Origin of the sequence: Pseudomonas sp. (genome assembly GCF_035512415.1) — a bacterium.
In the GTDB taxonomy this organism is placed as follows: domain Bacteria; phylum Pseudomonadota; class Gammaproteobacteria; order Pseudomonadales; family Pseudomonadaceae; genus Aquipseudomonas.
In genome coordinates this window covers 1-54,575 of sequence record NZ_DATKDZ010000028.1, presented here as the reverse complement: position 1 = coordinate 54,575, position 54,575 = coordinate 1, and the positions used below count along the sequence as shown (strand labels likewise).

Sequence of the window (54,575 nt, the reverse complement as noted above, 5' to 3'; positions counted from 1 at the left end):
TTGGCGAAGAACATCGCCGCCAGCAGCACGCCGACGAACACGCCGTAGGCGAGGTTGTGAGTGAAGACGGTGACTGCCACGGTGGCGAGCATGACGATATTGGTGGAGAGCGGGAATTTCTTCAGGTTACGGATCGAGTCCCAGCTGAAGGTACCGATCGACACCATGATCATCACCGCCACCAGCGCGGCCATGGGGATCTGGCTGACCCACTCGCTAAGGAACACCACCATCAGCAGCAACACCACACCTGCCGTTAGCGAGGACAGACGACCACGGCCGCCGGATTTCACGTTGATGATCGACTGGCCGATCATCGCGCAGCCGGCCATACCGCCAAGCAGGCCGGAGGCGATATTGGCAATGCCCTGCCCCTTGCACTCACGGTTCTTGTCGCTGGTGGTGTCGGTCAGGTCATCGACGATGGTGGCGGTCATCATCGATTCCAGCAGGCCGACCACGGCCAGAGCGGCGGCGTAGGGGAAGATGATTACCAGAGTCTCGAAGGTCAGTGGGACTTCAGGCCAGAGGAAAATCGGCAGGGTGTCTGGCAGCTCGCCCATATCGCCGACGCTGCGGATATCCATGCCGGTGTACATATACACGCCAGTCAGAACAATGATGCACACCAGCGGTGAGGGGATCAGCTGGCCGAGCTTCGGTACATAGGGGAACAGGTAGATGATGCCCAGGCCCGCGGCAGTCATGGCATAGACGTGCCAGGTGACGTTGGTCAGCTCCGGCAGCTGGGCCATAAAGATCAGAATCGCCAGGGCGTTGACGAAGCCGGTGACCACCGAGCGCGAGACAAAGCGCATCAGTGAGCCGAGCTTGAGGTAACCGGCACCGATCTGCAGCACCCCGGTCAGCAGGGTCGCTGCCAGCAGGTATTCCAGGCCGTGGTTTTTCACCAGGGTCACCATCAGCAGGGCCATGGCCCCGGTGGCGGCGCTGATCATGCCTGGGCGGCCGCCGACAAAGGCAATCACCACGGCGATACAGAAGGAGGCGTAGAGGCCGACCTTGGGGTCGACTCCGGCGATGATCGAGAAGGCGATGGCTTCCGGGATCAGCGCCAGCGCCACCACCAGACCGGCGAGTACATCGCCGCGGATATTAAACAACCAGGTGTTTTTCAGGCTTTGCAGCATGGGGCATTCCAATGGCTGGGATCCGCAGGTGCACGCAAGGGCAGCGGATGGGGTTAATAAAAATCAAGGGCTACAACGAGCGCGGCGCTGAGCTGAAAGCACAGGCGCGCATGGGCATGCGACGGCAACGGGAAAACCGGCCGGGCTATGCAGGGAGGGAGCGAAACGCTATGGCGGCGTAGGCAGCCAGCGCGATGGTTGGGCCAGTGTCATATCGACCTGTCTCTATCCATTCGGGCGAAAAGGGCGCGTACCTTAACACAAACGCGGGCCCTGGGCAGCGCTGGCGCGGCGGGCAGGAACTTTCCCGCCCTGGCGCTACTCACAACCGCAGCTTGTCTGCCGCGGGCCTGTCATAAAGGCCCGGCAGACTGTGGGTCCCGTAGCTCGCGAGAATGCCTATTTATGATGTCCGCAGCGAAAGGGGGGCTAGGACGGCTACCTCTGATCAGTCCATGGAAATGGGCGCTGCTGTTGCTGGCGCTGGTTCTGGTTTACCAGATAGCCGCGCGGCACCTGGATAGCCGTCTGTATTTCTGGATCAAGACTTCCTGGCACGAGAGTGAGTGGGAGCACCGCAGCCTGTGGTTGCCCGAGTACCGGGTGCGGGTCGATGCGCTGCCGGTCGCCGGGGTGAGCAACAACCTTTCCGGACTGACCTATGACGAAGGGCGTGATCAGCTCTGGGCGGTGGTCAATAACCCCGAGGAGCTGCTGGCCATGAGCAAGGACGGCGAGTTGCTGGCGCGTTATCCGCTGAGCGGTTTCAGCGATGTCGAAGGCATCACCTACCTGGGCGATAACCTGCTGTTGCTGACTGAAGAGCGCGACCAGGCGCTGGTGGTAGTCGAGGTGCCGGACAAGCCCGGTGCCTTGTTTCGTGAGGACTATCGGGCGTTGACCCTGGGCATTGATCTGGGCGGCAACCAGGGCTTTGAAGGCGCGGGTTACGACCGGGAAAGGGATCGGCTGTATGTGGTCAAGGAGCATTCGCCGCGCAAGCTTTATGAGGTGCGCGGGTTGAAATCCAGCGTTCAGGGCGATTTCAACCTGCAAGTGATCGACCGGCAGGCGTGGATCGATCACAAGGTGTTTGCCACGGACCTGTCATCGGTGCACTACGACGAGCAGACCGGGCATCTGGCCCTGCTTAGCGATGAGTCCAAGGTGCTGATCGAACTGGATGCCGAAGATGGCAAGCTGATTAGCTTCCGCTCGCTGCTCAGCGGCTTTGCTGGGTTGAAAGACAGCGTGCCCCAGGGCGAGGGCCTGACCCTGGATGATCGGGGCAATCTTTATCTGGTCAGCGAACCTAATCTGTTCTATCGCTTTGAGCGCGACTAGCCGACTAGGGTGCGTCGCGCGCACCAGCCCTGGGCTTTATCTGTGCTAAGCGTGACTAACCGCGGCGGATCATCCAGATACCCGCGACGATCAGCAGCAGGCCGGCGAATTTGCCCAGGCTGATTGGAGCCTCGCGAAAGCCGGCCCAGCCGAAGTGATCCAGGATCAGGGCCATGCTCAGCTGCCCGGCGATCACCAGTGCCATAAACAGCAACGCACCGACCTTGGGGCCGGCAAAGGCGGCGGTGGCGATAAACATCACCCCCAGCAGGCCGCCGCTCCAGTGCCACCAGCTCAGGCCTTTCAAGGCACCAAGGCTGGGAAATTCGCGCTGGGCCATTACCAGAATCAGCAGCGCCAGGGTGCCCACCGCGAAGGACACCAGGGCGGCGGCCATCACACTGGAAACCTGTTTGGCCAATTGGCCGTTGATTCCCGCTTGCAGTGGCAAGCAAGCGCCGGCAACGAATGGCAGGGCCATCAACCACCAGATCGGGGCAGGCATGGGGCATCTCCAGGACGGCAAGGACGGATGAGTATGCCGTAAAAGCTGTCCGCCTCGTCAGCCTCAACCAGGCCAGCTTGCCGCTTAGCGCACGCAAAAGGCCTGGGTTTTTGACCCAGGCCTTTTGCGTGTGATGCGTTGCTAATCAGCGGCTGTGGTTTATGGCCACTGCATTTCACCCTTGAGTACCTTGGCGCTCAGTTCCAGGCTGCTGGCGTCGAGCAGGTCCGGGTACTTGGCTTTCATCGCTTCGATCAGCGCCGGGCTGTTCTTGGCCTTGGGCAGGGCGGCTTCGAGATCATTAAGGTAGTTGCGGGTAAAGCGCAGGTCATCCAGGTTCAGCTTGGGCTGGCCCATAAAGTGCCCCGGCACCAGGGTTTTCGGCTGCAGCGCTTGCAGCTCATCCAGGGATTTCAGCCAGTCCTGACGGGCTTCTGGGGTTTGCGCATCGGCAATCCAGGGGTGGATATTGGCGTAGGTCAGCACGCCGCCGACCACCGCCTTGATGCTCGGGATCCACAGGCTGGTGTGCTTGGGGTCATGGCCGATCAGTTCGATGCGCTGGCCTTCCAGGGTCAGGTGGTCGCCTTGCAGGGCTTGCGGCACCAGGGTGCGGGCTGGCGCGGTGTCCTTGAGAATCGGGCCCCAGTAGGCCAGCTTCGGTTCGCGGCTTTTTTCGATATAGGCGATGGTCGGCGGCGTGGCCAGGACCTTGGTCTTGGGGAAGGCGCGGGTCAGGGTGTCCAGGCCGAAGTAGAAGTCCGGGTCGCCGTGGCTGATAAAGATGGTGGTCAGGTTCTTGCCGCTGGCCTGGATGCGCTCGACCAATTCTTGCGCTTCGCGGGTGGAGAACTGCGCATCGACCAGAATGACATCGCGCTTGCCGCTGATCAGGGTCGAGGTCACCGGGAACACTGCCTTGTCGCCTGGGTTATAGACATCCAGGGTCAGGGGCTGGGCAATGGCAGTGGTGGCAAGGGTAAGCAGGCTGGCGCTGGCAAGCAGGCCGCGCATATGGCCAAGAATCGACATGATGATCTCCTGTTAAGTAAGTGAGGCGATCTTAGTTGCTTTAAATCGATCAAAAAGCCCCTTAATCTGTGCGTATTTGTTGCGTATATCGAGCGAGTTATGGACCGACTGATGGCTACGCGGGTATTTGTCGAGGTGGTGGAGCGCGGCAGCCAGACCGCGGCCGCCGAAGCGCTGGAGATGTCGCGGGCGATGGTTTCGCGCTATCTGGCCGAGCTGGAAGGCTGGGTTGGCGCGCGCCTGCTGCACCGCACCACGCGCAAGCTGAGCCTGACCGGTGCCGGCGAGCAGTTGCTCGGTCAGTGCCGCGAGATGCTGGCCGTGGCCGAGGCCATGCAGGGCGTCAGCCAGGGCCGCAATGAAGCCCCGCGCGGCAACCTGCGCATCGCCTGCAGTCAATCCTTCGCCCAGGCCTGGCTAGTGCACGCCTTGAACGATTTCACCAGTCTGTATCCCCAGGTCAGCGTCGATCTGCTGGTGGGCAGCCAGGCGGTCAATCTGGTGGAGGCGCGTATCGACCTGGCGCTGCGCATCACCAACCAACTCGACCCCAACCTGATCGCCCGGCAACTGGCGGTGTGCCGTTCGGTGGTGTGCGCCAGCCCGGCTTATCTGGAAAAACATGGCACGCCGCAGCATCTGGCCGAGCTGAGCCAGCACAACTGCCTGAGCTACGCCTATTTCGGTCGCAGCATCTGGGCGTTCAGCCGCGCCGGTGAGCCCCATGCCGTAGCGGTCAGCGGCAACCTCAGCGCCAATGAGTCGATGGTGCTGTTGGAGGCGGCCCTGGCCGGTGGCGGGATCAGCCTGCAGCCGCGCTACTCGGTCGGTGGCCATTTGCGCTCCGGCGCGCTGGTGCAGCTGTTGCCCGATTACCAGCCGCAGGAACTGGGCATCCACGCCCTCTACGGCACGCGCCGGCAGATGCCGCCGACATTGCGCGTCTTGCTGGATTTTTTGCTGGAGCGATTGGTCGATAGGCCGGATTGGGATATCTAAAGCCGAGTCTCACCGGGCTTGAAACACGCAAGATCAGTATCCATACGGGTTCGGTGGCGAGCATCGGTGTGACGGCACCCGCCCGTAGGGTGCGCCGTGCGCACCAGGGCCGGCTGCAGACTCTTGGTGCGTACGGCCTCGGCGGCCCCGCGCACCTATTGCGGCCTGCGCAAGCCGCGTCGCTTCTCCCCAAGCGGCCCATATATAGCCTTGGCAACGCCCGGCTAGAGCGCCTTGTCGAACTGGATCAGGGCCACGCGCTGCTGCTGGCGGTCGCGGCGTTCGACTATGCCGCTGGGGCTGTAACCCAGTTTCGGGTAGAGCAGCAGGCCGGCGCTGTTGGCGTTGAAGCAGGACACCTGCATGCGCTTGGCGTGGTAGTGCTCGCGGGCCAGTTGCTCCATCGCCGTCACCAGGTAATGGGCTACACCCTGGGCGCGGGCCCAGGGCGCGATCATCAGGTTGCCCAGGGCGCAGTAGTCGCCGTATTGCCACTGGTAGAAATTTGCGAAACCGGCAACCCGGCCGTTGAGCAGCGCCACGGTGCTGTCGCGGCGTTCGGCCATGGTCGCCGCCAGCTGGCCGACACTCAATGGCCAGTCGGCTTTGGGGTAGCAGAAGAACAGTTCCTCGGCGCTTTGCGCGAAGGTGACGATCTCGCTCAGGTCATCGGCCGTGGCGGCGCGATGGTCAAGCGGCGAGCTGGGCGGCATAGCGGTCATCCTTGAGTGGTGCAGGGGCTGGCTTGTCAGTGCGGAGGATACTGGCTGAGCACCTTGGCGACTGTGGCGCGGATCGCTGTTTCGCGCTCCGCCGGGCTCGGCTGGCGGTTGCGCAGTATCTGTTCGGCACTGCCGCGCCAGACCAGCTTGCCATCCTTGCCGTCGAGCAGATCGATCTGCAGGGTGCCGACCTGGTAGTCGAGGGTGCGGGTTTCCACATAGCTCGGGCCGCCCCAGAAACCGCCGCGCCAGGGGTCGCCCCAGCTGCCGCCGAAGTGCGTGCTGACCTGCTGCTGGCGGTTATCGACGATCAGCCACACCTGCACCTTGAGGTCGCCGCTGCTGCCGCTGGCGGCAGGGCGCAGGCCGCGCTGGTCGAGCTGCTCGCTCACGGCGGCGCGAATCCGCTGGCCGGTAAGGTCGCTGTTGATTCGTGGGTCATCGGGTTTGTACTGCACGGCCGGCTCCTGCCAGCTCCAGCTGCGATAAGCGGCGAAATCCCGGTTGGGGTCGAAGTCGCGCTCGAGCTGCGGCGTCTGGCAGGCGCTGAGGATCAGCAGCAGGGGCAGTAACAGCAGTGATGCACGCATGGGTGCTCTCCTCGGGTTCAGCAATCAGTTTGGCGGATACGCCGCCAGGGCCTGTTGTACCGCGTTGCGCAGCGCGGCGGCGCGTTCACTTTGGCTGCCGCCCGCGAGGGTTTCGGCGCTGGCGCTCCAGACCGGCTGGCCGTCGCGGCCATCGAACAGATCGATACGTACCACTATGACCTCTTCCGTATAGCTGCGCACCAGCGGCGCGCTTCCCCACATGCCGTACTCATCGCCATAACGACTGTGCCCGTAATGGCTGCCGTAGTGTTCGCTGACTTGGCGGATACGCTGCTCCAGCCGCAGCTCGGCGCTGACCCGCAGATCGCTGGTTGCGCCTGCACGATGCGGGCGCAGGCCGCGTTGGTCGAGGGCGTTGCTCAGGGCCTCCTGCACCTGCTCGGAGCTGGCCCAGGCCGTCCCAGCGGGTAGGTGTTGCCAGCTCCAGGTGCGGTAGCGGCCGTAGTCGCGCGGCGCTGCCGGGTAGGCGCTAGGGTCCAGCTGCCCGGGCATATGCGCCGGGGCCGGCGGCAGCGGTTTGCTGTCGGCGATATAAGGGTTGTGGCTCTGACAGGCCGCGAGGGTGGCCAGTAGCAGTAATGCGCCAAGTCGTTTCATCAAGGGTTCGGCCTCCTGTGAGAGGGCTATCAGCGTGGCCGGCAGACCCAGTGCAAATACCGTCCCAGCCCGGCAAAGCTGGGATGGCGGCGGTAGGCCAGCTCCATTTCCACCAGGTCGAGCAGCTCCGCCTTGGCCTGGAAGGGCTGCGGCATATAGTCGTGGAACACCCGCACGCCACTCTGGCTTTCGACCTGCCAGTGCGGTTCAAGTTGCGCCGCCAGTTCGCGCGGATCAAGCGGCATCTGTGGGGTCAGGCTCTGTTTCTCACCGGCGAACTCGGCCTTGCGCAGTTTGCGGAAATGGCCCTTGAGCAGGTTGCGGTAGATCAGCGCGTCCTTGTTGTAGAACGCCAGCGACAACCAGCCGCCGGGCGCGCAGAGCTGATGCAGCACAGGCAGGATGCTGTGCGGCTCGGCCAGCCATTCCAGCACGGCATGGCAGATCACCAAGTCATAGGGGCGCTCAAGCTGGCCGAGCAGGTCCTGCCAGGGGGCCTGGATAAAGGTCGCGCTCTGGCCGGCGGCGGCAAAACGCTCGCGGGCCCCGATCAGCATGGGTTCGGCGGGTTCGGCCAGGGTCACCTCATGGCCGCGCTGGGCCAGCCATAGCGACATATGGCCGAGGCCTGCGCCGATATCCAGCACTCGCAGCGGCTTGTCGGGCAGGGCTTCGGCCAGGTCGGCCTGGAGCACCGCGAGGCGGATTGCGCCCTTGGCCCCGCCGTAGATCTTCTCGGCAAAGCGGGTGGCCAGCTCGTCGAAATGCCGATCAGTCATTGCGCGCGCTCCCGAGAAAGCGTCTTTCGTTATCGGCGAGTTTGGCGCGTACCACCTGCTGCATGTCCAGGCCTAGTTCGCCGCACAGCAGCACCAGATAGAGGACGATATCGCCGATTTCCTCGCCTGCGTGGGCGAGCTGTTCGGCGCTCAGTTGGCGTGACTGCGCCTCGGTCAGCCACTGGAAGATTTCCACCAGCTCGGCCATTTCCACGCTGGCGGCCATGGCCAGGTTCTTCGGGCTGTGGAATTGCCGCCAGTCGTTGTGATCACGAATGGCATGCATGCGGGCGGTCAGTTCGGCGAGGTTCATCAGGCGCTCCTGCAAAGAGGAGCATAGCTTCGGGGGTTCATCAGCGCTGTGCAAGCGGCTGCCGGCAGTTACCGGCAGCCGTGCGGGGTATTTCAGTCAAGCGGCTGCCAGCTGCCTTGCATATGCGGCAGGTCGTCCGCACCGAGCAGGCTGAACTGGCCGCTGGCGGCCGGCTCGCTGGCCAGCAGGCGCACGGCGGCGGGCAGCAGCACCGGTTTCTGGAAACGCACCTCCACCTGATAGCCCGCGCTGGGCAGGTGCTCGCTGAGTTCGGCCATTGCCCGCGCCTTGTTCCACAGGCCGTGGGCAATGGCGCGCGGGAAGCCGAACAGCTTGGCGCTGAGCGCCGACAGATGAATCGGGTTGTAGTCGCCGGCGGCGCGCGCATAACGCCGGCCGATATTCGCCGGGGCCTGCCAGTGGGCGAGGGTGGTTTGCGGCAATTCGGCGGCGGCTTCACGCTCCGCTATTGCGCTGCCCAGACGCAGGGCGCGGCAGAGGATACGGCTGTCGCCTTCCCAGAGCAGGCCGAGCTGGTCGTGCAACTGGGTGATCAGGCTGAAGGTCACGCCCTTGTCGTGGGGTTGCAGGTTCTGCACCTGCACGCTGACGGTGAAGGGCCCCAGGCCGCCGAGCGGGCGTATCACGCGGATACGGTTCTCCAGGTGCACCAGGCCAAGCAGCGGAAAGGGGAAGCGCTTATCGGTGAGCAGTTGCATCTGCAGGGCAAAGGCCAGGATATGCGGATAGGGCGCGGGCAGCAGGCCGTCGTCACGAAAACCGCAGATCTGCCGGTAGCGCGCCAGGTGCGCCGGGTCGACGTTGATCTGGCAGCGCAGGCCGACAGTCGGCAGGCTGCGCCCGGTGACGCTACGGCGCAGGGCGGCGCGGGCAAACAGGCCAGGCAGGGCGGATGGGGCGGGTAGATCGAGCCAGTCGATGGCCATGGCAAACTCCTCTGAGCGGGTGGCAGCAGCTTAGTCGGCCAACGGCAGAGTGCATTGGCCGCATCGTGCCGACGGTTGGCAGGCCAGTCAATCGTCATCGCGCCTTGAGCCAGAGGGCTAAAGCCGCCTAAGATGGCCGCGCCTCGCGGATAACAAGAACTCCTAGAAAATGCGTGACCTGACTGACGATGTGGCGCTGATGCGCCCGGTGCTCGATGCCTTGCGTGCCAGCGGAACCGATCCTGATCGGGTGCTGGCGCGCGTCGGCCTGCCGCCTGGTGGTTTACCCGCCGGGCGCTTCCCCCATTCGGCCCAGGCGATGTTCTGGAAGGCCGCCATCGACGAATGCGGCGAAGAGCATGTGGGGCTGTATCTGGCCCAGCATCTGCCGGCCTTCCATGGCCTGCTGCTGGAATACCTGTTTCTCTCCAGCGAGACCTTCGGCGAAGGGCTGCGGCATGCCTTGCGCTATATCCGCTTGCTCTCCGACACCCTCAATGCCCGCCTGGAAGTGCAGGGCGAGCGCGCGGTGATGGTGCTCGGCCTGGCTCCGGGTACGCCGCGGCATTTTCCGGAAATGCTCGCTGGTGCGGTGATCCGCCTGTTCGCGGCCCTCACCGAAGGCGACTTTATCCCCTACGAAGTGCAGTTTATCCATACCGAGGGTGCACCCGCTGAGCTTTACCAGCAGGTGTATGGCTGCCCGGCGCGGTTCGGCTGTGAGCGCTACACCTTGGTGTTCAATGCCGCGGTGCTGGACAAAACCTCGCGCCACGCCGCTCCCGAGCTGCTGCGCATGCACGAGTCCCTGGCGCGTCGGCAGCTGGCCGAGGTCGAACGGCTGGACCTGGTGCGCAAGGTGCGTGAGTTGATCGGCGAACTGCTGGTCGACAACGGGGCCACCCTGGAGCAAGTCGCGGCGCGCCTGAATATGCCGGCGCGGCGGCTGCGCGAGCGCCTGGCCATGGCCGGGGTGCGCTTTAACGACCTGATCACCGATTACCGCTGCCGCCTGGCCAAGGACCTGCTGCTCAATACCGACGAGCGCATCGAGGTGATAGTCGAACGCACCGGTTTCTCCGAACCGAGCACCTTCTACCGCGCCTTCAAACGCTGGGTCGGCGAGACGCCGGTGGAATTCCGTAAACGCGGCAAGGGCGGCCAAGCCGAGTAGGGCGTGCCGTGCGCACCGACGCCCATGCAGCAGGTGCGCAGCGACTACCGAGCGAAATAGGTGACCCAGAAGTAATAGGCGGTCATCCCGCTGCCCACACCGATCACCAGCACCCGCAGCAGCTTGGCCGGCAGACGCTGGCCCAGCGCGCCACCGGCATAGCCGCCCAGCGTTGCCCCCACCAGCAGCACCGCCAACTCGTACCAGCTGACCCGTCCGGCAAGGATAAAAGTGATGCTGGCGACGCTGTAGATCACCGCCGAAATCAGGTTCTTCAAGGCATTGGCGCGGGCCAGCGGGTGGCCCTCAATGGAGAACGCCGCCAACTGCAGAATGCCCATGCCCGCGCCGAAATAGCCGCCATAGATCGACACGCCGATATGCGCGCCCAGCGACAGCGGGCCGTGCGGCGGTTGCGCGGCTTCGGCGCGGCGGGCCGCCAGCCAGCGACTAAGCCAGGGGCTGGCGGCAAACAGCGCGGTGGCGGCCAGCAGCAGCCAGGGAATCAGCTTGGCAAACACCGCATCGCCGCCAACCAGCAGCAACAGCCCGCCCAGCAGGCCACCTGCCAGCCCGGCCGCCAGCAAGGGCAGCAGATAACGCCCCAACGGCCGCAGCGATCCTCGCGCCGCCCAGGCCCCAGCCAGACTGGCCGGCCATAACGCCACCGCATTGGTGGCATTGGCCGTTACCGGCGGCAGGCCGGCAGCAAGCAGCGCCGGAAAGGAGAAAAACGTGCCGCCACCGGCCAGGGCATTCATCCCCCCGGCAGCAAACCCGGCAAGCACCAGCAGCAGAATCTCGGACATAGGCATGGCAAAGGCTCGGGCAAAAGGTCAGCAGCTTAACCAGCGAGCGCGGTGGGGCCAAGTCGACCAAGGTGGTTGGCGCATGGATGGTTAAATTGCAGGCATAAAAAAATAGCCGGGAGCCATTTTTAACGTCGCGCAGCGACGGCCTGAAGGGTGGTTGCCATGGATGGCAGACATAAAAAAGCCGGCTTGTGGCCGGCTTTTAGGGGGTAGTCCCAGCTTATTTTTGGTAAGCCGCGACCGCCTTCAGAATCAGACCGCGGGCTTCTTCAGCGCCGCCCCAGCCTTCGACCTTGACCCATTTGCCTTTCTCGAGATCTTTGTAGTTCTCGAAGAAGTGCTTGATCTGCTCGATCAGCAGCGGGGGCAGGTCGGTGTATTCCTGTATGTCTTTGTACAGCACGGTAAGTTTGTCGTGCGGCACGGCAACCAGCTTGGCGTCGCCGCCGGCTTCGTCGCTCATGTGCAGCACGCCAACTGGACGGGCGCGGATAACCGAGCCTGGAGCCACCGGATAGGGGGTAACGACCAGCACGTCGAGGGGGTCACCGTCGTCAGCCAGGGTGTGCGGGATAAAGCCGTAGTTGGCCGGGTAGAACATCGGGGTGGCCATAAAACGGTCGACCATCAGGCAATCGATGTCGTGGTCGATTTCGTATTTGATCGGCGCGTGGTTAGCCGGGATCTCGATGGCAACGTAGATGTCGTTCGGCAGGTCTTTACCGGCAGGGATCTTGCTGTAGCTCATGGGGCGACTCCCGAGGGGTGGGCCAAAAAAGTGGCGCGATTATAGGCATATTCCCCCGTCGTTGCTATGTCGGGATGCCTAGCCTTTGGTCGCGATGTGTTGGCCTTTTGGTCTGTCGCGATAGTCGGGGTGGTCCTTTTGCAGCGCCTGCAGGCGGGCCAGCGGGTCCTGGCGGTAGAACAGCGCAAGCTGCGCGTAGACCGCCGGGAAGGCATCGCTCAGCAGGTCCGGGGCGCTGAAGAAGTATTCGCTGGTCACTGCGAAGAACTCCGCGGGGTCTTCGGCGGCGTAAGGGTCGATGGCGGTTTCGGCCTGCGGGTCGGCGTCTAGCTGGGCATTGAACCGATCGAAGGCACTCTGCATGGCCTCGGCCCAGTCGCTGATACGCATGTTGCGGTGCAGCGGCGGCAGGCCATTGGCGCTGCCGTTAAGCATGTCCAGCTTGTGCGCCAGCTCGTGGATCACCAGGTTGTAGCCGTCCCAGCCGCCGCTGGCCTGCACGCCCGGCCAGGCGAGGATCACCGGGCCTTGCTGCCAGGCTTCGCCGCTATGTTCGCCATCCCATTCATGCACCACGCCGCTGGCGTCGCGGTGGCGCTGCGGGCTGACGAAGTCGTCCGGGTAGAGGACGATTTCATGAAAACCCTGGTACCAATCGAGGTCAGCCAGGTGCAGCAGTGGCAACTCGGCCTGCACCGCCAGCAACAGGCGGTCGCTGCGCTCTAGTTCGACGCCGGGCAGGGCGCTAAGGTGTTTGTTATGCAGAAACAGCACCGCGCGGGCCTGTAGGCGCTGCAGTTCATCCGGGGTGAGACCATCCAGCAGGGGCAGACGCCGCAGCACTTCGCTCCAGGTTGCGGCGGCAACTGGATGACGGGCAAGGATGCGCTGGCGACGCCAGGCGCGTAACGACCACATGGATTCTGCTCGGGCTGTAGAGAGCGCTCACCTTAAGCCGGGCCGCGGTGAGGGGGCAAGTCGGCATAAAGGCTGCACAGACCAGGGTGATAGCGACCTGGGAGGGCTGCCGATGTCGATCGAACGACTGGATCATTGCGCTGTTAGCCTGGCGTACGGCCATGGCCTGGACCTGCCCAGTCAGGCCGCGCGGGTACGCGCCGCCTGGTTACCCGGACGTGAAGGGCGTGCCCCGGTGTTGCTGGTCGCCTTGCTATGGGCGCGCGAATGCACTGATGTAGTGCGCGTTGTGGATGCTCACCTGGATGCCCTGTTTGCCGATTACAGCAGCACACCCGGTGGCTGGAGCGAAGCCCAGGCCGCCCGGCAGGTCCTCGCGGCCCTCAATGCCCAGCTGTTTCGCCAGCGCCGGGTCGGGCGCGGCCGCTTCCAGCTGGACGCCGGCCTGTTGCTGCTGCAGGGCGACGAGATGCAGTTTCTCCAGGCCGGGGCCATCGGCCTGTTGCGCTACCAGGCGGGCAGCCTGCAAAGCCTGATCGGCCGCGAGGGCATGCAGCTGGGGAGCCAGGCCGAACTGGCGCTGGTGCAGCACAGTCTGCCGCTTAGCGAGGGTGCGGCTCTGCTGCTGGCACCGCAGCCCTTGCTGGAGGTCGCCGACCTGCAGAGCTTTCGGCAGGCCTGCGCGCAGCTCAGTGCCACCCATATGCAAAGCGTGCTGCGGCCCTGGCTGCATGCGCCGGGTGCCGCGGTGCTGTTATTGCCCGGCGAGCCGGGGGCAATGCCGCCGGTCATGCCGCCCGAGTCCTGGCCGATGGTGGAGGATGCGCGGCCGGGTATGCAGCTCGATGGCTGGACGCTACTCGGCTCCTGCGCTTATGGCCCGCCCGGGCGGATGTTCCGTGGCCGTGACGAAGGCGGCCGCGAGGCCTTGCTGTTACTGGCCGAGCAGGCCGCGGACGAGGCCTTCTGGCAGCGCGAGTGGGTGTTGCGGCGCAGCCCGGTGGCGAGTTTGCCGCGGGTGTTGTCGTCCCATCGGCCGCGTCGGCATGCCTTTATGCTGTTTGAATTGCCGGCCAGCGGTATGCGCAGCCTGGTCGATTGGGCTGCGGCCCATGGGCCGCTGGACGGGGTGACTCTGCTGGCCTTGCTAGAGCAGTTGATTGCCGCCGTGCGCGGCTTGCAGCGGCGCGGCATGCAGGGCTTGTGGCTGGATCCGGGCAATATCCTGGTAGACGACGCTGGGCATCTGCTGGTGCTGCCCGAATATGCCGCGCTGTTGCCCGGCGTAGCCCGCCAGCGCTTGCCCGCGGCGGCGCAGCCCCTGGCCCCGGAGCTGCGTCAGGGCCAGGCGGTGGATGGCCGCGCCGATCAGTTCGCCCTGGCGGCCCTGGCCTACTGGTTGTTCTGCGGTCGCTGGCCGGATGCTGCGCGGGGCGATGCCGATGCGCTCAACCGTTATGTGCCGCTGGCGCAGTACAGCCGCCCTGTGCCGGCCGGCTGGGACGGAGTGCTGGCGCGGGCCCTGGCCCCACGGCCGGAAGCGCGCTTCGAGGCTCTGTCGGAATTTCAGCAGGCCCTGCAGCAGCCGTTGCAGGCGCATCACGCGCTATTGCACGTGCCCAGGCGCAAGCGGCCCTGGCAGTTCGCCCTGATCGGCGTGCTGCTGGTGCAATTGGTATTGGGGCTCTGGTTTAGCCTGGACGGCTAAAGCAGCGAAGCGCCTTGTCGGTCTGACCGCAGGGCGCTTTGCGGGGCTTGTGCTCAGGGCGCGGTGAGGTCTTCGCCGATCGGCAGGACGAAGTTCTTGAACTCGGTGTCTTCGACGAAACCGATGGACTCGTACACCTTGTGCGCCACGGTGTTGTTGATGCTGGACGCCACGCGCAGGCGCACCGCATTGGTTTCCTTGGCCATTTTCTTGGCGGCCTGGATCAGGCGGTCGGCGACCAGCTGGCGACGGGCGTCCTGGCAGACATAGATGTCGTTGAGAATCCATACGCGCTTGAGCGACAGCGAGGAGAAGCTCGGGTAGAGCTGGCAGAAGCCGAGAATCTTGTCCTCTTCATCGGCCATGGCCAGGTAGATCACCGACTCTTTGCGGCTGATACGCTTTTCCAGAAAGCTGCGCGAGGAATCGGGGTAGGGCAGTTGACCGAACAGCTCGCGGTAATTGACGAACAGCGGCGTCAGTTGGTCCAGATGCTCCAGTGTGGCTTGAACGATGCGCATGGTGAGCCTCGACTTCATTAAGGTGGACGGCTTCGGCAACCGGCAGTGCTGCCTGCGAACCTTCCCGATGCTGCCTAAGGCATTTGGAAAGTGCAATCCAAACAAGCGTTTGGTTGTAATTCAGCGCCGCGTCTGGTCGCTCTACACGAATAATTTGTCGTTTCCGTCGCAGGGGGCGGGCGGCGCTGCGCTTTCAGCGCCCGCTAGATCAGTCGCGGCTAAAGCCCCTCCCTCATAGCCAGGCCTGCTAGCCCAGCAGGAAGTTTTCGCGCTTGTCTGAACCCACCAGCAGCGGCACTTCGGCTTCATCCTTGAGGTTGACCCCCGACAGCTGCCGGCGGCAGGCCTCGCGCATCAGGTACAGCAGGCGATGGCTGGCCATGGCGTAGCTCAGGCCTTCCTGGCGCACGTTGGAGATGCAGTTGCGGTAGGCGTCGGTCAGGCCGACCCGTGGGGCGTAGGTGAAATACAGCCCCAGGCTGTCCGGTGAACTCAGGCCTGGGCGCTCGCCGATCAGGATCACCACCATGCGCGCGCCAAGCAGCTCGGCCACTTCATCGGCCACCGCCACGCGACCCTGGCTGACCAGGGCGACGGGTGACACGCTCCAGCCTTCGGCAGCGGCCTGTTCCTCGATATGCGCCACCATGGGCAGGGCATTACGGTGCACGGCCAAGGCAGACAGGCCGTCTGCGATGACTATGGCCAGGTCATAACCGTCCGGGTTGTTCTCGCGGTGCTGGCCCAGCAGCTCGGCGGATTCGTGGCTCAAACGCCGGCCCAGGTCCGGGCGTTGCAGGTAGGTGTCGCGGTCCTTGGCGGCGCTGTGCAGCAGCAGGCTCTGCCGATGTTGGTGGGCCAGGCCTGCGGCCAGGGCCGCGTGGTCAAACGGCAGGTGCACGGCGTCGCGCGCTTGGGCGTGGGCGAACTGGAAATCCAGCTGGGCGCGGGTCGGCATGCTGGTGCCGGCACGACCGAGAGCGATGCGCGCCGGCGTGAGGTTGCGCAGTTGCTGCCAAGGGTTTTCGCTGGCGCCGCTGAGTGGGCTGTCGTCGTACATAGGCTATTCCTCGGTTAACCCAACTGTGCCAGCGCCTGACGAAACGCCGGCGGCAGGCTGTTGCCCATGCGCGGGCGGCCGTCGGTCTGGGTGAAGATGCCCATACGCTGCAGCCAGCCTTCGAACTCGGGGGCCGGTTTCAGCCCCAGGCTCTGCCGGGCATACAGCGCGTCGTGGAAGGAGGTGGTCTGGTAGTTGAGCATCACGTCGTCGGATCCGGGAATGCCCATGATGAAGTTGATCCCGGCCACACCAAGCAGGGTAAGCAGTACATCCATATCGTCCTGATCGGCTTCGGCGTGGTTGGTGTAGCAGATGTCGCAGCCCATCGGCAGGCCCAGCAGCTTGCCGCAGAAGTGGTCTTCCAGGCCGGCGCGGATAATCTGCTTGCCGTTATACAGGTACTCCGGGCCGATAAAACCGACCACGGTATTCACCAGAAACGGTTTGAAATGCCGCGCCACTGCATAGGCGCGGGTCTCGCAGGTCTGCTGGTCGAGGCCATGGTGGGCACCGGCGGACAGCGCGCTGCCCTGGCCGGTTTCGAAATACATCAGGTTGTCACCGAGGGTGCCGCGTTTGAGGCTCAGGCCAGCGTCGTAGCCTTCCTGCAGAATTTTCAGGCTGACGCCAAAGCTGGCGTTGGCCGCCTCGGTGCCGGCAATCGACTGGAATACCAGGTCCAGTGGCACGCCACGGTTGATCGCCTCGATCGAGGTGGTGACGTGGGTCAGCACGCAGGCCTGGGTGGGGATTTCATAACGCTGGATGATGCCATCGAGCATCTTCAGCATGTCGCAGATGCTCGCGATGCTGTCGGTGGCCGGGTTGATGCCGATCATGGCGTCGCCGTTGCCGTACAACAGGCCGTCGAGAATGCTCGCGGCGATGCCGGCCGGCTCATCGGTCGGGTGATTGGGTTGCAGGCGGGTGGACATGCGCCCGCGCAGGCCGACGGTGTTGCGAAAGCGGCTGACCACGCGGATTTTCTGCGCCACCAGCACCAGATCCTGTACGCGCATGATCTTCGATACCGCAGCGGCCATTTCCGGCGTCAGGCCAGGAGCCAGTTCGCGCAGGGCGGCCTCGTCGGCGCTGTCGCCGAGTAGCCAGTCGCGAAAGCCGCCAACGGTGAGGTGGCTGACCGGGGCAAAGGCCGCCAGGTCATGGCTGTCGATAATCAGCCGGGTCACTTCATCCTCTTCGTAGGGAATCAGCGCCTCAGTGAGGAAATGCTTGAGTGGAATATCGGCCAGGGCCATCTGCGCCGCGACCCGTTCGCCGGCATTGCTCGCCGCCACACCGGCGAGAAAGTCGCCGGAGCGCGCCGGGCTGGCCTTGGCCATAACCTCGGCGAGGCTGTCGAAACGGTAGGTTTCACCGCCTACCGTATGCTGAAAACTGGACATCGCGTGTCTCCAAAACGCCGCGCTGGCGCAGCTGCGCCAGCGCGGCGGGTGTTACTTGAGCGCGGCCTCGGCTTTACCGATGGCGACGAATTCTTCTTCCGGCGTACCGGCCACCAGGTGATGGCGGCTGTACAGGGCGAAGTAGGCTATCAGCACGGCGTAGATAACCGCAGCGCCAATCACCACCCGTGGGTCAACCAGGAAGCCGGCAACCACGGCCACGCAGGCCAGCACCAGGGCGATGCCCGAGGTGACGATGCCGCCTGGGGTGCGATAGGGGCGATGCATCTCCGGGCGACGCACGCGCAGGGTGATATGCGCGGCCATCATCAGCACGTAGGAGATGGTTGCACCGAACACCGCCACCAGAATCAGCAGGTCACCCTGGCCAGTCAGTGACAGGGCAAAGCCGATCAGGCCGGGCACGATCAGCGCCAGTACCGGGGCCTTGTTCTTGTTGGTCAGCGACAGCGAACGCGGCAGGTAGCCGGCGCGCGACAGGGCGAAGATCTGCCGCGAGTAGGCGTAGATGATCGAGAAGAAGCTGGCAATCAGACCGGCCAGGCCGATCAGGTTGACGAAGCTGCTCATCCAGGTGGATTCGCCGTAGGCAATCGTCAGTGCCTCCACCAGCGGATTGCCCGACGCCATCAGCGCGTTGGCACCGGCGCCGCCTGGGCCCAACACCAGAATCAGCAGGGCAAAGGCCAGCAGCACCAGCATGGCGCCGATCAGCCCGCGCGGCATATCGCGCTGCGGGTTGCGGGTTTCTTCAGCGGCCAGCGGCACGCCTTCGACTGCGAGGAAGAACCAGATCGCATAGGGGATCGCCGCCCACACACCGACATAGCCGAACGGCAGGAAGCTGCTGGCACCTGTGGCTTCAGTCACCGGAATATCGAGCAGGTTGGCCACCGAGAAGTGCGGCACCATCGCGACGATAAACACGCCCAGGGCAATGGCCGCCACGGCGGTGATGATAAACATCAGCTTCAGCGCCTCACCGACGCCGAAGATATGGATGCCGATAAACAGCACATAGAAGGCCAGGTAGATCGCCCAGCCGCCAATGCCGAACAGCGACTCGCAGTAAGCGCCGATAAACACCGCAATCGCGGCCGGGGCAATGGCGTATTCGATAAGGATCGCCGTGCCGGTGAGAAAGCCGCCCAAGGGGCCGAAGGCGCTGCGGGCAAAGCCATAGCCACCACCGGCGGTGGGGATCATCGAGGACAGCTCCGCCAGGGAGAAGCACATGCACAGGTACATCAGCGCCATCAGCAGGGTGGCGAGAAACATGCCGCCCCAACCGCCCTGGGCTAGACCGAAGTTCCAGCCGGCGTAGTCGCCGGAAATCACATAGGCCACGCCCAGGCCGACCAGCAATACCCAGCCTGCTGCGCCCTTCTTCAATTGCCTGCTTTGGAAGTAGTCGGCATTGACCTGCTCTAAATCGGTGCCTTGCGGCAAGCTTGCCGCACTGATTTGTTCTGCTGCCATGGGAGTTTCCTTATCAACAAACGGGCCGCAGCGTAGGCTCGGCCAGGCTTGTAGGTTTTGAGGGAATAGCGTTACCCAGTGGATCAGCAACCGCTATGCCAAATGCGCTTCTGGTCTAGACCTGTGGCGCGGTCTGGCAGGTCGATGTCGTTTTGTGGCATCGACTGCGGTTGCGCAGGCGCTCAGCAGCGCTTGCTGGGGCTAGAAAAAGCCGAGCGGGTTGATGTCGTAACTGACCAGCAGGTTCTTGGTCTGCTGATAGTGGTCGAGCATCATCTTGTGGGTTTCGCGACCGACGCCGGACTTCTTGTAGCCACCGAACGCGGCGTGGGCGGGATAGAGGTGGTAGCAGTTGGTCCACACGCGACCGGCCTTGATCGCCCGGCCCATGCGATAGGCGCGGTTGATGTCGCGGGTCCACAGACCAGCGCCGAGGCCGAACTCGGTGTCGTTGGCAATCGCCAGGGCTTCGGCTTCGTCCTTGAAGGTGGTGACGCTGACCACCGGGCCGAAGATCTCCTCCTGGAACACGCGCATCTTGTTGTGGCCCTTGAGCAGGGTCGGCTGGATGTAATAACCGCCGTTGAGCGTGCCGCTGAGTTTTTCCACCGCACCGCCGGTGAGCAGTTCAGCGCCTTCCTGCTTGGCGATTTCCAGGTAGCTGAGGATCTTGTCGAACTGCTGCTCGGAGGCTTGGGCGCCGACCATGGTGTCGGTGTCCAGCGGGTCGCCGCGTTTGATCTGCTCGACCTTCTTCATTACCTCTTTCATAAAGGCCGGGTAGATCGACTCCTGCACCAGCGCCCGCGATGGGCAGGTGCACACTTCACCCTGGTTGAAGAAAGCCAGCACCAGACCTTCGGCAGCTTTTTCGATAAAGCTCGGCTCGGCCTGCATGATGTCTTCGAAGAAGATATTCGGCGATTTGCCGCCCAGCTCCACGGTGCTCGGAATGATGTTCTCGGCCGCGCATTTCATGATATGCGCGCCTACCGGGGTGGAGCCGGTAAAGGCGATCTTGGCGATGCGCTTGCTGGTCGCCAGGGCTTCGCCGGCTTCCTTACCGAAGCCCTGCACCACGTTAAGTACGCCGGGCGGCAGCAGGTCGCCGATCAGTTCCATCAGCACGCTGATGCCCAGCGGCGTCTGCTCAGCAGGCTTAAGTACCACGCAGTTGCCGGCAGCCAAGGCTGGGGCAAGTTTCCAGGCGGCCATCAGCAGCGGGAAGTTCCACGGGATGATCTGCCCGACCACGCCCAGCGGTTCATGGATGTGATAGGCCACGGTGTTGCCGTCGATCTCGGCGGCGCTGCCTTCCTGGGCGCGCAGGCAGCCGGCGAAGTAGCGGAAATGGTCGGCGGCCAGGGGAATATCGGCGTTGAGCGTTTCCCGTACGGCCTTGCCGTTATCCCAGGTTTCGGTGATGGCGAGCACTTCCAGGTTGGCTTCGATGCGGTCGGCAATTTTCAGTAGCACCAGCGCGCGTTCCTGCGCCGAGGTACGGCCCCAGGCATCGGCGGCGGCATGGGCAGCGTCGAGGGCCTTGTCGATATCCTCGGCGCTGGAGCGGGGGAATTCGGCAATCGGCAGGCCGTTGACCGGCGAGGTGTTGGTGAAGTACTGGCCTTTGACCGGCGCGACAAACTCGCCGCCGATGTAGTTGCCGTAACGGGATTTGAAGGAAACGAGGGCACCTTCGGTACCGGGATGGGCGTAACGCATGCTGAATATCTCCTGGTTCTTATGCTTGTTCTGGTGATGCAGCGAATGGCGCGCTGTGGCGCTTGTGCAGAGGCAGAGCAAAGGGCGGGCCAGGAGTTCGCAATGGCCGTGTTAGAGCCTCTGCATGGTTTTTGGCTCGAGACTGGTGCGGGGCACCTGTGTCGGCCTTGATACAGGCGGTGTGACACTCTGTACCAGGGGCGATACAGCGCAGTGGCTCGCCGGTCAGCGCGTCTTGCAATGGCCGGGAAGCTGGTAGATGCTCGGCCATCACGTGCAACTCCACAGCGGAGAACAATAACAATGCACAACCATGCAAGCCGCCATGCTCAGCAGGTGCTGACCGTGGCGCAAGGACGCGGGCAGCTTGCCGGCCCGGCTGCCGACCCTTCTGTGGCGCGCTCCTGGTTGCGCTGCCTGCAGCAGCACCACCTGGACCCTGCGCAGGCCATGGCACCGGCGGTGATCGAGCACGCGCACATGCTCGAACGACGCGAACAGCTGCAGCAGGTGCTGGAGATTTCCAGTAACGAGATGAACAGCCTGCACCGCCAGTTGGCTGGCAGCGGTCATGCCGTGCTGCTGACCGATGCGCGCGGGGTGATCCTCAACTGCGTCACCGAACAGGCGGAAAAGCGCACCTTCGAGCAGGCCGGCCTGTGGCTCGGTGCGGACTGGAGCGAGGCCTGCGAAGGCACCAACGGTATCGGCACCTGCCTGGTCGAACGCCAACCGCTGACCATCCATCAGGACGAACATTTCCGCAGCCGACATACCGGCCTGACCTGCTCGGCCAGTCCGGTGTTCGATCCCCATGGCGAGCTGCTGGCAGTGCTGGACGTGTCCTCGGCGCGGCATGACGTATCGCGGCAGAGCCAGTTCCACACCATGGCCCTGGTCAACCTGTCGGCCAAGGCCATCGAGGGCTGCCACTTTCTACGCAGCTACGAAGGTGAATGGCTGCTGCGCTTCCACGCCCAGGCCGAATATATCGGTCAGTTCAGCGAAGGCTTGCTGGCCTTCGATGGCGATGGCCGGGTCAGCGCGGTCAATCAGAGTGCGATCAACCTGCTCGGCCTGTCGCGGCGACAGCTGCTCGGTCGCACATTGGTCGAGGTATTTGATTGCCGCCTGGACGACCTGCTCGGCCGCGCCTCGGCGCAGCCCAGCGCCAGTTGGCCGCTGTATACCCAGCGTGGCCAGCTGCTGTTTGCCATGTTGCGCGGCCAGCCTCGGCGTAGCGCTCAGGTACTGGCTGCGGCGAGCTTGGCAACGCCAGGGCTGTGCTTGGCCGACCCCGGTTTGCAGAGTGATTTTCGCCGCGCCCTGCGGGTTTACGAGCGCGATGTGCCGCTGCTGATCGGCGGCGAAACCGGCACCGGCAAGGAGGCCTTTGCCAAGGCCCTGCATCAGGTCAGCTCGCGCGGCGGCAAACCCTTTGTTGCGCTGAATTGCGCGGCAATTCCCGAGAGCCTGATCGAGAGCGAACTGTTCGGCTATCGCGGCGGCAGCTTTACCGGCGCGCGCAAGGAAGGCATGCGCGGCAAGCTGCAACAGGCTGATGGCGGCACCCTGTTTCTCGATGAGATCGGCGATATGCCGTTGGCGCTGCAGACCCGCTTGCTGCGCGTATTGGAAGAGCGCCGGGTCGAGCCGATTGGTGGCGAATCGCAAGCCATCGACGTGCGGGTGGTCAGCGCCAGCCACCGCGACCTCACTCAACGGGTGGCCAGCGGCGAGTTTCGTCAGGACCTGTTCTATCGCCTCAATGGCCTGGAGATCGAGCTGCCGCCGCTGCGTGAGCGCGGCGACAAGCTGGCGCTGCTGGATTTTCTGCTGGCCGAAGAGGCGCGCGGGCAGCCCGTACGCCTGGCTGATGCGGCTCGCGAAGCACTGCTGGCCTACCCCTGGCCAGGCAATGTGCGTCAGCTGCGCAATGTGCTGCGCACCCTCTGCGCGCTGTGCGAAAACGGCATCATCAGCCACGCTGAACTGCCCGCCGAGATTCGCCATACTCGCCCCGCGCTTGCCCTATTGCCTGCGGCCAAGCCCGATCAGTTGGGCGACGCCGAACGCCAGGCGTTGCTCGCGGTCCTAGAGGCGCAGCACTGGCATATCAGCCGCAGCGCCGAGCAACTGGGCATCAGCCGCAACACCCTGTACCGCAAGCTGCGCAAGCATGGGATCAAGCTGCGTTCAACGCGTTGAAGCGCACCTCTTCAGTCATGCCTCGCAGCGCGCCGCCGGGCCTCTGCGGGGTGGCGGTGCTGTGCTAATCTGCGGCCAGTTTTTATCCCGCCTTATTCACCGGCTCTGACGACGCCTTCAAGGTAAATCATGCATATCCATATTCTCGGCATCTGCGGCACCTTTATGGGCTCGCTGGCTGTGCTGGCCAAGGAACTGGGCCACCGTGTGACCGGCTCCGACGCCAACGTCTACCCACCCATGAGCACCCAGCTCGAAGCCCAGGGCATCGAACTGACCCAGGGCTATGACGCCGCTCAGCTCGACCCCGCACCGGATCTGGTGGTGGTCGGCAACGCCCTGTCGCGCGGCAACCCGGCGGTGGAATATGTGCTGAACAAGGGCCTGCCCTATGTCAGTGGCCCGCAGTGGCTGGCCGACCATGTGCTGCAGGGCCGCTGGGTGCTGGCGGTGGCCGGTACTCACGGCAAAACCAGCAGTTCGAGCATGCTGGCCTGGGTGCTGGAACATGCCGGCATGAGCCCGGGCTTCCTGATTGGCGGCGTGCCGCAGAACTTCGGTATTTCCGCGCGCCTGGGCGGTACTCCGTTCTTTGTAGTCGAGGCCGACGAGTACGACAGCGCCTTCTTCGACAAGCGCAGCAAGTTTGTTCACTACCGCCCGCGTACCGCGATCCTGAATAACCTGGAGTTCGATCACGCGGATATCTTCCCGGACCTGGCAGCCATTGAGCGGCAGTTTCACCATCTGGTGCGCACCATCCCCGGCGACGGCCTGATTATTCACCCGACCACCGAGCCTGCGCTTAAGCGGGTAATTCAGATGGGCTGCTGGACCCCTGTGCAGACCACAGGTGAAGGCGGCCAGTGGCAGGCGCGGCTGCTTAGCGAAGATGGCTCGCGATTCGAGGTGAGTTTCGAGGGCAAGCTTGCCGGCACCGTGGATTGGCAACTGACCGGCCAGCACAACGTGGCCAACGCCCTGGCGGTGCTGGCTGCGGCGCGGCATGTCGGCGTGGTGCCGGAACTGGGCATCGCCGCGTTGTGCAGCTTTATCAACGCCAAGCGGCGTATGGAGAAGGTCGCCGAGGTGAATGGCGTAACCATTTTCGATGACTTCGCCCACCACCCGACGGCGATTGCCACCACCCTGGATGGCCTGCGCAAGCGCATCGGCGATGCCAAGCTGATCGCCATCGTCGAGCCGCGCTCCAACTCCATGAAGCTCGGCGCACACCGCGATGGTCTGCCTGAATCCGTGGTGCAGGCTGACTCGGTGTACTGGTATGCACCGCCAAACCTGGGTTGGGATCTGGCCGGCACCGTCGCCACGTCCACCGTGCCGACTCAGGTCTGCGATTCCCTGGAAGCGATCATCGCCGGGGTCAAGGCCGAAGCCGCGCCGGGCACCCAAATAGTGGTGATGAGCAACGGCGGCTTCGGCGGCCTGCATGGCAAGCTGGCTGCGGCCCTGGAGGCATAAATGTCTGGACCTGAGAGAATTACCCTGGCCATGACCGGTGCTTCCGGTGCCCAGTACGGCCTGCGCCTGCTCGATTGCCTGGTGCGGGAAGACCGTGAGGTGCACTTTCTGATCTCCAAGGCCGCGCAGCTGGTGATGGCCACCGAAACCGATGTCAGTCTGCCGGCCAAGCCGCAGGCCATGCAGGCGTTTCTCAACGAGTACACCGGGGCGTCCTCGGGGCAGATCCGTGTATATGGCAAGGAGGACTGGATGGCCCCGGCGGCCTCCGGTTCCGGGGCTCCCAGCGCCATGGTGGTGGTGCCCTGTTCCACCGGCACCCTGTCGGCCATCGCCAGCGGTGCCTGCAACAACCTGATCGAACGCGCCGCCGATGTGGTGCTAAAAGAGCGCCGCCAGTTGATTCTGGTGCCACGCGAGGCACCGTTTTCCAGCATCCATCTGGAGAACATGCTCAAACTGTCGAACCTGGGCGCGACCATTCTGCCGGCCGCGCCGGGCTTCTATCACCAGCCGCAGACCATCGACGACCTGATCGACTTCGTCGTCGCGCGCATTCTCAATTGTCTGAATATCCCCCAGGACATGCTGCCGCGCTGGGGCGAGCATCATCAGGTTAGCGGCGATGATTAGCTGGCTGGCTGCATGCCTTGCACTGCTGGCGCTGCTGCCGGGCTGTGCCACGGTCGCCACCCTGGATGCGGCCAAGCCCGGTGCACCGGTGGTCTATGCCGGTACCCGGCTGGACCTGTATGCGCTCAAGGGCGGTTGCTGCGCCGTCGAGCGTTTCGGCACCGAGGCCCCGCAATACGCCGCCCTCGACCTGCCGGGCAGCGCCCTGCTCGATACCCTGTTATTGCCGCTCTCCCTGGCCACCGCCATGGGTTTGAGGCTGAGTGTCAGCGGCGGGCTCTGACCGAGCCGGCGCACCCTACAAAGGCGCGGCGGCTATATAGGGTGCGCCGCGCACCGGGTCACGGGCTGCTATTGGGCCAGTCGACACACGGCGCTTTGGGCATCCGCCAGTCCGCGCCGACCTGAGGCCCCGGCTGCCGGTCTGGCTGAGTGTCTGGCGACGGGCTGGATTCAGACGGTGATATCGCGGCTGTCCAAGGCCAGGGGCCACTGCTCCAGCAGTTGGGCTGGCCCCGGTCGGGCGAACAGGTAGCCCTGGAACTTCTGGCAGCCCATGGCCAGCAGCGCTTCGCGCTGTTCGAGGGTTTCCACGCCCTCGGCGGTGACGGCCAGGTCGAGGTTGGCCCCCAGGGCCAGGATGGTGCGCACAATGGCGGCATCACTGGGCTGCACGAGCAGGTCGCGAACAAAACTCTGGTCGATCTTCAACTGGTCCAGCGGCAGGCGCTTGAGGTAGTTGAGCGAGGAGTAGCCGGTGCCGAAATCATCCAGCGAGAGGCGCACGCCATGCGCTTTGAGCCGGGTCATCTTGGCGATCAGGACTTCCACATCTTCCACCAGCTGGCTTTCGGTCAGCTCCAGTTCCAGGCGGGCGGGGTTGGCTCCGCTTTCAGTCAGGGCCGCGAGCACGTCCTCGACGAAGTCGCGGTGGTGGAATTGGCGGGCGCTGACGTTGACCGCCAGGTTGATATGACGCAGCTGCGGGTGCGCGGCCCAGGTGACCAGTTGGGCGCAGGCGCTGTGCAGGATCCAGCGGCCCAGGGGCAGAATTAGCCCGGTGCTTTCCGCCAGGGGAATAAAGTCGTTCGGCGCGACCAGGCCGCGTCTGGGGTGCTGCCAGCGCACCAGCGCTTCGGCCCCGATCAACTGGCCCAGCAGGTCGACCTGGGGCTGGTAGTGGAGGATAAAGTGGCGCTCGCTGAGGCTCTGGCGCAGGTCGCTTTCCAGGCTGGCGCGGGCATTGGCTTCGGCCTGCATCCTCGGGTCGAAGAAGCGCATGCCGTTGCGCCCCGCGGATTTGGCCTGGTACATGGCCAGGTCGGCGCGCTTGAGAATTTCCTCGACGCTGGTCTGGTCCTTGGGGAACAGGGCGATGCCGATGCTGGCGGTGCTGGTATGGCTGCGGCCTTCCAGGCTGTAGGGCGCGGCCAAGGCGGCGACCACCTTGTTGGCGACGGTTTCCACCTGGCGCGCGGCCTGTACCGGGTCGGCGCTGAGCTCTTCGAGCATCAGCACGAACTCGTCGCCGCCGAGGCGGGCCAGGCTGTCCTGGGCGCGGACATGGACGCGCAGGCGCTCGGCCACCTGTTGCAGCAACTGGTCGCCCATGTCGTGGCCGAGGGTGTCGTTGAGGTCCTTGAAGTTGTCCAGGTCGATAAACAGCAGGGCCCCCTGTTGCAGGCCACGGGCATGCTTGGCCAGCGCCAGTTGCAGGCGGTCGAGCAGCAGGCGGCGGTTGGGCAGCCCGGTGAGCGGATCGTAGAAGGCCAGCTGGTTGATCTTCTCCAGGTTCTTGCGGTGTTCGGTGATGTCGGTGGAAATGCCGCACAGGGCATAGATCTGCCCGGCGGCATTGCGCAGCGGCAGCTTGACCGAGAGGAAGGCGTGCTCGGTGGTCCCGTTGAGGTCGCGGTTGACTTCCTCCTCCTCCACCCGCTCGCCGAACTGCAGGACCCGGCGGTCATTCTCGTGCAGGTTGTTGGCGGTATCGAGATCGAAGAAGTGCTCGTCGGTCTTGCCCATCACCTGCTCGAGGGGCGCGCCGAACAGTTCGCAGACTTTGCGGTTAGCGTACTGGTAACGCAGCTGGGTGTCCTTGATATAGATATAGGCCTCGACGCTGTCGAGAATGGTGTTCAGGCGCTGTTCGCCGGCCAGCAGGTGACGGGTTTTCTCGGCGACCTGGCGACGCAAAACCACCGCTCCGCCAAGGGCGAGCAGGAGCAGCGTGCCAAGGCCGCCCAGGCCCCACCAGACCCCGACGGGAATCAGCAGGTTGGGCGGCTCGCCGCCCCAGCGTTGCAGGGTTTGGTAGTAGTAGGAATCGGGCGAGCCTTGCCAGTACTGCAGGTGTTTATCGATGCTGGCCAGCAGCTCGGCATTCTGCCCCTTGCGGGTGGCATAGAAGAGTTGCGCGGGCTGAAACATGATGGGCGTGCTGTACAGCTGGTAACGCGGGGCGTGAAAGTCGCCGAAGCGCTGATTGGCCACCACCGCGTCGGCCGCGCCACTGGCGACCTGCTCGAAGCCCTGCAGCAGGTTGGGCACGCTGATCAGCTGGGCGTTAAGGCCAAAACTCTTGAGCAGGTCGCGCAGGTAGCTCTGCTGAATAGACCCTTCCAGCACCGCAATGCGGCGGCCTTCGAGGTGCAGTACCGAGGCCAGTTGCACCCCTTCGCGGCTGTACAGCTGCGACCAGCTGTACAGCGACGGCACCTGGTGGAAGTCCAGCAAGAGGGCGCGGGTTTCGTTGAAGGCGACATCCGGCAGCAGGTCGATCTCGCCGCTCTGGGTCCGTTCCAGGCACTGCTGCCAGTCACAGGGCACGGCGGTCAGTTGCCAGTTTTCCAGGCGGGCAATTTCCTTGAGCAGTTCGCCGAGGATGCCGGAGATCTGGCCATCCTCGCCCTGGACGATCTTCGGCTCGTTGGCATATACCCCGACACTGACCTCACGCGGCTGGGCCAGGGCCTGGCTGGCGGGTGCCAGCATGCCGGCCAGGCACAGGATCAGGGCGGTGCTTGCGCGTAACTGCAGGCGCTTCATGCGTAAGCCGGCTTCCATTCGATAAGTCCAGAGCCTAACGATAGTCAGGATTTAAGGGGGTTGCCGGCGCATGCTGGCAATTGGCTAGGTGGCCCAGCCCTGATAGAGATAGGTCATGGCCTTGGGGCCTTTCAGGTAGCGGTGCTGCAGTTGACCGATATTGAAGCCGCCGGCGGCGAGCAGCGCGGCGATATCGCGGTTGAGGTGGCAGCCGCCGGCCAGGGGTTTCCACAGCGGCGTCAGGCGGTTCTGCCAGCGCAGCACGGCGGCGTCCGGGGCCTTGCCGTGCTCGCAGAACAGCAGGCGACCGCCAGGCTTGAGCACCCGACGCATCTCCTTGAGGGCGGCCACGGCGTCGGGGATGGTGCACAGGGTGAAGGTGCAGACGATGCTGTCGAAGCTGGCGTCCTCAGCCTGGATCTGGCCCAGTTCCAGAGCAATCATCTGCACCGGGATGGCAATGGCGGCGGCGCGCGCCTTGGCCAGCTTCTGCATGTCGGCGCTGGGATCGACGCCGACTATCGCGCTGACCTTGGCGGCATCGTAGAACGCCAGATTGAGGCCGCTGCCGATGCCGATTTCCAGCACCCGACCATGGGCCTGAGGCACCGTTTGCGCGCGGGCCTGCATCACCTCGCCCATGCCACAGGCGAAGTCGATCAGGTGCGGTAGCAGGTAGCGCTCATACAGACCCATGGCGGTTCCTTGGCGGGTTATTCGCCGTCGTTGGCCGCGTCGTCCGGCGCGTCGTCATTATCGCCACTGATGGCGGCAAAGCACTTGAGGCGATGCGTGCCGGCGGCGCTGTCCAGCGTCCAGCAGTCGTCTGCGGCGTCGTGGCGGGCGGCCTGCACCTGGGCCAGGCTGAAGTGCCATTTGCGCAGGGCACGACCATCCATGCACTCGATGCTGAGCAAGGGTGCGTCGCCGCTGCCTTGCAGCTGGGCCTCGTCGAGGCGAAATTGCCAGGCGTGCAGGTCGTCGATTTCCAGCATGTCGGCAGCCGCCAGGGCGGCGATCAGATTGTCCGGGTGGGCGCTCATAAGGTGTCCGTTCAGGTGTCCGTAGCGGTTAGCGGCCAAGGCGGCGCAACTGGCCGGATTCGATCACGCGGATGCCGCCGTTCTCTTCCAGGGCCAGGCGCCACAGGGCTCGGGCCAGTACCGTGGCCTTGATGCCGCGGTACTTACCGGGTAGCCAGCGCATAAAGGGCGCGGCCAGGCGCTCGCCGAGGCGGAACTCCTGGCGTGCGCCGAGCAGCAGGGAAGGCCGCACTATGGTCAATTGCGGCCAGTCCATGGCGCGCAGGGCCTGTTCCATTTCGCCCTTGACCCGGTTGTAGAACACCGCGGAGGCGGGATCGGCCCCCAGGGCGCTGATCACCAGCAGGTGGCGCGCGCCGAGTTCGCGGGCGCGCCGGGCGAAGGCCAGCACCATGTCGTGGTCGATGGCGCGGAAGGCTTCCTGCGAGCCGGCCTGCTTGAGGGTGCTGCCCAGGCAGCAGAAGGCGGTGTCTATCGGGCCGTTCAGTTGCGCCAGCAGGTCCAGCAGTTCGCCCTGGGGGTTGTCCAGGTGCGGGTGTTCCGCCAACGCGCGCCGGCCGGGTGCCAGCACTCGGGCAACGGTGGGCTCGTTAAGCAGGCGGTCCAGCAGGTGCTCGCCGGTCAGGCCGGAAGCGCCGGCGAGAAGGATGTGCTGGGGCGTCAAATACATGGTCTAGGGCTCTCCGCTGATATCAATCAGCTTAACAGGCGTTGGCAGAACGTGCGGGGCGGCGGGCGGCTTTCTCTGCAGGTCATGAGTTGGGCGCGGGGGTTTTCTCGAGGCTGTTGTCCGGTGCATGGTCCTGCTGCTCACGCAGTTTGCGCCATTGTGCGAGCACCGCTTCGGCGCTCCAGATTTGTGGTTCGGAGGCCTCGAAGCCCTCGCTTTTCTCGCGTTCGGCGACGCTGGCCTGGGCCAGCTCGAAAGCGCGCTGCAGATCATCGGTCTGCTCCAGGGCCTCGGCGAACAGGGCGCGGCCGAAGTAGGTGAAGTCGTTCTCCTCCGAGCAGCCGAAGGACACGCGGTCGGCGCGCGCGGCGGTCATGATCAGGGTCTTGTCGTCCTGCAGCACCGGGATAAAACCGCCGGAGTAGCAGGCGGAAATCACCAGCACCTTGTGCCGCTCCTTGAGCGGTTCAAGCACCGTCGCCAGGGCGCTGGCGGGCAGGTCGTTGAGTTGCAGGCGCGGCTGGTCGAGGTTCAGCTCGTGGGCGGCCGAGCCGTGGCTGGTCAGGTAGATAAAGATCAGGTCTTCCGGGCCGCTGCGCTCGGCCAGGGCTTGCACCGCACGGCTGAGGTTTTCCCGGGTGGCCAGCGGCCGTTCGGCCAGGTGGTCGCGGTGGTTGACCAGGGTGATGCGTCCATGGGCGGCGAAGCGTTCGTCGAGCAGCTTGGCGACGTAATCGGCTTCGCGCATAAACACGCTTTGCTTGCCGTCGCCGGCCAGGGTCAGGGCGTAGAGTTCGATGGCCGGGGTCGAAGCGGGCAGGGCTGCGAGGGCGCTATCGAGCAGGCGACCCTGTTCTAGCAGGCCGAGTTCCAGCGGGTCGGGTAGCAGCACATCCTGCTCGTCGCGCAGGCGTTGGCCGGCCTGCCAGGTACCGCCGAGGCTGCTGCCGTCGGCCAGGGTCAGGCGGCCCTCGCCGTTGTATCGGTCGCGGGCGAAGCGGCCCTGGTAGACGCTGCCATCGGCCAGGCGCAAGCGCCCCTCGCCGTGGTAGCGCCAGTCGCGGAACTGGCCCTGATAGAGGCTGCCGTCGCTGCCGTGGAATTCGCCTGCACCGCTCAGGCTGCCACGCACGAATTGGCCGCTCCAGACCTCGCCGTCCACGCTCTGGTAGCGGCCCTTGCCATGGAACTGGGTGTCGAGAAAGTCGCCGCTGTAGTGATCGCCCTCCGGGCTGGTAAAGCTGCCTGGACCTTTGAGTTGGCCCTGTTCGAACTGGCCGCTGAACTGGTTGCCTTCCGCGTCGATAAGGACGCCCTGGCCGTGGGGTTCGCCGCGGCTGAACGGGCCCTGATAGCTGCCGCCAGCGAGCCACTCCAGCTTGCCCGGGCCGTCGTACAGGCCTTGCGCGAATGCGCCGCTATAGTTCAGCTCGGCGCTGCTGAAACGGCCTTCGCCGCTGCGCTGGCCGGCACTGAACGCACCCTGGTAATGGCTGCCGTTGCTGTGCTGCAGGCGGCCCTGGCCGTGGAAGCTGCCGTGCTGGAATTCACCGCTGTAGTGTTCGCCATCGGCCCCGTGCCACTCACCTGTGCCGTGGAACAGACCGTCCTTGAACTCGCCCTGGTAATAGTTGCCATTGCGGTAGTCCAGGCGGCCCTGGCCTTGCAGCAGGCCATCGACCAACTCGCCGCGATAGCGGCTGCCATCGGGCAGCACGGCGTCTGCCGGCAACCAGGGTTCGCCGCTGCCGCAGGCGCTCAGCAGCAGGGCGAGGCTCAGCGGAGCCAGGTAAACGAGGCGGCGCATGACAAACATCCAGAGCGATAGGTTGTGGGCGAGTATGCCTTAAAGACAAAGCTGTGTGCCTGGCGCTACAGGCCAAAAGCAAGGCGCGCGATCCGGGGATGGCGCGCCTGATTTGTTGCGGGCGGGGTCAGACGAAGCAGAGGGTCAGGGGTTCGGCGATATAGGCCGGTTTTTCCGAGCCTTCGATTTCCAGTACGGCCTTGGCCTTGAGCAGCCACTGGCCCGGGTTCTTCTCGTTGGCGTCGGTCAGGGTGACCACCAGGCGCACCTTGGAGTTGACCTTGACCGGCTGGATAAAGCGCACGCTGTCCAGGCCATAGTTGACGGCCATCTTCAGGCCCTGGGGCATGATCATGATGCCCTCCATCAGCTTGGGTACCAGCGACAGCGAGAGGAAACCGTGGGCGATGGTGGTGCCGAAGGGGGTGAGCTTGGCTTTTTCCGGATCGACGTGAATGAACTGGTGGTCGCCCGTGCATTCGGCAAACTGATTGATGCGTTCCTGATCGATGGTCATCCACTCGGAACGACCGAGTTCTTTGCCGATATAGCTTTGCAGTTCGGCGGTGGGTACTAAGGGCATGGTTTCTCCTTGAAGACGCGGGTTTTGTTGTTTTTTTGGGGGCGTAAATCCTTCTGCCCTAAGATCATCATGGGTTTGCGTCGCGGTCAAGAGACTTGTGGGCGCTCGTACAGTGGCCCTGATGAAAGTGCGCGGGCGCTGTAACCCGGCCCTTGCCGGGCGCTTCTGCTTATAATGCGCGGCACTGCGCCTAGGCATTATACGATTCGGAGATTGTTCATCATGCTGCTTCGCGGCCTTTCCTGGCTGGTGCTTTGTCAGCTGCTCGGCACTGTCATCAATGTCCTGCTCCTGCCGATGTTGCCGGGGCCGATCATCGGCATGCTGCTGCTATTTGCCTTCCTGCTGCTGCGCGGCGAGGTGGGTGAGTCCCTGCATCTGGCCTCCAGCAGCCTGCTCAAATACCTGCCTTTGCTGCTGGTGCCGCCCGCGGTCGGGGTCATGGCCTACGCCTCGGATATCGCCGCGGATTTCTGGGCGGTGGTGGGGGCCTTGCTGCTGTCGCTGCTGGTCTCGGTGGTGTTCGCCGGCTGGCTGATGCAGAAACTGATCGATCGCCAGCAGCGTCGGGAGGTCCCATGAACCTTGAATGGCACGCCGCCTGGCAGGCCTTGGTTCATCACCCGCTGTTCGGCGTGGGCATCACCCTGGGGGTTTACCAACTGGCCATTGCCGGTTACGAGCGCACCCGCTGGGTGTTCCTTCAGCCGGTGCTGGTGTCGATGCTGGCGGTGATCGGGATTCTTCTGGCCTGCGGGCTGACCTTCGCCGAATACCGCGACAGCGTTGCCCCCCTGACGCTGTTTCTCGGCCCCGCCACCGTGGCTCTGGCGGTGCCGCTGTACCTCAATCTGCGGCGGATTCGCCAGCTGTTCTGGCCGACCCTGATCACCCTGCTGATCGCCGGGGTGTTCGCCACGGTCATGGGTGTGGGCCTGGCCTGGGCTTTCGGGGCCGAGCAGATCATGTTGATGAGCATGGCACCCAAGTCGGTGACCTCGCCGATTGCCATGCTGGTGGCCAGCCAGATTGGCGGCATCGCCGCACTGGCGGCGGTGTTCGTGATGATTACCGGGGTGATTGGCGCAATAGTCGGGCCCTCGCTGCTCAAACGCTGCGGCGTCCATCATCAGGCCGCGCTGGGCATGGCGTTGGGGCTGACGGCCCACGCCGTGGGTACCGCCCGGGCCCTGCAGGAAAGCGAAGAGTGCGGGGCTTTTGCGGCCCTGGCGATGAGCCTGATGGGCGTGTTTACCGCGGTTTTGCTGCCGCTGGCAATTCTTTTTCTGCTCTAAAGGAGGCAACCATGGCGCTACCCCTGTTCCCGCTCAATACCGTGCTGTTTCCCGGCTGTACGCTGGATTTGCAGATCTTCGAAGCGCGCTATCTGGACATGATCAGCCGCTGCATGAAGCAGGGCGAGGGCTTTGGCGTGGTCTGCATTATCGATGGTGTCGAGGTGGGCGAGGCGGCCGGGCAGTTTGCGGCGATCGGCTGCGAGGCGCTGATTCGCGATTTCCAGCAGCTGCCCAATGGCCTGCTGGGCATTCGCGTGGAAGGCGGGCGGCGCTTGCGGGTGCTGCGTGCCCAGGTGCTGCCCGACCAGCTCACGGTCGCCGAGGTCGAGTGGCTGGCGGACGAGGACGAGCAGCCGCTGCTGGGCGAACATGCGGATCTAGCCGCCTTGCTCGGTGCCCTGAGCGAGCACCCCATGGTGGCCTCCCTGGGCATGCAGGCCGAACCCGTCGGGCAGGCCTCGCTGGCCAATCAGCTGGCCTATCTGTTGCCGCTGGAGGCCGAGCAGAAGCTGCAGCTGCTGGCGCTGGATCAGCCGCTGCAGCGGCTCGACCTGTTGCATGAGTTGCTGGAGCAGTTGCAGGGCCAGGCGGGCGCGACTCAGTAGGCGTAGCGCAACAGCCCGGCCGACCACTGCCAGGTGGCGATGCTGCCGAGCAGGCCCAGGCAGGCCGGCAACAGCAGCCACCAGAGCCTGGCCGGTAGCGCCGGCAGCGGCGTGCGCCATTCCACCAGGGTCAGGCTCAGGGCGCAGAAACTGGCGGCCAGCACGGCCCCGGCGAGGATATCGCTGGGCCAATGCACGCCCAGATAGATTCGCGAACCGGCGATGGCCAGCGCCGGTAGGCTGCTCAACAGCAACCAGGCCAGACGCATGCGCGGCGGCTGGCCGCGACCGGCCAGCAGCGCCAGCACCAGACAGAAGGCAAAGGCCGCGGAGCTGTGGCCGCTGGGGAAGCTGAAGCTGTTCAGCGGCTCCAGCAGCACTTCGGGTCGGCTGCGGGCGAAGAAGGTCTTCAGCGTGCCATTGGCCAGTGCCGTGCCGAGCAGCGCGAGGAAGGCAAAGCTCAGCGCTCGCCACTGACGGCTGAGCAGCAACAGCAGGCACAGCAGCGCGGCGGCGGCCAGCTGGGTGTTGAAGTCGCCGAGGCGAGTGATCAGCACCATCGGGCCGTCCAGCGCTGCGCTGCGCTGCGCCTGGATCAGGGCCAGCAAACCCTGGTCGAGTTGGCTCAGGTGCGGCCAGCCGAGCATCAGGCCAAGCAATAACAGCAGGCTGCAGACGGCGGCGAGCAGGCTGGCATGGCGCTTGTCGCTCAGGCTGCTGTGGCAGCTCAGGGCAATGCCCAGGGCCAGTGCGCCGCCGATGGCCGCGGCCTGCGGCCAGAAACCCGGTGGCAGCGGCAGGCGCAGCGCGGCACCGGTGGCCCAGCCGGGCAGCAGGTAGGCGACGGCCCAGCCGGCCGAGGCCAGCAGGCTGACCAGGATAAAGCGCCCCGCCGGCATGTCGAACATGCCAGCGACCATCGGCAGCATGGGCCTGAGTGGGCCGATAAAGCGCCCCACCAGCAGGCTGGCGACACCGTAGCGCTGAAAGTAGCCGTGGGCCCCGGCCAGCCACTGCGGGTTGTGGCGCAGCCCGGGCAGGCGGCGAATATCCTGGTGGAAGTAACGCCCGCAGGCGTAGGACAGGCAATCGCCCAGCACACCGCCGCAATAAGCCAGCAACAGGGTTTCGCCGAGGCTCAGGGTGCCGCTGCCGGCCAGCACGGCGACACCGAACAGCAGGGCCACGCCAGGCACCAGGATGCCGACAATCGCCAGGCACTCGATGCAGGCGATCAGGAAGATCGCCAGGCCTAGCCATTGCGGGTTGCTGCCGAGCCATAGGTTCAGGCTGTCGAACCATTGGCTCATAGCGATGCGTCCTGGGGGTTGAGGAGGTGGAAGTCACGGCCGGCGACCTGCCCGCGGCGCAGCGGATTGCGTGTGCAGTAACGGGCCAGGTCGGCGTCGACGAAACGGTAGGGCAGCTGTTCATCGCGTCCATGGGGGATGCCCAGGCGCGTGCATTGCACCACCTGTGTGGGGCGGATGCCCAAGTCCTCGACAAACAGGCGCTCGGGGTCGAAGCGCTGGCTGTTCCAGTGCGGCACTTTCAGGCCCATGGCTCGGCACAGCAGGGTTTGGCCTGCGCAGAGTTTTTCCGCGGGTCGTGCACGGCCCTGGGCGTCCGGGTTGTTGGCCTGCATCTGCGCCAGGCTGGCGTCATCCGAGTGGGCGTCCAGCCAAGGTAGGGCGGACTTGATCAGCACCGCGTTACCGGGCCCCTGGGCGCTGAAGTTCAGCGAGTCGCCGCCGCGTGCGTAGTACATATAGATATGTCCGCCATCGGCGAACAATGCCCGCCGGTTGTGGGTGTAGCCGAGGGAGGCGTGGCTGCCTTTTTCTGCGAGGTAATAGGCTTCGGTCTCGATGATTCGTACGCTCAGCCAGCGTTCACCGTGCTTGTGGCGGATCACCTTGCCGAGCAGTTCGCGGGCGAGCAGGCGCGCATCGCGGTCGAAGAAGGCATTGTCCAGCGTGCGGCCGTGGGGCCAGGGCAAACTAAGGTTGGGTTCGTGTGGCATCCGGTGTCACTGGTGGGCGGCAGGGCATAGGCTCAGGCGATCATAACAATAAGAGCCTGAACCATGTCTGAACGTGCCAGTAGCGCCCATATCAGTCCCAGCGCCCATTACACCGGTTACGTTTGGTACCGCCATCGCCTGGCGGAGCCGGCATTCGTGACCGGTTTCGGGCGTTTTGTGCATGGTCTGCTGGCTCCTATTACCTGGGGCGCGCGGGTGGGGTTCGACCTGGATCTCGAGCAGTTTCTGCTGCAGCGGCATCTGCAGATCGACGCGCAGCTGACCGCGGCAATCGAGCACGGCGGCGTTTGTCAGGTGGTGGAGATCGCTTGCGGCCTGTCGCCGCGCGGGCGGCGCTTTACCGCGCGCTACCCGCAGTTGCGCTACCTGGAGGCTGATCTGCCGCTGATGGCTGCGCGCAAGCAGCAGTTGCTGCAGGCCCAGGGCTGGCTGGGTGCCCGGCATCGGGTGCGCGCGGTGGACATTCTGGCTGCGGACGGCAATCAATGCCTGGCCAGTCTGTTCGCCGAGCTGGATCGCAGCCAGCCGGTGGTGGTGATTACCGAGGGGCTGGTGAATTATTTCGAACTGTCGCTGATCGAGTCGTTCTGGGCGCGCCTGGCCGACCAGCTGCGCCAGTTTCCCCAGGCCACCTACCTGACCGAGCTGTACCCGGATCTACGCGAGCACCCGCGCTACCGCCAGTTACGCTTGGGCGTGGGCCTGGTCGGCCGGCTGACCCGTGGCAGCTACCCGCTGCATTACCGCAATGAGGCAGCCATAGTGGAAGGTTTTAGCCGTTGTGGTTTCACCTCGGTCGAGGTCTTCGACCCGAGTCGCACGGCCCTGGCGCTAGGGCTGCCGCCGAGCAAGAACGAGGGGTTGGTCCGGGTGATCGAAGCGCGCACCTGAAGCGCGCCGGCTTGGGGCTGTTGCTGAAAAACTATCTGCGTTGCCAGGTTTAGCTAGCCATTTCTCACTGTTAGGGTTTTGACCGGAGCCTGCGGTCGACCCCGGTGCGCGCGGCGCGCCCTATCTGTTGAACTTTCAGGCGCAGGCCGCAGCGGGCAGGCCGTGGGGCTGGAACTGCTCGACCATGGCCTGGCTGGCCTGCTGGTCGCTGTGGGGGAAGACAAAGGCCAGGCCGTTCGCGTCATGGCGCAGCGGCAGCAGGGGTTGCGCCGGCAGGTCCTTGTGCAGCAGTTGCCAGCCGCGCGGTGCCAGCTCCTGGGGCAGGTCGCCGCGCAGCAGGCCGCCGAAAAAGCCCAGTTCGCGTACGTCCACCGTCCACTCGCCGCCCTCGATATGGCGCAGGCGGGCCTGGCGATGGCTGGGTGCCTGGCGCGGTTCGTGGCGTCTTTCCAGCTGACGCAGCTGCCCGCGCGCCAGCAGGCTGCTGCCCGGGCTGTGCTGGGGCAGCGCTTCGCCGCGCAGAAACGGGCTATACAGGCCAGCGCAGGCGGCGCGCTGTTCGAACTGGGCCAGGTGGTCGGCATTGTGGATCAGGGCGCAGCTGGCGCTGGCGCAATCCGCGGCGAACTGGGCGTGTTCCCAGGGCTGGGTGAAATGGTCGTATTCGCCGGCCAGAACCAGGGTCGGGCAGGTCGGGTGCTGGCGGAAGCCCTGGAAGTCCAGCAGGCGCTGGCTGTTCTGCCGGTAGCGTTCCACATCAGCGGGCGACAAACGCTGGATTTGCCGCAGCAGGGCCTTGCGAAACACCGCGCCAACGCCAGTCTGCTGCAGGCGCAGCGGGTTGAGCAGGCCGGTCAGGGCACCATGGGCAAAGGCTTGGTTGTTGCCCTCGGCGAGCAGCGCCAGGCCCTCTTGCAGCAGCAGGCGGGCACCGGGGCGGCCAAAGGCGGTGATGCCGGCGAGCAGCAGGCGGGCGCAGTGGCGGGGGTGGCGTGCGGCGAACAGGGCGGCCAGGGCGGAGCCGTAGGACAGGCCTATCGGCATCAGCGGCGGTAATTGCAGTTCATCGGCAAAGGCGGCGATCAAGTCGGCGAGCTGTTCCAGGCTCAGTTCTGGCACTAGCTGCAGATTGCCGCCCTGGCTGGGCAGGTCGAGGAGGATCACCGGGTGATCGCCGAGCAGCTCGGCGACTTCACTGGCGAACGAGCGAAAGCTCTGAAAGGCCCCGCCCAGCAGCAGCACGGGCGCGCGCCGGTCGTTGCTGCGGCTGGCGTAGGCCTGGTAGTGCAGGCACCAATCACCCAGCTGCAGCACCCGGGGGGCGGTGGTCAGTAATGCAGGGTTGTAATCGGTACGGTAGTGCATGGCTCTCTCACCCCGGCGCATAGCCGTCTGTGCTGGTTTTCCTGCAAGGTAAACATTCGGGCGGTTTTTGTTTACCTAACCTTCGGGCGGCTGAGTGAGCCAGGTGTCACTGTTTCTCGCGATGCCAGGGCGGCCGTGGCCGGGCGGCGTTACCGCAGGGGCGGGCGGACAGGCTGTTTACCACTTGTCAGCGCTGCTCGATTAAGCGCGGCGGGCTCCCGGCAGCGCTGGGCGGGAGGCTGCGCGAGCGTATATACTCAGCGACTTTTTCCAGCTGCCAGACCTTCGTTGCCCATGACTGAGTCCGTGCTCGACTATATGACCCGCCTGGGACAGGCCGCTCGCCAAGCTTCGCGCGTGGTGGCCAGTGCCAGTACCGCGCAGAAGAACCGTGCCCTGCAGGCCGCTGCCAGTGCGCTGGACGCGGCGCGCGCCGAACTGACCGCTGCCAATGAACAGGACCTCGCCGCCGGTCGCGCCAGCGGCCTGGAGCCGGCCCTGCTCGACCGCCTGGCCCTGACCCCGGCACGCATCGACGGCATGATCGAAGGCCTGCGTCAGGTCGCCGGTCTGCCCGACCCGGTGGGCGCGATCCGCGATATGAGCTACCGCCCGTCGGGAATTCAGGTGGGCAAGATGCGCGTGCCGCTCGGTGTGATCGGCATCATCTACGAGTCGCGGCCCAATGTGACCATCGACGCCGCCAGCCTGTGCCTGAAGTCGGGTAACGCCACCATCCTGCGCGGCGGTTCCGAGGCCATCCACTCCAATCGCGCGATTGCCGCCTGCATTCAACGTGGTCTGGCCGAGGCCGGGCTGCCGGCGGCGGCGGTGCAGGTGGTGGAAACCACCGACCGCGCCGCGGTGGGCGCACTGATCAGCATGCCGGAGTTCGTCGACGTGATAGTGCCGCGCGGCGGCAAGGGCCTGATCGAGCGCATCAGCCGTGACGCCCGGGTGCCGGTGATCAAGCACCTGGACGGCATCTGCCACGTCTATGTCGATGCCCTGGCCGAGTTGGGCAAGGCCCAGGCGATTGCCTTCAATGCCAAGACCTACCGCTACGGCATCTGCGGGGCCATGGAGACCCTGCTGGTCGACCAGGCCATCGCCGCGCAGTTTCTCCCGGGTATGGCGCAACTGTTTGTCGACAAGGGCGTCGAGCTGCGCGGCTGCGAGCGCACCTGTGCGCTGATCGAAGCCAAGCCGGCAACAGAAGACGACTGGAACACCGAATACCTGGACGCGATCCTGTCGATTCGCGTGGTCGATGGCCTGGAGCAGGCAATCGAACACATCAATCACTACGGTTCGCACCATACAGATGCCATCGTCACCGAACACCAGGGCCGCGCCCGGCGCTTCCTCGCCGAAGTGGACTCCAGCTCAGTGATGCTCAATACCCCGACCTGTTTTGCCGACGGCTTCGAGTATGGCCTGGGCGCGGAGATCGGCATCTCCACCGACAAGCTGCACGCCCGCGGCCCGGTCGGCCTGGAGGGCCTGACCTGCGAGAAGTATGTGGTGATCGGCGACGGCCAGCTGCGCGGGCAGACCCTATAACAGTGGCCAGGCGTAGCGACGCCCGACGTAGCGACGCCCGACGCATCGGCATGCTGGGCGGAACCTTTGACCCGGTGCATATCGGTCATTTGCGCAGCGCCGTGGAAGTCGCCGAGTTGATGGCGCTCGACGAGCTGCGCCTGATTCCCAGTGCGCGGCCACCGCATCGCGGCGAGCCGCAGGTGCGTGCCGTCGACCGCCTGGCCATGGTCGAGCTGGCGGTTGCCGGGGTGTCGCCGCTGCGGGTGGACGATCGCGAACTCAAGCGCGACAAGCCGTCCTACAGCATCGACACCCTGGAGTCGTTGCGCGCGGAGTTGGCTGCAGAGGATCAGCTGTTTCTGATCCTTGGCTGGGATGCCTTCTGCGGCCTGCCCGGTTGGCACCGCTGGGACGAGTTATTGCAGCACTGCCATATTCTGGTGTTGCAGCGCCCGGATGCCGACAGCGATGCGCCGGAAAGCCTGCGCAACCTGCTGGCGGCGCGCAGTATTAGCGACCCGTTGGCCCTGGAGGGGCCGGCGGGGCAGATTTCCTTTATCTGGCAGACGCCCCTGGCGGTGTCCGCTACCCAGATCCGCTCATTGTTGGCGAGCGGAAAGTCGGTGCGTTATCTGGTGCCCGACACGGTGCTGGCCTATATCCATGCCCACGGCCTTTACCGTGACGCGAATTGAACACGAGGCAAACGAGCTACTTATGACAAAGGCAAAAATGTTGAGCGAAGATCTGGTCAAACTGGCCATCGCTGCCCTGGAAGAAATCAAGGCGCAGGACATCACCACCATCGATGTGCGCGGCAAGACCAGCATCACCGACTTTATGCTGATCGCCAGCGGCACCTCCAGCCGTCACGTCAAGTCGCTGGTCGACAACGTGCTGGAGAAGGTCAAGGAACAGGGCGTGCGCCCGATCGGTACCGAAGGCATGGATACCGGCGAGTGGGCACTGCTCGACCTCGGCGATATCGTCGTCCACGTGATGCTGCCGACAGCGCGTCAGTTCTATGACCTCGAGCGTCTGTGGCAGGGTGCCGAGCAGAGCCGTGCGCAGTTCAGCGCCGAAACCGGCCCCGAGCAGGAATAAGGACGCGCAGCGGTGCGGATCAAACTGATCGCCGTTGGCTCGCGGATGCCGCGCTGGGTGGCAGAAGGTTGGCAGGAATATGCCAAGCGCATGCCCAGCGAGCTGTCCCTGGAGCTGGTGGAAATTCCCCTGACCACCCGCGGCAAGAATGCCGATGTGGCGCGGATGATCCGCCAGGAAGGCGAGGCCATGCTGGCCAAGGTCGCACCCGGGGAACGCATTGTGACCCTGGAAGTCGAAGGGCGACCCTGGAGCACCGAGCAGTTGGCGGTCGAGCTGGACAAGTGGCGCCTGGATGCGCGCACCGTCAACCTGATGGTCGGCGGCCCGGAAGGGCTGGCACCTGAGGTGCAAGCGCGTAGCGAACAACGCTGGTCGCTGTCGCCCCTGACCCTGCCGCACCCGTTGGTGCGGATTCTGATTGGCGAGCAGGTTTATCGGGCCTGGACAGTTCTGTCTGGCCACCCCTATCACAAATAATCAGCCAGTAATCAGCAGTCATCGATGCCGCAGCCCATTCGCCTGAAGGACCATGAAAAAGACGCTCGCCTGATTCGTCGGCGGACGCTGGTCGGTGCTGCGTTGTTTTTGCTACTGACCGCCGTGCTGGTCGCGCGCATGTACTACCTGCAGGTGGTGCAGTACGAACACCACAGCACCCTGGCGGAAAACAACCGTATCCATGTGCAGCCGCTGCCGCCGACCCGCGGGCTGATCTTCGATCGCAACGGCGTGATCATCGCCGACAACCGCCCCAGCTTTAGCCTGACCCTGACCCGCGAACGTGCCGGCGACTGGGCGCAGGTGCTGGACGTGATTGTCGAGGTGCTGGAGCTGAGCGGCGACGAGCGCGCGCTGTTCGAGCGGCGCGTACGCCAGGGGCGTCGCCCCTTCGAACCGGTGCCAGTGCTGTTTGAGCTCTCCGAGGAGCAGATTGCCCGAGTCGCGATCAACCAGTTCCGCCTGCCGGGGGTTGAGGTGGTGGCGCAACTGGTGCGGCATTACCCGCAGGGCGAGCATTTCGCCCATTCGGTGGGCTATGTCGGGCGAATCAACGAAGCCGAGTTGCAGAAGCTCGACAAGATCTCCTACAGCGGCACCCACCATATCGGCAAGACCGGTATCGAACGCTTCTATGAGGACGAGTTGCACGGCGAAGTAGGCTACGAGGAAGTCGAAACCAACGCCCGTGGTCGGGTGCTGCGAGTGCTCAAACGCACCGACCCGCTGCCAGGCAAGGACATCGTGCTAAGCCTCGACGTACGCCTGCAGGAGGCCGCCGAGGCCGCTCTGGCTGGCCGTCGCGGGGCCATCGTGGCGATTCAGCCACAGACTGGCGAAGTGCTGGCGATGGTCAGTCAACCGAGTTTCGACCCCAACCCCTTTGTTACCGGCATCGGTTTCAAGGCCTATGCCGACCTGCGCGACTCCATCGACCGGCCGCTGTACAACCGGGTTCTGCGTGGCCTCTATCCGCCCGGCTCGACTATCAAACCGATGATGGCGGTGGCCGCCCTGGACGCCGGGGTGTTGACGCCTTCGACCCGGGTATTCGATCCCGGCTTCTATCAGTTGCCCAACCACAGCCATAAATACCGCAACTGGAACCGCAACGGCGACGGCTGGGTGGATATGGAACTGGCGATTTCCCGTTCCAACGACACCTATTTCTATTCCCTGGCCCACAAGATGGGCATCGACCGCATGCACGAGTACATGACCCGTTTTGGCCTCGGCCAGCGGGTCTCCCTGGATATGTTCGAAGAAACCGCTGGCCTGATGCCGTCGCGCGAGTGGAAGCGGGCGCGCTATCGTCAGGCCTGGTACCCGGGCGAAACGCTGATTCTCGGTATCGGTCAGGGCTACATGCAGACCACGCCACTGCAACTGGCCCAGGCCACCGCGCTGATGGCCACCCGCGGCAAGTGGATTCGCCCGCACCTGGCCAAGAGCATCCAGGGCGCGATCCCGGTGGATAAAGACCCGCTGCCGGATATCGTGCTGCGCGATCCGTCCTATTGGGACAGCGGCCGTTTCGGCATGGAGCAGGTCATGCACGGCCCACGTGGCACTGCGCGCAAGGTCGGCGACAGTTCGGTCTATCGCATCGCCGGCAAGAGCGGTACCGCCCAGGTGGTGGCGATCAAGCAGGGCGAGAAGTACGACCGCAACAAGGTCCAGGAGCGCCATCGCGACCACGCCCTGTTCGTCGCCTTCGCCCCGGCAGACAATCCGCAAATCGCCGTATCGGTGATGGTGGAAAATGGCGAATCCGGTTCCGGCGTGGCCGCGCCGGTGGTCAAACAGGTGATGGATGCCTGGCTGCTGGACGACAATGGCCAACTCAAGGCCGAGTTTGCTCCGCCTGTGGCAGCCAAGGTGAGCCCGCGATGAACAGCAATTTTGACCGCAACCTGTCCACCGAGGACCTGATGCGCAGGCGTGCCAGCCTGCTGCAGCGCGTACATGTCGACGGCATTCTCCTGCTCCTGCTGCTGGTGCTGGCCACAGGTAGCCTGTTTATTCTCTATTCGGCCAGTGGCAAGAACATCGAGTTGCTGGTCAAGCAGGCCAGCTCCTTCGGCATCGGTCTCGTCGGTATGTTTATCATCGCCCAGTTCGAACCGCGCTTTATGGCGCGCTGGGTGCCCCTGGCCTACCTCGCCGGGGTGGGCCTGCTGGTGGCGGTAGACGTGATGGGCCACAACGCGATGGGCGCGACGCGCTGGATCAATATTCCCGGGGTGATCCGCTTTCAGCCCTCTGAATTCATGAAGATCATCATGCCGGCGACCATCGCCTGGTACCTGGCTCGGCGTAGCCTGCCGCCGCGCTTCAAGCACATCGTGGTGAGCATGGCGCTGATCGTCATTCCCTTTGTGCTGATTCTTTTGCAGCCGGACCTGGGCACCTCGCTGCTGATCATCACCTCCGGTTTCTTCGTGCTGTTTATGGCAGGCCTGCAGTGGCGCTGGATCATCGGCGCGGCGGCCGCTGTGGTGCCGATTGCCATCGGCATGTGGTTCTTCGTACTGCGTGAGTACCAGAAGCAGCGGGTGCTGACCTTCCTCAATCCGGAAAGCGATCCGCTGGGCAGTGGCTGGAATATCATCCAGTCCAAGGCTGCCATCGGTTCGGGCGGGGTGTGGGGCAAGGGCTGGCTTGCCGGTACCCAGTCGCATCTGGACTTTTTGCCGGAAAGTCACACCGACTTTATCATCGCGGTGCTGGCTGAAGAGTTCGGCCTGGTCGGCGTGTGTTTGTTACTGCTGGTGTATCTGCTGTTGATCGCGCGCGGCCTGGTGATTACCGTGCAAGCGCAGACGCTGTTCGGTAAGCTGCTTGCCGGCGCGCTGACCATGACGTTCTTCGTTTATGTCTTCGTCAATATCGGTATGGTCAGCGGCCTGTTGCCGGTGGTCGGTGTGCCATTGCCCTTTATCAGCTATGGCGGCACTTCGTTGATCACCTTGTTGGCAGGGTTTGGAATTTTGATGTCGATCCACACTCACCGTAAGTGGATGACGCAAGCTTGATTAGGATTATGAATTCAATGCAAAACGCGCGTGGTTGGATGGTACGTACGGCACCTTGGCTGGCGTTGGCTGGGGTGTACGCAGTGGCTCAACCCGCACTGGCCGCGGATTATCAGCAGTCGCCGCAGGTGGCTGAATTTATCGGCGAAATGACCCGTGACTATGGCTTTGCCGGCGAGCAACTGGTTGGGCTGTTTGCCGAAGTCGAACGTAAGCAGGCGATCCTCGATGCTATCTCGCGTCCGGCGGAGAAGGCCAAGCCGTGGAAGGATTACCGGCCGATCTTTATCACCGACAAACGCATCAGCAAAGGCGTCGAGTTCTGGCAGCAGCACGAGGAAACCCTGGCTCGCGCCGAGGCTGAGTACGGTGTGCCGCCAGAGGTGATCGTAGCGATCATTGGTGTGGAAACCTTCTACGGCGGCAATACCGGCAGCTGGCGAGTGATGGATGCGCTGTCGACGCTGGCCTTCGACTACCCGCCGCGCGCACCATTCTTCCGCAAGGAGCTGCGTGAGTTCCTGTTGCTGACCCGTGAAGAGCAGGTCGAGCCGCTGAAAATGACCGGATCCTACGCCGGGGCCATGGGCCTGCCGCAATTTATGCCGAGCAGCTTCCGTGCTTACGCTGTGGATTTTGACGGCGATGGCCATATCAATATCTGGACCAACCCGGTGGATGCCATCGGCAGCGTTGCCAGTTACTTCAAGCATCACCACTGGCAGCCTGGGCAGCCTGTGGTCAGCGCCGCCACCGTCACGGGTGAGCAGGCCGAGCAAGGCCTCACTGTCGGCCTCGACCCGGTGAAGAATATCGGTGAGCTGCGCGGCCTGGGCTGGACCAGCGCCGACCCGCTGAACGACGAGTTGCCAGTAACGGCCTTCCGTCTGGAAGGGGCTGAAGGCGACGAGTACTGGCTGGGCTTGCCCAACTTCTTCGTGATCACCCGCTACAATCGCAGTGTCATGTATGCAATGGCGGTGAACCAGCTGGCCGAGCTGCTGGTCGATGCGCGGGGTAATAATTGATGTCGAGTCTGTCCTTTAAATTGGCCGCCGCGGGCAGCCTGGCGCTGCTCCTGGCCAGCTGTTCGTCCAGTCGTGCGCCGCAGCCGGTGGTGGCTCCGGTGGTGCAGCCTGGCGGTGCACTTTCCGGACCGTCCGAATTCAACCGCCCACACAAGGACGGCGCGCCCTGGTGGGATGTGGATGTCTCGCGGATTCCCGACGCGACCCCCATGCCCCATTACGGGCGGGTCAAGGCCAGCCCCTACACAGTATTCGGCAAGCAGTACTACCCGATCCAGGATGCCCGTCGCTATCAGGCGACCGGCCCGGCGTCCTGGTACGGCACCAAGTTCCATGGTCAGGCCACCGCCAACGGCGAGACCTATGACCTCTACGGCATGACCGCCGCCCACAAGACCCTGCCGCTGCCCAGCTATGTGCGGGTGACCAATCTGGAAAACGGTAAGAGCGCGATCCTGCGGGTCAACGACCGTGGGCCGTTCTATTCCGACCGCATCATCGACCTGTCCTTTGCTGCAGCCAAGAAGCTCGGCTATGCCGAGAGCGGCACCGCGCGGGTCAAGGTTGAGGGTATCGACCCCCATGAGTGGTGGGCCCAGCAGGGTCAGCCAGTGCCCATGGTCCTGGCCCAGCCGCAGCAGGTTGCGCAGGTCAAGACCGTGGCGCAGCCGGTGGTGCAGCCTTTCGAGCAGTACACGCCGCCCCCGCAGCAGCACGCCGCGGCCGTGGTGCCTGTGCAGATCGACGCAAAAAAAAACGATTCAGTCGTAGCCTCTGGCCTGTATCTCCAGGTAGCAGCCTTCGCCAATCCGGACGCTGCGGAGCTGCTCAGGGCGAAACTGAGCGAGGCCGTGGCTGCCCCGGTGTTCATCAGCTCAGTGACGCGCAACCAGCAGCTTCTCCACCGCGTAAGGCTGGGGCCGCTGAACAGCCCGGGCGAGGCTGAGCAGCTGCAGGACAGCGTGCGCATGGCCAATCTCGGCCAGCCGACGCTGGTCCGGGCGGATTAAGGCGGCACTTATTGCCCGCCCACAAGACTAAGCACTCATGCGCCGCAGGCAGCTCTGCTGCCGGGCGCGCCATCTGAATTGGCCCCTAGGGGCTTGTTTGACCATTAGCAACCTAGAGAGACGGATGAATATCACCTGCTTTGCGCAACGCGTTTTCTTGTCACTTCTCCTGCTCGGCGCACCAGCGGCCTGGGCCAACCAGCAAGCGATTCCGGCACCGCCGCAACTGGCCGCCAAATCCTATGTGCTGCTCGACGCCGCCAGCGGCAAAGTGCTGCTGGAGAACAATGGCGACCAGCGTCTGCCGCCGGCCAGCCTGACCAAACTGATGACTGCATACATTGCCACCCTGGAAATCCGCAAGGGCAAGATTGGCGAGCAGGATATGGTGCCCATCAGCGAGCACGCCTGGCGCACCGGTGGCGCAGCCTCCGGCGGTTCCACCATGTTCCTGCCGCTGAACAGCCAGGCCAGCGTGGATGACCTGCTGCACGGCGTAATCATTCAGTCCGGTAACGACGCCAGCATTGCCCTGGCCGAGTACATCGCCGGTAGCGAAGACGCCTTCGCCGACATGATGAACGAAACCGCTGCGCGTCTGGGTATGAGCGACAGCCACTTTATGAACGCCACCGGTCTGCCGCATCCGGAGCACTATTCCAGTGCCCGCGATATGGCCATTCTGGCGCGCGCCATCATCAACGAAGACCAGGCGCATTACGCCATCTACGCGCAGAAGGAGTTCCTCTGGAACAACATCAAGCAGGGCAACCGCAACCTGCTGCTGTGGCGCGACAAGACCGTCGATGGTCTGAAAACCGGTCATACCCAGGAAGCCGGTTACTGCCTGGTGGCTTCGGCCGTACGTGATGGTGCGCGCATGATCACCTCGGTGTTCGGTACCGACAGCGAGTCGGCCCGCGCCGCTGAAACCCAGAAGCTGCTGACCTATGGTTTCCGTTTCTTTGAAACCCGCACCTTCTACAAGCAAGGCCAGGAACTGGCTCAGACCCAGGTCTGGAAAGGCACCACGCGTCAGCTCAAGGCTGGCCTGGCGCAAGACCTGAGTCTGACCCTGCCCAAAGGCCAGCTGGAAAAACTCCAGGCCGGCATGACCCTGAATCCCCAACTGATTGCGCCAATCGCCGTGGGTGATGTGATCGGCAAGGTGGAGGTCAAGCTGGGCGACGAGGTGGTGCACAGCGCCGACTTGGTGGCCCTGGAGGCCGTCGAGGAGGGTGGTTTCATGCGCCGTCTGTGGGATAGCATTCGCCTGTTCTTCTTCGGCTTGTTCAACTAATCGCGTGACCTGCACGCCCCTGCCGACCCGCAAGGGCGTTGTTGTTGCCACGGCTTACGAGGCCGTTACTGCCATGAATCAACCTGACGTCAAATCGCACAAAATCGAATTCCCCTGCGCCGATTACCCGATCAAGGTGGTTGGCGACAGTGGTGCCAATTACAAGGACATGGTGATCGAAATCCTTAGCAAATATGCCAAGGTCGATCTCAGTACCCTGGCCGAGCGCCAGAGCAGTAATGGCAAATACACCACTGTGCAGTTGCACATCGAGGCAACCGGTGAAGACCAGTTGCGCGATATCAATAGCGCCCTGCGCGCGACCGGCATCGTACATATGGTGCTCTGATGAGCCTGCCGCTGGGCTTTCGTGAGCTGGGCCAGGTCGACTACGAGCCTACCTGGCACGCGATGCAGCGCTTTACCGACACCCGTGGCGCGGATACGCCTGACGAAATCTGGCTGCTCGAACACTCTCCCGTATTTACCCAAGGCCAGGCCGGCAAGGCCGAGCATGTGCTGTTTCCGGGCGATATTCCGGTGGTGCAGGTCGATCGCGGCGGTCAAGTGACCTATCACGGCCCTGGCCAACTGGTGGCTTACCTGCTGCTGGATGTGCGCCGCAGCGGTATTGGCGTGCGTGAGCTGGTCAGCCGGATCGAGCGCAGCCTGATCGACCTGCTCGCCAGCTATGGCGTCAACGCTAACGCCAAGCCGGATGCCCCAGGGGTGTATGTGGATGGGGCGAAGATCGCCTCGTTAGGGCTGCGCATCCGCAATGGCCGCTCCTTCCATGGCCTGGCGCTAAATGTGGATATGGACCTACAGCCATTTCAGCGCATCAACCCCTGCGGTTATGCCGGTATGGCCATGACCCAGCTGGCCGATCAGGTGGATGGGACGATAGCGCTTTCCGAAGTCAGTGCGCGGCTGCGTGAGCAGTTGGTCAAGCACCTCGACTATCCAGAGCAGCAGACCCTGAAGGGCGCAATAGACTGCTAAGCCTTGGCTTATCCTCCGTACGCAGGGGGCCTGCAATCGGTGCGCACCAGGCGTCTGTGACTGCACCTGTGTTGGTGTTGGTGTTGGTGCACACGGCGCACCCTACGAAGCAGCCTCCACACCTGGGTGGCGATGCCTGAGCGCAACAGGGTACGGGGACATAGCCCCTTTCAATGGCCTGATTGTGGATAAACAAACGCCTGACCCCAGGCAAAGCCCAGGGCCAGGCGTTGTAAGGCCCGATCAGCTCAGATTGAGGGTCGGAATCAGGCTGCTGTCGACCTGCTGGCCCGGCACGGGTACAGGGGCGGCCAGGCCCAGGTTGTTCTTCTCGAACACCTTGTCGGCGCGGTAGCTGGAGCGTACCAGCGGGCCGGCGGCGACTTCCATAAAGCCCTTCGCCAGGCCGATTTCGCGGAACTTGTTGAACTCTTCCGGGCTGACCCAGCGCTTGACCGCCAGGTGATTGCGGGTCGGTTGCAGGTACTGGCCGAGGGTGAGGATGTCCACGCCGATGGCGCGCAGGTCATCCATAGTCTCGATGATTTCCTCGTCGGTCTCGCCCAGGCCCAGCATCAGGCTGGTCTTGGTCAGCATCGCCGGACGATGGCGTTTGGCGTGTTCCAGCGCGCGCAGGGTCTTCTCATAGCCGGCGCGGGGGTCGCGCACTTCATGGGTCAGGCGCTTGACCGTCTCGACGTTCTGCGCGAATACCTCAAGGCCGGAATCCACTACGCGCTCGATGGCCTGCAGGTCGCCGTCGAAGTCCGGAGTCAGGGCTTCCACCACCACCTGCGGGGTGCGCTCCTTGATCGCTCGTACGCAGGCGGCGTAGTGCGCAGCGCCGCCATCGTCCAGGTCGTCGCGGTCCACCGAGGTCAGCACGATATAGCGCAGCGCCATCAGCTCCACCGACTTGGCGGTGTTCTGCGGCTCTTCCAGGTCCAGCCAACCATTGGGGTTGCCGGTATCCACCGCGCAGAAGCGGCAGGCGCGGGTGCACACCGAGCCCATCAGCATGATGGTGGCGGTGCCGTTGGACCAGCATTCGCCCATGTTCGGGCAGTGGGATTCCTGGCACACGGTGCTCAGGCGGTGTTCGCCGACATTGCGCTTGACCGCTTCGAAACGGCTGCCGCCGGGTGCCTTGACTCGTAGCCATTTTGGCTTGGGTTCAAACACCTGGGGTTCGCTTGAGGCGCGGCGCTTCTGTCCGTCCTTGATCGCGGTGATGCCCTGAGTGGTGCGGAATTTTTCGCCGCTGGCGACGTTTTTAGGCGGGGAGGTATCGGACATCGGCAATCTGGGCTCCGCTAGAGGCTCCGTGGACGAGGCGGCTTGTGGCCGCCGCGCAGTTTATCACAGAAGCTGACTGTTCAGTCTGGCTAGCGCCGTGCGGTCCAGGCGGACCGCAGGTGGCAGACGCACAGCGTTGGGGCGCTGCGCGGGCGCTTATCTGAGTTGCTGCAGCAGCTCATGGCTGGGATAGCCGTCGGCAGGTTGGCCCAGGCTCTGCTGGAAGGCGCGTACCGCCTTGCGCGTATTGGCCCCGATGATGCCGTCCGCCGGGCCTGGCTCGTAGCCTTTGCTGGTCAGCAGTTCCTGCAGTTCGATGCGCTCGCTGCGGCCCAGTTGGCGGTCGCTGCGCGGCCATGCAGCCTGCACGCCCGGGTTGCCATCCAGCGAGTCGCTGAGCAGGCCGATGGCCAGTGCATAGGCGGTGGAGTTGTTGTACTTGAGGATGCTGCGGAAGTTGTTCAGCAGCAGAAAGGCCGGGCCGCGATGACCTGCGGGCAGAAACAGCGTCGCCAGGCTCTGCTCATTGGCATCGATGGCTCTGACCGGGTTGATCCCCAGGGTGCGCCACTGCGCCAGGCTGCGGCGTACTTCCGGATCGGCCAGGGCGTAATCGAAGCCCTGCGGCAGGTTTACTTCAAAGCCCCAGGGTTGGCCGTTTTCCCAGCCCGAAGCTTGCAGATAGTGCGCGGCAGAAGCGAGGGCGTCGGGGGCGGAATTCCACAGGTCGCGCTTGCCATCGCCGTCAAAGTCCACGGCATGCTGATTGAAGGTGGTCGGCATAAACTGGGTCTGACCCATGGCCCCCGCCCATGAGCCGATCAGCCCCTGGGTTGGGCCGTCGCCGGCTTGCAGGATCTGCAGCGCGGCCAGCAGCTGGCTGCGCCAGAACACCTGGCGACGACCGTCATAGGCCAGGGTGGCGAGAGAGCGGATGACGTTATGGCTGCCGATATTGCTGCCGTAATTGCTTTCCATGCCCCAGATCGCGATCAGCACTTCATGGTCCACGGCGTAGGTGCTGCGAATGGCTTTCAGGGTCGGCCGATGCTGCGCCTTGAGCAGGCGGCCCTGGGCGATGCGCGAAACGGAAACGGCACCGTCGATGTATTCCCACACGGGGCGGGTGAACTCCGGCTGGCTGCTGTCGGACTTGACCACATTCGGGTCCAGGGTAATGCCGGCGAAGGTGCGGTCGAACAGCTCAGCGTCGATGCCCGCAGCGATAGCATCACTGCGCAGCAGGCTGCGCCATTCTTCGAAGCTCAACAGCGGGCTGCTGACGGCCGCAATTACCGGGCTGGGAGTGGCCGTGGCGGTAGGGGCGGGGGCAGGGGGCGATGCAGTCGAGAGCGACTGTGCGGGGGCTTCGGCACAAGCGGTCAGGAGCAGGAAGATGCAGGCTGAGGCGGTGTGGAGTACGCCGCGAAGAAGCAGGTAAGGCATGGTGGTCTCGGCACATTTTGCAGGCCGCTACCTTAGCATGAATGAGGCGATATGCGGGTTGTAGCGCAGTTTCAGGCAGCCAGAACGAATGAAGCCTCCCAGTTTTGCTGGGAGGCTTCGCGGCGGTAACTGCCTTTGCCTTTGCCGGGTTGTTCCTGACGACAGCGGAACAGGGGTTGGGCGATCAGGGATTTGGCCTTGTTCGGGGCCGCTTTGCGCTTCTTGGCCATGCTCTATCCTCATGTGCGACCGCAGGGGGGCGGCGAGAGGATGATGAGCTTCTGGTTAAAAAATGTCCAGCGGGCGGTGCTAGAGGCTATTGTCGCTGGCCAGCCCCAGCCGCTGACCGCACATGGTCAGGCTTAGCAGGCTCAGGCCGCGCCATGGGTCGCCTGCGGCCTGGCCCTTGATCTGTGCGTCGATATGCTGGGCGTCCTGCAGCAGGGCGGCCCAGCGTGCCGCGGAAAGGCGCTGCAGGGCCTTGCTGACCAGCGGCCGACGTTTGTCCCAGACCGGCGGGCGCGCCGAGCTGAACGCCTTGTCCAAGGGGATGCCCTGGCTGTACTGCTGGGCGATAGTGGCCAGCAGACGGATCTCCCGGGCCAGGGCCCAGAGAATCACCGGCGGCTCGACGCCTTCGCCGCGCAGACCGTCGAGCATGCGCAGGGCGTGGGCGGCTTCGCCATTGAGGATGGCGTCGATCAGGCCGAACACATCGAAACGGGCGCTGTCGGCCACCGCGGCATGCACGGTGTCGACATCGATCTGGCTGCCGTCGGCCAGCAGTTTGAGCTTTTCGATTTCCTGGGCGGCGGCCAACAGGTTGCCCTCCACCCGCACGGCGATCATCTCCACGGCTGGCGCGCTGGCGCTGAGGCCGGCCTGGGCCAGGCGCTGGCGAATCCATTGCGGCAATTGGTGGGCGTCCACCGGCCAGATCTGCAGGAACTGGGTGTCTGCGCCGTCGATCAGCGCCTTGCCCCACTTGGTCTTCTGCGCACTGCCGTCGAGCTTGGGCAGGCTGATCAGCAGCACCGTGTCATCGGCGGGACGCTTGAGGTATTCGAGCAGGGCGGCTGCACCCTTGTCGCCGGGCTTGCCGCTGGGCAGGCGCAGTTCCAGCAGGCGTTTGTCGGCGAACAGCGACATGCTGGCGCAGGCTTGCAGCAGGTTGCCCCAGTCGAAGCTTGCATCGGCGTTGAACACCTGGCGCTCGCTGAAGCCCTGCTGACGGGTGGCGCTGCGGATGGCGTCGCAGGCTTCCTGGCAGAGCAGGGGTTCGTCGCCACTGACCACATACACCGGTGCCAGGTTGCCCTGCAGGTGTTTGCCCAGTTGTGCCGCGTTGAGTTTCATGGCTAGCAGCGCTTCATCGGATTGCCGAGACGGACCGCCTGAGGCGGCCCGGCGCGCTTACTGGACGGGGATCGGCAGTTGCACGGGCGACTGCTGGGGTTGCGCCGCACGCTGCTGGCGCGCCGCTTCCAGAGCCTGCGCTTCGGCTTCAGCCTTGGCGTCGGCGGTCTGCTGCAGTTGTTCCAGTTGCTGCGGGGTGACCTGCTGCAGGCGCTGCACCAGTTGCTGGATCAGTTCGCGGCGCATTTCGCTGCGCGCCTGCTGGGCTTCCTGATCGCCGCCGACCAGGTTGTTGCCATCCTGGGCGTAGTAGCTCTGGGCTTCCAGCTTGTTGCTGAGTAGCAGCAGGTTCTTGCTGCCGCGAATCTCGTACTCGAGCGTATTGGTCAGCTCATATTCGGCGGTACGGGCCGAACTGGTGAAGCTGGCGGCGCGGCGGTTCTCTTGTTCGTTGCTCAGTACCAACTGGTATTGAGCGCCCGGGAAGACCCGCACACCACTGTTCTCCAGCACTTCACGCAGTTCCTGCACGGTGTCGCCATGGGCGTTGCGCGCGCTTACGGCCAGCTCGCCGAGGGCAAAGTCTGCCGCCGTGCTGCCGGTGCCGCGCAACTGAAAGCCGCAAGCGCCGAGCAGGGTGGCCAGGCCAATTACCAACAGATTCCGTTTGATCATCTTTGTTATCCCCTTGGCGAGTCTTGCGGCGCGCCGTACGTAATTTAGTTGGCGACTATATTAACCAGCTTGCCCGGCACCACGATGACCTTGCGAATGCTCAGGCCTTCGGTAAAGCGCAGTACGTTTTCGTTGGAGCGGGCGGCGGCCTCGATTTCCTCGCGGCTGGCGCTCGCCGGCACTTCGATCTGCCCGCGCAGTTTGCCGTTGACCTGAATTACCAGGGTCAGGCTGTCCTGCACCAGCGCCGCTTCATCGACCTGCGGCCACTGGGCGTCGATGATCGCGTCGTCGTGGCCCAGTTCCAGCCACAGTTGATGGCTGATATGCGGAGTGATCGGGGCCAGCAGCAGGGCTACCGCTTCCAGACCTTCCTGGAGCAGGGCGCGATCCTGCGCGGTTTTCTGGGCGGCTTTTTCCAGCACGTTCATCAGGGTCATCACCTGGGCGATGGCGGTGTTGAATTTGTGGTGTTGGCCAATATCGAAGCTGGATTGCTTGATCGCCAGATGAATCGCACGGCGCACGGCCTTCTGCTCGTCATCCAGGCTGGCGAGGTCAAGTGCGCCTGCGGTGCCCTGGCTGACGTGGTTATGCGCCAGGCGCCAGACGCGGCGCAGGAAGCGGTTTGCGCCTTCAACGCCGGCGTCGGACCATTCGCAGCTCATGTCGGGCGGCGAGGCGAACATCATAAACAGGCGGCAGGTGTCAGCCCCGAACTGATCGATCATCGACTGTGGGTCGACGCCGTTGTTCTTCGACTTGGACATCTTCTCGGTACCGCCGATCTCGACCGGCAGACCGTCGCTTTTAAGTTTGGCGCTGATGACCTTGGCTTTGGCATCACGCTCCAGCTCGACGTCGGCCGGGTTGAACCAGTCCTTGCCGCCGTTTTCCAGCACGCGGTAGTAAGTGTCGGCCACCACCATGCCCTGGGTCAGGAGGTTCTTGAACGGCTCGTCGGAGGACAGCAGGCCCTCGTCGCGCATCAGCTTGTGGAAGAAGCGCGCATACAGCAGGTGCAGGAT

At 64.2% G+C, this 54,575-nt stretch carries 55 protein-coding genes (1 of these 55 running past the window's edge); 23 read left to right on the top strand and 32 right to left on the bottom strand.

Features of this window, described 5'->3' with window-relative positions; all coding sequences use genetic code 11:
- Positions 1-1,151: the 5' portion of a SulP family inorganic anion transporter gene (locus tag VMP31_RS14505; RefSeq protein ID WP_325508280.1), read on the bottom strand. It extends 337 nt beyond the left edge of the window; 1,151 of the gene's 1,488 nt are visible here — the first part of the coding sequence; it begins with the start codon at positions 1,149-1,151; its stop codon lies off the left edge, out of view.
- 405 nt (positions 1,152-1,556) lie between these two features.
- Between VMP31_RS14505 and VMP31_RS14500 the strand changes: the two genes are divergently transcribed.
- Positions 1,557-2,495 (top strand): SdiA-regulated domain-containing protein, encoded by a 939-nt coding sequence (locus VMP31_RS14500; RefSeq protein ID WP_325508278.1) that lies wholly within the window; start codon positions 1,557-1,559, stop codon positions 2,493-2,495.
- A gap of 55 nt (positions 2,496-2,550) precedes the next feature.
- Here the strand turns inward: VMP31_RS14500 and VMP31_RS14495 are convergent, their stop codons facing one another.
- Positions 2,551-3,000 carry a DMT family transporter gene (locus VMP31_RS14495; protein WP_325508276.1) on the bottom strand — a complete coding sequence of 150 codons (450 nt, stop codon included), beginning with the start codon at positions 2,998-3,000 and terminating at the stop codon, positions 2,551-2,553.
- A gap of 159 nt (positions 3,001-3,159) precedes the next feature.
- Complete coding sequence (locus VMP31_RS14490) at positions 3,160-4,032, bottom strand: MBL fold metallo-hydrolase (RefSeq protein WP_325508274.1); 873 nt, start codon at positions 4,030-4,032, stop codon at positions 3,160-3,162.
- A 99-nt stretch (positions 4,033-4,131) separates the two neighbouring features.
- Between VMP31_RS14490 and VMP31_RS14485 the strand changes: the two genes are divergently transcribed.
- Positions 4,132-5,031 (top strand): LysR family transcriptional regulator, encoded by a 900-nt coding sequence (locus VMP31_RS14485; protein ID WP_325508272.1) that lies wholly within the window; start codon positions 4,132-4,134, stop codon positions 5,029-5,031.
- A gap of 224 nt (positions 5,032-5,255) precedes the next feature.
- Here VMP31_RS14485 and VMP31_RS14480 read toward each other — a convergent pair whose 3' ends face one another.
- The 6 genes from VMP31_RS14480 to VMP31_RS14455 all read right to left on the bottom strand — a co-directional run bounded on the left by VMP31_RS14480 (position 5,256) and on the right by VMP31_RS14455 (position 9,000).
- Positions 5,256-5,744, bottom strand: coding sequence for a GNAT family N-acetyltransferase (locus VMP31_RS14480; RefSeq protein WP_325508270.1), 489 nt, complete (start codon positions 5,742-5,744; stop codon positions 5,256-5,258).
- A gap of 35 nt (positions 5,745-5,779) precedes the next feature.
- Positions 5,780-6,343 carry a DUF4136 domain-containing protein gene (locus VMP31_RS14475; protein ID WP_325508268.1) on the bottom strand — a complete coding sequence of 188 codons (564 nt, stop codon included), beginning with the start codon at positions 6,341-6,343 and terminating at the stop codon, positions 5,780-5,782.
- A 24-nt stretch (positions 6,344-6,367) separates the two neighbouring features.
- The gene (locus VMP31_RS14470; protein WP_325508265.1) at positions 6,368-6,961 is read right to left on the bottom strand and encodes a DUF4136 domain-containing protein; all 594 of its coding nucleotides are present in this window, start codon (positions 6,959-6,961) and stop codon (positions 6,368-6,370) included.
- Between the two features lie 29 nt (positions 6,962-6,990).
- Complete coding sequence (locus VMP31_RS14465) at positions 6,991-7,740, bottom strand: methyltransferase (protein ID WP_325508263.1); 750 nt, start codon at positions 7,738-7,740, stop codon at positions 6,991-6,993.
- Positions 7,733-8,053: a nucleotide pyrophosphohydrolase gene (locus tag VMP31_RS14460; protein ID WP_325508261.1), complete on the bottom strand. Its 321-nt coding sequence runs from the start codon at positions 8,051-8,053 to the stop codon at positions 7,733-7,735. The genes VMP31_RS14465 and VMP31_RS14460 overlap by 8 nt, the downstream gene beginning before the upstream one ends.
- Before the next feature lie 92 nt (positions 8,054-8,145).
- Positions 8,146-9,000, bottom strand: a complete 855-nt coding sequence (locus tag VMP31_RS14455) for a MaoC family dehydratase (protein ID WP_325508259.1) — start codon at positions 8,998-9,000, stop codon at positions 8,146-8,148.
- A gap of 169 nt (positions 9,001-9,169) precedes the next feature.
- Here VMP31_RS14455 and VMP31_RS14450 point away from each other — a divergent pair, with 169 nt between their 5' ends.
- Positions 9,170-10,174, top strand: coding sequence for an AraC family transcriptional regulator (locus VMP31_RS14450; RefSeq protein ID WP_325508257.1), 1,005 nt, complete (start codon positions 9,170-9,172; stop codon positions 10,172-10,174).
- A gap of 44 nt (positions 10,175-10,218) precedes the next feature.
- Here VMP31_RS14450 and VMP31_RS14445 read toward each other — a convergent pair whose 3' ends face one another.
- The 3 genes from VMP31_RS14445 to VMP31_RS14435 all read right to left on the bottom strand — a co-directional run bounded on the left by VMP31_RS14445 (position 10,219) and on the right by VMP31_RS14435 (position 12,652).
- Positions 10,219-10,989, bottom strand: coding sequence for a sulfite exporter TauE/SafE family protein (locus VMP31_RS14445; protein WP_325508255.1), 771 nt, complete (start codon positions 10,987-10,989; stop codon positions 10,219-10,221).
- A 217-nt stretch (positions 10,990-11,206) separates the two neighbouring features.
- Complete coding sequence (gene ppa, locus VMP31_RS14440; RefSeq protein WP_325508253.1) at positions 11,207-11,734, bottom strand: inorganic diphosphatase; 528 nt, start codon at positions 11,732-11,734, stop codon at positions 11,207-11,209.
- 78 nt (positions 11,735-11,812) lie between these two features.
- The gene (locus VMP31_RS14435) at positions 11,813-12,652 is read right to left on the bottom strand and encodes a M90 family metallopeptidase (RefSeq protein WP_325508251.1); all 840 of its coding nucleotides are present in this window, start codon (positions 12,650-12,652) and stop codon (positions 11,813-11,815) included.
- A 112-nt stretch (positions 12,653-12,764) separates the two neighbouring features.
- Between VMP31_RS14435 and VMP31_RS14430 the strand changes: the two genes are divergently transcribed.
- Positions 12,765-14,360 carry a protein kinase gene (locus tag VMP31_RS14430; protein ID WP_325508249.1) on the top strand — a complete coding sequence of 532 codons (1,596 nt, stop codon included), beginning with the start codon at positions 12,765-12,767 and terminating at the stop codon, positions 14,358-14,360.
- 53 nt (positions 14,361-14,413) lie between these two features.
- Here VMP31_RS14430 and VMP31_RS14425 read toward each other — a convergent pair whose 3' ends face one another.
- From VMP31_RS14425 to VMP31_RS14405, 5 genes are all read right to left on the bottom strand, one after another.
- The gene (locus tag VMP31_RS14425; RefSeq protein WP_325508247.1) at positions 14,414-14,881 is read right to left on the bottom strand and encodes a GNAT family N-acetyltransferase; all 468 of its coding nucleotides are present in this window, start codon (positions 14,879-14,881) and stop codon (positions 14,414-14,416) included.
- A 247-nt stretch (positions 14,882-15,128) separates the two neighbouring features.
- Positions 15,129-15,941, bottom strand: a complete 813-nt coding sequence (eutC, locus tag VMP31_RS14420) for an ethanolamine ammonia-lyase subunit EutC (RefSeq protein ID WP_325508245.1) — start codon at positions 15,939-15,941, stop codon at positions 15,129-15,131.
- Between the two features lie 14 nt (positions 15,942-15,955).
- The gene (locus VMP31_RS14415; protein ID WP_325508243.1) at positions 15,956-17,350 is read right to left on the bottom strand and encodes an ethanolamine ammonia-lyase subunit EutB; all 1,395 of its coding nucleotides are present in this window, start codon (positions 17,348-17,350) and stop codon (positions 15,956-15,958) included.
- Between the two features lie 51 nt (positions 17,351-17,401).
- The gene (gene eat / locus VMP31_RS14410; RefSeq protein ID WP_325508241.1) at positions 17,402-18,850 is read right to left on the bottom strand and encodes an ethanolamine permease; all 1,449 of its coding nucleotides are present in this window, start codon (positions 18,848-18,850) and stop codon (positions 17,402-17,404) included.
- Positions 18,851-19,051: 201 nt separating this feature from the next.
- Positions 19,052-20,572, bottom strand: a complete 1,521-nt coding sequence (locus VMP31_RS14405) for an aldehyde dehydrogenase family protein (protein WP_325508239.1) — start codon at positions 20,570-20,572, stop codon at positions 19,052-19,054.
- A 303-nt stretch (positions 20,573-20,875) separates the two neighbouring features.
- Here VMP31_RS14405 and VMP31_RS14400 point away from each other — a divergent pair, with 303 nt between their 5' ends.
- From VMP31_RS14400 to VMP31_RS14385, 4 genes are all read left to right on the top strand, one after another.
- Positions 20,876-22,780, top strand: a complete 1,905-nt coding sequence (locus VMP31_RS14400) for a sigma-54-dependent Fis family transcriptional regulator (RefSeq protein ID WP_325508237.1) — start codon at positions 20,876-20,878, stop codon at positions 22,778-22,780.
- A 129-nt stretch (positions 22,781-22,909) separates the two neighbouring features.
- Positions 22,910-24,262, top strand: coding sequence for a UDP-N-acetylmuramate:L-alanyl-gamma-D-glutamyl-meso-diaminopimelate ligase (mpl, locus tag VMP31_RS14395; protein WP_325508235.1), 1,353 nt, complete (start codon positions 22,910-22,912; stop codon positions 24,260-24,262).
- Positions 24,263-24,895 carry a flavin prenyltransferase UbiX gene (gene ubiX / locus VMP31_RS14390; protein ID WP_325508233.1) on the top strand — a complete coding sequence of 211 codons (633 nt, stop codon included), beginning with the start codon at positions 24,263-24,265 and terminating at the stop codon, positions 24,893-24,895.
- A complete protein-coding gene (locus VMP31_RS14385; RefSeq protein ID WP_325508231.1) occupies positions 24,888-25,178 on the top strand; it encodes a YceK/YidQ family lipoprotein in 291 nt (96 codons plus the stop codon). Before ubiX ends, VMP31_RS14385 begins: the two co-directional genes overlap by 8 nt.
- A 170-nt stretch (positions 25,179-25,348) precedes the next feature.
- On the opposite strand, the gene VMP31_RS14380 is transcribed toward VMP31_RS14385, so the two are convergent.
- From VMP31_RS14380 to VMP31_RS14355, 6 genes are all read right to left on the bottom strand, one after another.
- The gene (locus tag VMP31_RS14380) at positions 25,349-27,961 is read right to left on the bottom strand and encodes an EAL domain-containing protein (protein ID WP_325508229.1); all 2,613 of its coding nucleotides are present in this window, start codon (positions 27,959-27,961) and stop codon (positions 25,349-25,351) included.
- 66 nt (positions 27,962-28,027) lie between these two features.
- Entirely contained in the window at positions 28,028-28,639 is a 612-nt protein-coding gene (locus VMP31_RS14375) for a class I SAM-dependent methyltransferase (RefSeq protein ID WP_325508227.1), read from the bottom strand.
- Positions 28,640-28,656: 17 nt separating this feature from the next.
- A complete protein-coding gene (locus VMP31_RS14370; RefSeq protein ID WP_325508225.1) occupies positions 28,657-28,986 on the bottom strand; it encodes a DUF5629 family protein in 330 nt (109 codons plus the stop codon).
- Positions 28,987-29,014: 28 nt separating this feature from the next.
- Positions 29,015-29,656 carry an oxidoreductase gene (locus tag VMP31_RS14365; RefSeq protein WP_325508223.1) on the bottom strand — a complete coding sequence of 214 codons (642 nt, stop codon included), beginning with the start codon at positions 29,654-29,656 and terminating at the stop codon, positions 29,015-29,017.
- Positions 29,657-29,738: 82 nt separating this feature from the next.
- A complete protein-coding gene (locus VMP31_RS14360) occupies positions 29,739-31,472 on the bottom strand; it encodes a C13 family peptidase (RefSeq protein WP_414705462.1) in 1,734 nt (577 codons plus the stop codon).
- Positions 31,473-31,590: 118 nt separating this feature from the next.
- Positions 31,591-32,046 (bottom strand): MaoC family dehydratase, encoded by a 456-nt coding sequence (locus tag VMP31_RS14355; protein WP_325508219.1) that lies wholly within the window; start codon positions 32,044-32,046, stop codon positions 31,591-31,593.
- Between the two features lie 222 nt (positions 32,047-32,268).
- Between VMP31_RS14355 and VMP31_RS14350 the strand changes: the two genes are divergently transcribed.
- From VMP31_RS14350 to VMP31_RS14340, 3 genes are read left to right on the top strand one after another with little or no spacing between them, the layout of a single operon-like run.
- Positions 32,269-32,628: a CidA/LrgA family protein gene (locus tag VMP31_RS14350; protein ID WP_325508217.1), complete on the top strand. Its 360-nt coding sequence runs from the start codon at positions 32,269-32,271 to the stop codon at positions 32,626-32,628.
- The gene (locus VMP31_RS14345; RefSeq protein WP_325508215.1) at positions 32,625-33,341 is read left to right on the top strand and encodes an LrgB family protein; all 717 of its coding nucleotides are present in this window, start codon (positions 32,625-32,627) and stop codon (positions 33,339-33,341) included. Before VMP31_RS14350 ends, VMP31_RS14345 begins: the two co-directional genes overlap by 4 nt.
- Before the next feature lie 11 nt (positions 33,342-33,352).
- Positions 33,353-33,949: an LON peptidase substrate-binding domain-containing protein gene (locus VMP31_RS14340; RefSeq protein WP_325508213.1), complete on the top strand. Its 597-nt coding sequence runs from the start codon at positions 33,353-33,355 to the stop codon at positions 33,947-33,949.
- Here VMP31_RS14340 and VMP31_RS14335 read toward each other — a convergent pair.
- The gene (locus VMP31_RS14335; RefSeq protein ID WP_325508211.1) at positions 33,943-35,259 is read right to left on the bottom strand and encodes a bifunctional DedA family/phosphatase PAP2 family protein; all 1,317 of its coding nucleotides are present in this window, start codon (positions 35,257-35,259) and stop codon (positions 33,943-33,945) included. The genes VMP31_RS14340 and VMP31_RS14335 overlap by 7 nt on opposite strands.
- Entirely contained in the window at positions 35,256-35,972 is a 717-nt protein-coding gene (locus tag VMP31_RS14330; RefSeq protein ID WP_325508209.1) for a DNA-3-methyladenine glycosylase, read from the bottom strand. Before VMP31_RS14330 ends, VMP31_RS14335 begins: the two co-directional genes overlap by 4 nt.
- A gap of 63 nt (positions 35,973-36,035) precedes the next feature.
- On the opposite strand from VMP31_RS14330, the gene VMP31_RS14325 reads away from it, so the two are divergent.
- Entirely contained in the window at positions 36,036-36,884 is an 849-nt protein-coding gene (locus tag VMP31_RS14325) for a class I SAM-dependent methyltransferase (protein WP_325508207.1), read from the top strand.
- Positions 36,885-37,019: 135 nt separating this feature from the next.
- Here VMP31_RS14325 and VMP31_RS14320 read toward each other — a convergent pair whose 3' ends face one another.
- Positions 37,020-38,249, bottom strand: coding sequence for an alpha/beta hydrolase (locus VMP31_RS14320; RefSeq protein ID WP_325508205.1), 1,230 nt, complete (start codon positions 38,247-38,249; stop codon positions 37,020-37,022).
- 294 nt (positions 38,250-38,543) lie between these two features.
- On the opposite strand from VMP31_RS14320, the gene VMP31_RS14315 reads away from it, so the two are divergent.
- The 11 genes from VMP31_RS14315 to lipB all read left to right on the top strand — a co-directional run bounded on the left by VMP31_RS14315 (position 38,544) and on the right by lipB (position 48,774).
- Positions 38,544-39,812 carry a glutamate-5-semialdehyde dehydrogenase gene (locus VMP31_RS14315; protein ID WP_325508203.1) on the top strand — a complete coding sequence of 423 codons (1,269 nt, stop codon included), beginning with the start codon at positions 38,544-38,546 and terminating at the stop codon, positions 39,810-39,812.
- 2 nt (positions 39,813-39,814) lie between these two features.
- Complete coding sequence (gene nadD / locus VMP31_RS14310) at positions 39,815-40,489, top strand: nicotinate-nucleotide adenylyltransferase (RefSeq protein WP_325508201.1); 675 nt, start codon at positions 39,815-39,817, stop codon at positions 40,487-40,489.
- A gap of 37 nt (positions 40,490-40,526) precedes the next feature.
- Positions 40,527-40,898 (top strand): ribosome silencing factor, encoded by a 372-nt coding sequence (gene rsfS, locus VMP31_RS14305; protein ID WP_325508461.1) that lies wholly within the window; start codon positions 40,527-40,529, stop codon positions 40,896-40,898.
- A 12-nt stretch (positions 40,899-40,910) separates the two neighbouring features.
- Positions 40,911-41,378, top strand: coding sequence for a 23S rRNA (pseudouridine(1915)-N(3))-methyltransferase RlmH (gene rlmH, locus VMP31_RS14300; RefSeq protein ID WP_325508199.1), 468 nt, complete (start codon positions 40,911-40,913; stop codon positions 41,376-41,378).
- 24 nt (positions 41,379-41,402) lie between these two features.
- Positions 41,403-43,292: a penicillin-binding protein 2 gene (mrdA, locus tag VMP31_RS14295; RefSeq protein WP_325508197.1), complete on the top strand. Its 1,890-nt coding sequence runs from the start codon at positions 41,403-41,405 to the stop codon at positions 43,290-43,292.
- A 38-nt stretch (positions 43,293-43,330) separates the two neighbouring features.
- Positions 43,331-44,434, top strand: coding sequence for a rod shape-determining protein RodA (gene rodA, locus VMP31_RS14290; protein ID WP_325508459.1), 1,104 nt, complete (start codon positions 43,331-43,333; stop codon positions 44,432-44,434).
- 17 nt (positions 44,435-44,451) lie between these two features.
- On the top strand, positions 44,452-45,462 hold the full coding sequence (mltB, locus tag VMP31_RS14285) for a lytic murein transglycosylase B (protein ID WP_325508195.1): 1,011 nt from the start codon (positions 44,452-44,454) through the stop codon (positions 45,460-45,462).
- On the top strand, positions 45,462-46,472 hold the full coding sequence (locus VMP31_RS14280) for a septal ring lytic transglycosylase RlpA family protein (RefSeq protein ID WP_325508193.1): 1,011 nt from the start codon (positions 45,462-45,464) through the stop codon (positions 46,470-46,472). The genes mltB and VMP31_RS14280 overlap by 1 nt, the downstream gene beginning before the upstream one ends.
- 124 nt (positions 46,473-46,596) lie before the next feature.
- Positions 46,597-47,772, top strand: a complete 1,176-nt coding sequence (locus VMP31_RS14275) for a D-alanyl-D-alanine carboxypeptidase family protein (protein WP_325508191.1) — start codon at positions 46,597-46,599, stop codon at positions 47,770-47,772.
- 73 nt (positions 47,773-47,845) lie between these two features.
- Positions 47,846-48,121: a DUF493 domain-containing protein gene (locus tag VMP31_RS14270; RefSeq protein WP_325508189.1), complete on the top strand. Its 276-nt coding sequence runs from the start codon at positions 47,846-47,848 to the stop codon at positions 48,119-48,121.
- Positions 48,121-48,774: a lipoyl(octanoyl) transferase LipB gene (lipB, locus tag VMP31_RS14265; protein WP_325508187.1), complete on the top strand. Its 654-nt coding sequence runs from the start codon at positions 48,121-48,123 to the stop codon at positions 48,772-48,774. Before VMP31_RS14270 ends, lipB begins: the two co-directional genes overlap by 1 nt.
- Positions 48,775-49,017: 243 nt before the next feature.
- Here lipB and lipA read toward each other — a convergent pair whose 3' ends face one another.
- From lipA to VMP31_RS14235, 6 genes are all read right to left on the bottom strand, one after another.
- Positions 49,018-50,070, bottom strand: coding sequence for a lipoyl synthase (lipA, locus tag VMP31_RS14260; RefSeq protein WP_325508185.1), 1,053 nt, complete (start codon positions 50,068-50,070; stop codon positions 49,018-49,020).
- 156 nt (positions 50,071-50,226) lie between these two features.
- A complete protein-coding gene (locus VMP31_RS14255) occupies positions 50,227-51,516 on the bottom strand; it encodes a lytic murein transglycosylase (RefSeq protein ID WP_325508183.1) in 1,290 nt (429 codons plus the stop codon).
- Positions 51,517-51,587: 71 nt separating this feature from the next.
- Positions 51,588-51,746: an alternative ribosome rescue factor ArfA gene (gene arfA, locus VMP31_RS14250; protein ID WP_325508181.1), complete on the bottom strand. Its 159-nt coding sequence runs from the start codon at positions 51,744-51,746 to the stop codon at positions 51,588-51,590.
- Between the two features lie 79 nt (positions 51,747-51,825).
- The gene (gene holA, locus VMP31_RS14245) at positions 51,826-52,872 is read right to left on the bottom strand and encodes a DNA polymerase III subunit delta (protein WP_325508179.1); all 1,047 of its coding nucleotides are present in this window, start codon (positions 52,870-52,872) and stop codon (positions 51,826-51,828) included.
- 57 nt (positions 52,873-52,929) lie between these two features.
- Positions 52,930-53,547 (bottom strand): LPS assembly lipoprotein LptE, encoded by a 618-nt coding sequence (lptE, locus tag VMP31_RS14240; RefSeq protein ID WP_325508177.1) that lies wholly within the window; start codon positions 53,545-53,547, stop codon positions 52,930-52,932.
- A 44-nt stretch (positions 53,548-53,591) separates the two neighbouring features.
- A partial coding sequence (locus VMP31_RS14235; RefSeq protein WP_325508175.1) for a class I tRNA ligase family protein occupies positions 53,592-54,575 on the bottom strand: 984 nt, incomplete at its 5' end.

What these genes read in the sequence shown, in the direction of transcription:
- VMP31_RS14500 (WP_325508278.1), top strand. Translation starts at nt 1,557, where the DNA reads ATGATGTCCGCAGCGAAAGGGGGGCTAGGACGGCTACCTCTGATCAGT.
- VMP31_RS14495 (WP_325508276.1), bottom strand. Translation starts at nt 3,000, where the DNA reads ATGCCTGCCCCGATCTGGTGGTTGATGGCCCTGCCATTCGTTGCCGGC.
- VMP31_RS14490 (WP_325508274.1), bottom strand. Translation starts at nt 4,032, where the DNA reads ATGTCGATTCTTGGCCATATGCGCGGCCTGCTTGCCAGCGCCAGCCTG.
- VMP31_RS14485 (WP_325508272.1), top strand. Translation starts at nt 4,132, where the DNA reads ATGGACCGACTGATGGCTACGCGGGTATTTGTCGAGGTGGTGGAGCGC.
- VMP31_RS14480 (WP_325508270.1), bottom strand. Translation starts at nt 5,744, where the DNA reads ATGCCGCCCAGCTCGCCGCTTGACCATCGCGCCGCCACGGCCGATGAC.
- VMP31_RS14475 (WP_325508268.1), bottom strand. Translation starts at nt 6,343, where the DNA reads ATGCGTGCATCACTGCTGTTACTGCCCCTGCTGCTGATCCTCAGCGCC.
- VMP31_RS14470 (WP_325508265.1), bottom strand. Translation starts at nt 6,961, where the DNA reads ATGAAACGACTTGGCGCATTACTGCTACTGGCCACCCTCGCGGCCTGT.
- VMP31_RS14465 (WP_325508263.1), bottom strand. Translation starts at nt 7,740, where the DNA reads ATGACTGATCGGCATTTCGACGAGCTGGCCACCCGCTTTGCCGAGAAG.
- VMP31_RS14460 (WP_325508261.1), bottom strand. Translation starts at nt 8,053, where the DNA reads ATGAACCTCGCCGAACTGACCGCCCGCATGCATGCCATTCGTGATCAC.
- VMP31_RS14455 (WP_325508259.1), bottom strand. Translation starts at nt 9,000, where the DNA reads ATGGCCATCGACTGGCTCGATCTACCCGCCCCATCCGCCCTGCCTGGC.
- VMP31_RS14450 (WP_325508257.1), top strand. Translation starts at nt 9,170, where the DNA reads ATGCGTGACCTGACTGACGATGTGGCGCTGATGCGCCCGGTGCTCGAT.
- VMP31_RS14445 (WP_325508255.1), bottom strand. Translation starts at nt 10,989, where the DNA reads ATGCCTATGTCCGAGATTCTGCTGCTGGTGCTTGCCGGGTTTGCTGCC.
- ppa (WP_325508253.1), bottom strand. Translation starts at nt 11,734, where the DNA reads ATGAGCTACAGCAAGATCCCTGCCGGTAAAGACCTGCCGAACGACATC.
- VMP31_RS14435 (WP_325508251.1), bottom strand. Translation starts at nt 12,652, where the DNA reads ATGTGGTCGTTACGCGCCTGGCGTCGCCAGCGCATCCTTGCCCGTCAT.
- VMP31_RS14430 (WP_325508249.1), top strand. Translation starts at nt 12,765, where the DNA reads ATGTCGATCGAACGACTGGATCATTGCGCTGTTAGCCTGGCGTACGGC.
- VMP31_RS14425 (WP_325508247.1), bottom strand. Translation starts at nt 14,881, where the DNA reads ATGCGCATCGTTCAAGCCACACTGGAGCATCTGGACCAACTGACGCCG.
- eutC (WP_325508245.1), bottom strand. Translation starts at nt 15,941, where the DNA reads ATGTACGACGACAGCCCACTCAGCGGCGCCAGCGAAAACCCTTGGCAG.
- VMP31_RS14415 (WP_325508243.1), bottom strand. Translation starts at nt 17,350, where the DNA reads ATGTCCAGTTTTCAGCATACGGTAGGCGGTGAAACCTACCGTTTCGAC.
- eat (WP_325508241.1), bottom strand. Translation starts at nt 18,850, where the DNA reads ATGGCAGCAGAACAAATCAGTGCGGCAAGCTTGCCGCAAGGCACCGAT.
- VMP31_RS14405 (WP_325508239.1), bottom strand. Translation starts at nt 20,572, where the DNA reads ATGCGTTACGCCCATCCCGGTACCGAAGGTGCCCTCGTTTCCTTCAAA.
- VMP31_RS14400 (WP_325508237.1), top strand. Translation starts at nt 20,876, where the DNA reads ATGCACAACCATGCAAGCCGCCATGCTCAGCAGGTGCTGACCGTGGCG.
- mpl (WP_325508235.1), top strand. Translation starts at nt 22,910, where the DNA reads ATGCATATCCATATTCTCGGCATCTGCGGCACCTTTATGGGCTCGCTG.
- ubiX (WP_325508233.1), top strand. Translation starts at nt 24,263, where the DNA reads ATGTCTGGACCTGAGAGAATTACCCTGGCCATGACCGGTGCTTCCGGT.
- VMP31_RS14385 (WP_325508231.1), top strand. Translation starts at nt 24,888, where the DNA reads ATGATTAGCTGGCTGGCTGCATGCCTTGCACTGCTGGCGCTGCTGCCG.
- VMP31_RS14380 (WP_325508229.1), bottom strand. Translation starts at nt 27,961, where the DNA reads ATGGAAGCCGGCTTACGCATGAAGCGCCTGCAGTTACGCGCAAGCACC.
- VMP31_RS14375 (WP_325508227.1), bottom strand. Translation starts at nt 28,639, where the DNA reads ATGGGTCTGTATGAGCGCTACCTGCTACCGCACCTGATCGACTTCGCC.
- VMP31_RS14370 (WP_325508225.1), bottom strand. Translation starts at nt 28,986, where the DNA reads ATGAGCGCCCACCCGGACAATCTGATCGCCGCCCTGGCGGCTGCCGAC.
- VMP31_RS14365 (WP_325508223.1), bottom strand. Translation starts at nt 29,656, where the DNA reads ATGTATTTGACGCCCCAGCACATCCTTCTCGCCGGCGCTTCCGGCCTG.
- VMP31_RS14360 (WP_414705462.1), bottom strand. Translation starts at nt 31,472, where the DNA reads ATGTTTGTCATGCGCCGCCTCGTTTACCTGGCTCCGCTGAGCCTCGCC.
- VMP31_RS14355 (WP_325508219.1), bottom strand. Translation starts at nt 32,046, where the DNA reads ATGCCCTTAGTACCCACCGCCGAACTGCAAAGCTATATCGGCAAAGAA.
- VMP31_RS14350 (WP_325508217.1), top strand. Translation starts at nt 32,269, where the DNA reads ATGCTGCTTCGCGGCCTTTCCTGGCTGGTGCTTTGTCAGCTGCTCGGC.
- VMP31_RS14345 (WP_325508215.1), top strand. Translation starts at nt 32,625, where the DNA reads ATGAACCTTGAATGGCACGCCGCCTGGCAGGCCTTGGTTCATCACCCG.
- VMP31_RS14340 (WP_325508213.1), top strand. Translation starts at nt 33,353, where the DNA reads ATGGCGCTACCCCTGTTCCCGCTCAATACCGTGCTGTTTCCCGGCTGT.
- VMP31_RS14335 (WP_325508211.1), bottom strand. Translation starts at nt 35,259, where the DNA reads ATGAGCCAATGGTTCGACAGCCTGAACCTATGGCTCGGCAGCAACCCG.
- VMP31_RS14330 (WP_325508209.1), bottom strand. Translation starts at nt 35,972, where the DNA reads ATGCCACACGAACCCAACCTTAGTTTGCCCTGGCCCCACGGCCGCACG.
- VMP31_RS14325 (WP_325508207.1), top strand. Translation starts at nt 36,036, where the DNA reads ATGTCTGAACGTGCCAGTAGCGCCCATATCAGTCCCAGCGCCCATTAC.
- VMP31_RS14320 (WP_325508205.1), bottom strand. Translation starts at nt 38,249, where the DNA reads ATGCACTACCGTACCGATTACAACCCTGCATTACTGACCACCGCCCCC.
- VMP31_RS14315 (WP_325508203.1), top strand. Translation starts at nt 38,544, where the DNA reads ATGACTGAGTCCGTGCTCGACTATATGACCCGCCTGGGACAGGCCGCT.
- rsfS (WP_325508461.1), top strand. Translation starts at nt 40,527, where the DNA reads ATGTTGAGCGAAGATCTGGTCAAACTGGCCATCGCTGCCCTGGAAGAA.
- mrdA (WP_325508197.1), top strand. Translation starts at nt 41,403, where the DNA reads ATGCCGCAGCCCATTCGCCTGAAGGACCATGAAAAAGACGCTCGCCTG.
- rodA (WP_325508459.1), top strand. Translation starts at nt 43,331, where the DNA reads ATGCGCAGGCGTGCCAGCCTGCTGCAGCGCGTACATGTCGACGGCATT.
- mltB (WP_325508195.1), top strand. Translation starts at nt 44,452, where the DNA reads ATGCAAAACGCGCGTGGTTGGATGGTACGTACGGCACCTTGGCTGGCG.
- VMP31_RS14280 (WP_325508193.1), top strand. Translation starts at nt 45,462, where the DNA reads ATGTCGAGTCTGTCCTTTAAATTGGCCGCCGCGGGCAGCCTGGCGCTG.
- VMP31_RS14275 (WP_325508191.1), top strand. Translation starts at nt 46,597, where the DNA reads ATGAATATCACCTGCTTTGCGCAACGCGTTTTCTTGTCACTTCTCCTG.
- VMP31_RS14270 (WP_325508189.1), top strand. Translation starts at nt 47,846, where the DNA reads ATGAATCAACCTGACGTCAAATCGCACAAAATCGAATTCCCCTGCGCC.
- lipB (WP_325508187.1), top strand. Translation starts at nt 48,121, where the DNA reads ATGAGCCTGCCGCTGGGCTTTCGTGAGCTGGGCCAGGTCGACTACGAG.
- lipA (WP_325508185.1), bottom strand. Translation starts at nt 50,070, where the DNA reads ATGTCCGATACCTCCCCGCCTAAAAACGTCGCCAGCGGCGAAAAATTC.
- VMP31_RS14255 (WP_325508183.1), bottom strand. Translation starts at nt 51,516, where the DNA reads ATGCCTTACCTGCTTCTTCGCGGCGTACTCCACACCGCCTCAGCCTGC.
- arfA (WP_325508181.1), bottom strand. Translation starts at nt 51,746, where the DNA reads ATGGCCAAGAAGCGCAAAGCGGCCCCGAACAAGGCCAAATCCCTGATC.
- holA (WP_325508179.1), bottom strand. Translation starts at nt 52,872, where the DNA reads ATGAAACTCAACGCGGCACAACTGGGCAAACACCTGCAGGGCAACCTG.
- lptE (WP_325508177.1), bottom strand. Translation starts at nt 53,547, where the DNA reads ATGATCAAACGGAATCTGTTGGTAATTGGCCTGGCCACCCTGCTCGGC.